The 57,671-nt window shown below is 45.9% G+C and carries 48 protein-coding genes (2 of these 48 only partly in view); 5 read left to right on the top strand and 43 right to left on the bottom strand.

Translation table 11 applies throughout. The features are described from left to right. The 6 genes in view from G636_RS0100920 to G636_RS0100945 are tightly spaced (at most 13 nt apart) and all read right to left on the bottom strand, a layout consistent with a single transcriptional unit that may run on beyond the window. Positions 1-39: the start of an O-methyltransferase gene (locus G636_RS0100920; RefSeq protein WP_051226366.1), read on the bottom strand. It extends 633 nt beyond the left edge of the window; 39 of the gene's 672 nt are visible here — the first part of the coding sequence; it begins with the start codon at positions 37-39; its stop codon lies beyond the left edge, outside the window. 10 nt (positions 40-49) lie between these two features. Beyond that, positions 50-433: an endolytic transglycosylase MltG gene (locus G636_RS19170; RefSeq protein ID WP_051226367.1), complete on the bottom strand. Its 384-nt coding sequence runs from the start codon at positions 431-433 to the stop codon at positions 50-52. Positions 434-446: 13 nt separating this feature from the next. Beyond that, positions 447-2,129, bottom strand: coding sequence for a ribonuclease J (locus G636_RS0100930; RefSeq protein ID WP_026506481.1), 1,683 nt, complete (start codon positions 2,127-2,129; stop codon positions 447-449). Then, positions 2,130-2,399, bottom strand: coding sequence for a DUF1292 domain-containing protein (locus G636_RS0100935; protein WP_026506482.1), 270 nt, complete (start codon positions 2,397-2,399; stop codon positions 2,130-2,132). A gap of 3 nt (positions 2,400-2,402) precedes the next feature. After that, a complete protein-coding gene (gene ruvX / locus G636_RS0100940; RefSeq protein WP_026506483.1) occupies positions 2,403-2,843 on the bottom strand; it encodes a Holliday junction resolvase RuvX in 441 nt (146 codons plus the stop codon). Between the two features lie 10 nt (positions 2,844-2,853). Continuing rightward, complete coding sequence (locus tag G636_RS0100945; protein ID WP_026506484.1) at positions 2,854-3,132, bottom strand: IreB family regulatory phosphoprotein; 279 nt, start codon at positions 3,130-3,132, stop codon at positions 2,854-2,856. Between the two features lie 351 nt (positions 3,133-3,483). Here G636_RS0100945 and G636_RS0100950 point away from each other — a divergent pair, with 351 nt between their 5' ends. Next, entirely contained in the window at positions 3,484-4,167 is a 684-nt protein-coding gene (locus G636_RS0100950) for a zinc ribbon domain-containing protein (RefSeq protein ID WP_026506485.1), read from the top strand. 163 nt (positions 4,168-4,330) lie between these two features. On the opposite strand, the gene mtaB is transcribed toward G636_RS0100950, so the two are convergent. Further along, positions 4,331-5,677: a tRNA (N(6)-L-threonylcarbamoyladenosine(37)-C(2))-methylthiotransferase MtaB gene (mtaB, locus tag G636_RS0100955; protein WP_026506486.1), complete on the bottom strand. Its 1,347-nt coding sequence runs from the start codon at positions 5,675-5,677 to the stop codon at positions 4,331-4,333. 112 nt (positions 5,678-5,789) lie between these two features. On the opposite strand from mtaB, the gene G636_RS0100960 reads away from it, so the two are divergent. Beyond that, positions 5,790-6,020: an HPr family phosphocarrier protein gene (locus tag G636_RS0100960; RefSeq protein ID WP_026506487.1), complete on the top strand. Its 231-nt coding sequence runs from the start codon at positions 5,790-5,792 to the stop codon at positions 6,018-6,020. Between the two features lie 42 nt (positions 6,021-6,062). Here G636_RS0100960 and thiI read toward each other — a convergent pair whose 3' ends face one another. From thiI to G636_RS0101050, 18 genes are all read right to left on the bottom strand, one after another. Beyond that, entirely contained in the window at positions 6,063-7,265 is a 1,203-nt protein-coding gene (gene thiI / locus G636_RS0100965; RefSeq protein ID WP_026506488.1) for a tRNA uracil 4-sulfurtransferase ThiI, read from the bottom strand. Positions 7,266-7,277: 12 nt separating this feature from the next. Further along, positions 7,278-8,438: a cysteine desulfurase family protein gene (locus tag G636_RS0100970; protein ID WP_026506489.1), complete on the bottom strand. Its 1,161-nt coding sequence runs from the start codon at positions 8,436-8,438 to the stop codon at positions 7,278-7,280. Between the two features lie 27 nt (positions 8,439-8,465). After that, entirely contained in the window at positions 8,466-9,281 is an 816-nt protein-coding gene (locus G636_RS0100975; RefSeq protein WP_330363871.1) for a 16S rRNA (uracil(1498)-N(3))-methyltransferase, read from the bottom strand. Between the two features lie 2 nt (positions 9,282-9,283). Further along, the gene (locus G636_RS0100980; protein WP_026506491.1) at positions 9,284-10,357 is read right to left on the bottom strand and encodes a 50S ribosomal protein L11 methyltransferase; all 1,074 of its coding nucleotides are present in this window, start codon (positions 10,355-10,357) and stop codon (positions 9,284-9,286) included. Between the two features lie 181 nt (positions 10,358-10,538). Next, positions 10,539-11,708, bottom strand: coding sequence for a molecular chaperone DnaJ (dnaJ, locus tag G636_RS0100985; protein WP_026506492.1), 1,170 nt, complete (start codon positions 11,706-11,708; stop codon positions 10,539-10,541). Between the two features lie 39 nt (positions 11,709-11,747). Then, entirely contained in the window at positions 11,748-13,622 is a 1,875-nt protein-coding gene (dnaK, locus tag G636_RS0100990; RefSeq protein ID WP_026506493.1) for a molecular chaperone DnaK, read from the bottom strand. 80 nt (positions 13,623-13,702) lie between these two features. After that, positions 13,703-14,353, bottom strand: a complete 651-nt coding sequence (gene grpE / locus G636_RS0100995) for a nucleotide exchange factor GrpE (RefSeq protein ID WP_026506494.1) — start codon at positions 14,351-14,353, stop codon at positions 13,703-13,705. A 62-nt stretch (positions 14,354-14,415) separates the two neighbouring features. Next, entirely contained in the window at positions 14,416-15,444 is a 1,029-nt protein-coding gene (gene hrcA, locus G636_RS0101000; protein WP_026506495.1) for a heat-inducible transcriptional repressor HrcA, read from the bottom strand. Between the two features lie 310 nt (positions 15,445-15,754). Then, on the bottom strand, positions 15,755-16,372 hold the full coding sequence (locus tag G636_RS16735; protein WP_051226368.1) for a hypothetical protein: 618 nt from the start codon (positions 16,370-16,372) through the stop codon (positions 15,755-15,757). A 175-nt stretch (positions 16,373-16,547) separates the two neighbouring features. Further along, a complete protein-coding gene (locus G636_RS19175) occupies positions 16,548-17,516 on the bottom strand; it encodes an N-acetylmuramoyl-L-alanine amidase family protein (RefSeq protein ID WP_081668216.1) in 969 nt (322 codons plus the stop codon). A gap of 69 nt (positions 17,517-17,585) precedes the next feature. Next, entirely contained in the window at positions 17,586-18,197 is a 612-nt protein-coding gene (locus G636_RS19180) for a DUF6465 family protein (RefSeq protein ID WP_051226370.1), read from the bottom strand. A gap of 208 nt (positions 18,198-18,405) precedes the next feature. Beyond that, positions 18,406-19,479, bottom strand: a complete 1,074-nt coding sequence (gene pdxR, locus G636_RS0101020) for a MocR-like pyridoxine biosynthesis transcription factor PdxR (protein WP_026506496.1) — start codon at positions 19,477-19,479, stop codon at positions 18,406-18,408. A 167-nt stretch (positions 19,480-19,646) separates the two neighbouring features. Continuing rightward, positions 19,647-20,492: an undecaprenyl-diphosphate phosphatase gene (locus G636_RS0101025; RefSeq protein ID WP_026506497.1), complete on the bottom strand. Its 846-nt coding sequence runs from the start codon at positions 20,490-20,492 to the stop codon at positions 19,647-19,649. 30 nt (positions 20,493-20,522) lie between these two features. Then, positions 20,523-21,716: a pyridoxal phosphate-dependent aminotransferase gene (locus tag G636_RS0101030; protein ID WP_026506498.1), complete on the bottom strand. Its 1,194-nt coding sequence runs from the start codon at positions 21,714-21,716 to the stop codon at positions 20,523-20,525. Between the two features lie 13 nt (positions 21,717-21,729). Then, a complete protein-coding gene (locus G636_RS16750) occupies positions 21,730-23,229 on the bottom strand; it encodes a UDP-N-acetylmuramoyl-tripeptide--D-alanyl-D-alanine ligase (protein ID WP_051226371.1) in 1,500 nt (499 codons plus the stop codon). 74 nt (positions 23,230-23,303) lie between these two features. Next, complete coding sequence (locus tag G636_RS0101040; RefSeq protein ID WP_026506499.1) at positions 23,304-24,377, bottom strand: D-alanine--D-alanine ligase family protein; 1,074 nt, start codon at positions 24,375-24,377, stop codon at positions 23,304-23,306. 53 nt (positions 24,378-24,430) lie between these two features. Next, complete coding sequence (locus G636_RS0101045) at positions 24,431-25,990, bottom strand: C69 family dipeptidase (protein ID WP_026506500.1); 1,560 nt, start codon at positions 25,988-25,990, stop codon at positions 24,431-24,433. A gap of 25 nt (positions 25,991-26,015) precedes the next feature. Beyond that, entirely contained in the window at positions 26,016-28,544 is a 2,529-nt protein-coding gene (locus G636_RS0101050) for a YfhO family protein (protein ID WP_026506501.1), read from the bottom strand. A 203-nt stretch (positions 28,545-28,747) separates the two neighbouring features. Between G636_RS0101050 and G636_RS0101055 the strand changes: the two genes are divergently transcribed. Then, positions 28,748-29,179: a helix-turn-helix domain-containing protein gene (locus G636_RS0101055; protein ID WP_081668203.1), complete on the top strand. Its 432-nt coding sequence runs from the start codon at positions 28,748-28,750 to the stop codon at positions 29,177-29,179. A 143-nt stretch (positions 29,180-29,322) separates the two neighbouring features. Next, a complete protein-coding gene (locus tag G636_RS0101060; RefSeq protein ID WP_026506503.1) occupies positions 29,323-30,783 on the top strand; it encodes a methyl-accepting chemotaxis protein in 1,461 nt (486 codons plus the stop codon). A gap of 133 nt (positions 30,784-30,916) precedes the next feature. Here the strand turns inward: G636_RS0101060 and G636_RS19835 are convergent, their stop codons facing one another. Further along, positions 30,917-35,449: a beta-1,3-glucanase family protein gene (locus tag G636_RS19835; RefSeq protein ID WP_081668204.1), complete on the bottom strand. Its 4,533-nt coding sequence runs from the start codon at positions 35,447-35,449 to the stop codon at positions 30,917-30,919. Positions 35,450-35,777: 328 nt separating this feature from the next. Between G636_RS19835 and G636_RS0101075 the strand changes: the two genes are divergently transcribed. Further along, a complete protein-coding gene (locus tag G636_RS0101075) occupies positions 35,778-38,729 on the top strand; it encodes a glycosyl hydrolase family 28-related protein (protein WP_026506504.1) in 2,952 nt (983 codons plus the stop codon). A 136-nt stretch (positions 38,730-38,865) separates the two neighbouring features. Here the strand turns inward: G636_RS0101075 and G636_RS0101080 are convergent, their stop codons facing one another. The 17 genes from G636_RS0101080 to G636_RS0101160 all read right to left on the bottom strand — a co-directional run. Further along, complete coding sequence (locus G636_RS0101080; protein ID WP_026506505.1) at positions 38,866-39,258, bottom strand: hypothetical protein; 393 nt, start codon at positions 39,256-39,258, stop codon at positions 38,866-38,868. After that, positions 39,236-39,709: a helix-turn-helix domain-containing protein gene (locus G636_RS19185; protein WP_051226372.1), complete on the bottom strand. Its 474-nt coding sequence runs from the start codon at positions 39,707-39,709 to the stop codon at positions 39,236-39,238. Before G636_RS19185 ends, G636_RS0101080 begins: the two co-directional genes overlap by 23 nt. Before the next feature lie 177 nt (positions 39,710-39,886). Further along, entirely contained in the window at positions 39,887-41,146 is a 1,260-nt protein-coding gene (locus G636_RS0101090; RefSeq protein WP_026506506.1) for a type II toxin-antitoxin system HipA family toxin, read from the bottom strand. Between the two features lie 7 nt (positions 41,147-41,153). Further along, positions 41,154-41,468 (bottom strand): helix-turn-helix domain-containing protein, encoded by a 315-nt coding sequence (locus G636_RS0101095; RefSeq protein ID WP_026506507.1) that lies wholly within the window; start codon positions 41,466-41,468, stop codon positions 41,154-41,156. Between the two features lie 140 nt (positions 41,469-41,608). Next, a complete protein-coding gene (locus tag G636_RS0101100; RefSeq protein ID WP_155832283.1) occupies positions 41,609-42,799 on the bottom strand; it encodes a hypothetical protein in 1,191 nt (396 codons plus the stop codon). A gap of 248 nt (positions 42,800-43,047) precedes the next feature. Further along, the gene (gene atpC / locus G636_RS0101105; RefSeq protein WP_026506509.1) at positions 43,048-43,458 is read right to left on the bottom strand and encodes an ATP synthase F1 subunit epsilon; all 411 of its coding nucleotides are present in this window, start codon (positions 43,456-43,458) and stop codon (positions 43,048-43,050) included. A 59-nt stretch (positions 43,459-43,517) separates the two neighbouring features. Then, entirely contained in the window at positions 43,518-44,909 is a 1,392-nt protein-coding gene (gene atpD / locus G636_RS0101110; protein ID WP_026506510.1) for a F0F1 ATP synthase subunit beta, read from the bottom strand. 1 nt (position 44,910) lies between these two features. Then, entirely contained in the window at positions 44,911-45,756 is an 846-nt protein-coding gene (atpG, locus tag G636_RS0101115) for an ATP synthase F1 subunit gamma (protein WP_026506511.1), read from the bottom strand. 21 nt (positions 45,757-45,777) lie between these two features. Then, a complete protein-coding gene (atpA, locus tag G636_RS0101120; RefSeq protein ID WP_026506512.1) occupies positions 45,778-47,295 on the bottom strand; it encodes a F0F1 ATP synthase subunit alpha in 1,518 nt (505 codons plus the stop codon). Between the two features lie 44 nt (positions 47,296-47,339). Next, on the bottom strand, positions 47,340-47,885 hold the full coding sequence (gene atpH, locus G636_RS0101125; protein WP_330363874.1) for an ATP synthase F1 subunit delta: 546 nt from the start codon (positions 47,883-47,885) through the stop codon (positions 47,340-47,342). Further along, on the bottom strand, positions 47,882-48,394 hold the full coding sequence (atpF, locus tag G636_RS0101130; RefSeq protein WP_026506514.1) for a F0F1 ATP synthase subunit B: 513 nt from the start codon (positions 48,392-48,394) through the stop codon (positions 47,882-47,884). The genes atpH and atpF overlap by 4 nt, the downstream gene beginning before the upstream one ends. A 25-nt stretch (positions 48,395-48,419) precedes the next feature. After that, the gene (gene atpE, locus G636_RS0101135) at positions 48,420-48,698 is read right to left on the bottom strand and encodes an ATP synthase F0 subunit C (protein WP_026506515.1); all 279 of its coding nucleotides are present in this window, start codon (positions 48,696-48,698) and stop codon (positions 48,420-48,422) included. A 65-nt stretch (positions 48,699-48,763) separates the two neighbouring features. Continuing rightward, positions 48,764-49,522, bottom strand: a complete 759-nt coding sequence (locus tag G636_RS0101140) for a F0F1 ATP synthase subunit A (RefSeq protein ID WP_026506516.1) — start codon at positions 49,520-49,522, stop codon at positions 48,764-48,766. A gap of 3 nt (positions 49,523-49,525) precedes the next feature. After that, a complete protein-coding gene (locus G636_RS16770; RefSeq protein WP_051226373.1) occupies positions 49,526-49,993 on the bottom strand; it encodes an ATP synthase subunit I in 468 nt (155 codons plus the stop codon). A gap of 160 nt (positions 49,994-50,153) precedes the next feature. Further along, entirely contained in the window at positions 50,154-50,426 is a 273-nt protein-coding gene (locus G636_RS0101150) for an AtpZ/AtpI family protein (RefSeq protein WP_026506517.1), read from the bottom strand. A 230-nt stretch (positions 50,427-50,656) separates the two neighbouring features. Next, the gene (gene aspS / locus G636_RS0101155; RefSeq protein WP_051226374.1) at positions 50,657-52,459 is read right to left on the bottom strand and encodes an aspartate--tRNA ligase; all 1,803 of its coding nucleotides are present in this window, start codon (positions 52,457-52,459) and stop codon (positions 50,657-50,659) included. Between the two features lie 215 nt (positions 52,460-52,674). Then, positions 52,675-57,671: the 3' portion of a leucine-rich repeat protein gene (locus G636_RS0101160; protein ID WP_026506519.1), read on the bottom strand. The gene runs 583 nt beyond the window's last position; 4,997 of the gene's 5,580 nt are visible here — the last part of the coding sequence; its start codon lies beyond the right edge, outside the window; its stop codon occupies positions 52,675-52,677.

A 57,671-nucleotide genomic window follows, 5' to 3' on the forward strand; every position in this document is an offset into this window, starting at 1 on the left:
GTCAAGACCTGTGAGGTTCTTCTCATCAAAATCAGTCATTTCAATTCCTTTACTGCTCTTTGGCGGCGGAGGTTGCTGCCATCGCAGCCAGTATCTCATCAGGAGTCATGGATGTATTGAGTACATACACACCCGCCTGCTCCTTGCCATGATACTCGCTGAGGAGCTCCTGAAGGCGAAACAGAGTCTTGTCGCCAATCAGACGCTTGGCATAGAGATCATCAGCGATCTGTGAAACAGACTCTCCCAGGCTGACAGTCACTGTTACATCAACCCCTGCTCCTTCCGGAGCCATAGCCGTCTGGTTAAAAATACCTCTTCCGTAGCTGTAAGCCATCCTGGCCCCCTGCAATATGAAGAGGGCAGCGATCACAAGGCATACCATCCTTACGATCGCTGAGATAGTAGATATCCCCACCTCTTTTACGTTCACTTAAGAAACCTCCCTAATTCTCGTCCATAATGATGGGCAGGATCATAGGCCTTCTCTTGGTCTTCTTCCAGATAAAATCTCCCAGTGTATCCTTGACCAGATTCTTGATACGAGGCCAGTCACATCTGCCGCCGGCAAGAGCTTTAGTCACTTCATCCAGGACCAGATCTGTGGCATCTTCTATAAGCTCATCAGATTCCTTGACATATACAAATCCTCTGGACACTATGGTAGGACCTGATACCAGCTCACCTGTGGCTCTGCTGATACCCATTACGCAGATCACTATACCGTCTGCAGCCAGGCGTTGCCTGTCCCTAAGGACTACATTGCCCACATCGCCGACTCCTATACCATCTACCAGAACAGCGCCAACAGGCACTCTTCCGGCCTTTCTGGCTCCGTTATCATTGAGCTCTAAGATCTCACCGCTCTTAAGTACAAAGATATTTTCCTTGGGAATACCAAGGCTCCTGGCGATATCCCTCTGAGCATAGAGATGACGGATCTCACCATGTACAGGTACTGAATATTTGGGCTTAACAAGGTTATAGATCAACTTGATATCTTCCTGGCAGGCATGGCCTGATACATGCACATCCTGGAATATAACCTCTGCTCCCTGCATCATCAGTTCATTGATGACATTGGTAACAGGCTTCTCATTGCCGGGGATAGGATTGGATGAGAATATAACAGTATCTCCGGGCTTAATAGATATCTTCTTGTGCTGACCGCTGGCCATACGTGACAGCGCTGCCATGGATTCACCCTGGGAGCCTGTTGTGATGATGACCTGCTTGTTATCGGGATAATTCTTTAATTCATCAATATCAATGAGAGTATTATCCGGAACCTGGATGCACTCCAGCTTCTGGGCTATCTCTATGACATTGACCATACTGCGGCCTTCTACTACCACTTTTCTGCCGTATTGATACGCAGCATTGATGATCTGCTGCACACGGTCTACATTGCTGGCAAAGGTGGCCACTATGATACGGGACTTCTTGTGCTCTCTGAAAATAGTATCAAGAGCTGCACCTACAGTCTTCTCGGATGCTGTAAATCCGGGACGTTCCGCATTGGTAGAGTCGCACAAAAGGGCCAGTACGCCCTTTTTGCCTATCTCGCCAAATCTCTGCAAATCGATGGGATCTCCATAGACAGGAGTGTAATCAACCTTAAAGTCTCCTGTATGCACCACGGTTCCCGCAGGTGAATAGATAGCCAGCGCAGCAGCATCCACTATGGAATGGTTGGTCTTGATAAATTCTACTCTGAAATCACCCAGATTGATGGACTGGCCAAACTTTACAACCTTGCGGCGGGTATGATTCATCAGACCGTGTTCTTCAAGCTTGTGCTCAATAAGGCCCATGGTCAGACGAGTGGCATAAACAGGCACATTAACTTCCTTTAGAACGTAAGGAAGTGATCCGATATGGTCCTCATGGCCGTGAGTGATCACGAAGCCCTTGACCTTATCAATATTGTCCTGCAGATATGTTACGTCAGGTATGACCAGGTCTATTCCCAGCATATCATCATCAGGGAATGACAGACCGCAGTCCACCACAATAATACTGTCTTCGTAACGGAAGGCAGTAATGTTCATTCCAATCTGCTCCAGACCGCCCAGGGGGATGATCTGCAGCTTACCGGTATTGTCTGTATTCTTTTGTTGTCTCTTCAATTATTCCTCCATCTCAATGTCGATGCCTTCTTCAGACAAAAGCTTGGCAAAAATCTGTCCAACAGCGCCCAGTTCCCTGTCATCATCGACTATAGTATATAGAGCATCCGTATCCTCGGCGGAAGAATCATCTCTAAGTATCAGTGCATCAGCGTCTCCGTCCATGCTCTCCGATACAAGCAGATAGGTCTTGCCTCCGATTACAGTCTGCTCAAGTGCATAAAAGTCCACGGCCTTACCGCCGTCGGGACTTAATGTGATCTTCTCCATTTATCAGTTACCTTTCGCGGATCCGCCGCGTACGTTATCCATCCAGTCCTGAAGTATAAGCTCAGCGGCGATCATATCAACATGTTCTTTTCTCTCCTTACCCCTGATGCCCATCTCATCCATTAACTCATCGGCTTCTACAGTGGTAAGTCTCTCATCCAGCATATGAACAGGAAGACCGGTACGTCTCTCCAGCTTGTCCTTAAAGTCCAGTGCGATCTCTGCCCTGACTCCTACACTGCTGTCCATATTGACGGGTAATCCCAGAACGATTTCCGTAATTTCATACTCTACTATAAGTTCCTCTATTCTGGCAAGTGTCCTTCTGAGTTTATTCTCGTCTTTTCTTCTGATTATCTCCTTGGGCTGCGCAGTCAGGTTGATAGGGTCGCTGATAGCAACCCCTACTGTGCGCGAACCATAGTCAAGGCCCATATATCTCATCTTTGCAGCCTCAGTTCTTCTTTTCGTTCCAATGCCTGCTGCGGATATACTCGGTGAGCATCTCCTCTACAAGCTCATCTCTCTCAACCTTCATGATCAGGCTTCTGGCACCGTTATGACTGGTGATATATGTAGGATCACCGGACATGATATATCCCACGATCTGATTAACGGGATTGTAGCCCTTCTCCACCATAGCCTCATATACAACCTCCAGAATTTTCCTGACAGCTGTATCCTGGGGAGCTTCAACTCTAAAGTATTGTGTATTTCCCAAATCCTGTGCCATAAATGTCCTTTCTGCAGGCTGATGCCGCCAAAAAATACCGATACCTCATTACATTGTACAATACTGCAGCTTCAATAGCAAATCCCTGCCAGTGTCAAATACATCAGTTTCTCACAAGAAGAAAAAATAATACAGCCCCAAAAGTTATTATTCAAACAAAAAGCCGCAGAAGCTCACCATGATAAAGAAGCCTCTGCAGCTGCAAAAGTCGCATATAGCAATCAGAATGCGCACGGGGCGCCGTTTATTCGCATACAACGCAAAAGAAACAATAGCAAGTATCATAGTGACAGATAGTTAAAAGTTTGTTAAAATATTCGTTAGCCAAATGGGCAAAAGGAGGATAAAAAAATGAATATAGGAACATCTATCGGAATCGGTGCAGTTCTTGCGCTGATTGCAGCAATCGTTGTCATGGTGCTGATAACACCCAATTCCAAGGAAGGACAGTTACACGGTTTTGCCAAGTTTTTAAGGGATTATTTCCTTATGAAATATCTTGTTATTGAATCCATCCTGAGATTCATCTTCATTTTATCAACTTGTGCATGCATCTTCTGTGGTTTCTTCCTCTTATTCGGTAAGACACCTTCATTCTACGGATACGGCGGATCATCAACAGCAGGTGCAGGTCTGCTCGTCATGGTATTGGGTCCCATCATCACAAGGATCAGCTATGAGTTTATGATGATCACCATCATGCTGCTGAAGAACACAATGGAGATCAATGCCAAGATGAAAGGCGAAGTAGACAGCAATACCTTCAATGCATTCAAGGCTCCTGATACCGGCAAGATCGTATCATCCATTGCAAATGCAGCACAGCAGGCTACTGCAAAGGCTGCTCAGGAAACTCCTGTTAACAACGCTGCAAACAGCGCACCTGTTGCTCCCGTTAACAACATGACAAGCCCTGCTCCCGCAGCTCCTGCCGGTAACGCAGCACAGGAAAATGTTAAGATCTGCCCCAAGTGCGGTGCAAATGTAGTTGAAGGCTCTCTCTTCTGCGTAAACTGCGGAACAAAGATCGACTGATATCAATCACATAATTAAGACGCTGATATGATGTACATATTAAAAGCGCCTAAAAGAAAAATCCCGAGTGAAGTCAGTTCACCCGGGATTTTTCCGTTCTATCATCATTATCACTTTCAAAATACGTCTAAATGATATTTCTTTTAACCATCACATCTTACTGTCATTTCACTGCTTCAACCATCATAAGTTCATCATTTAAGAAAGCACTGCCCTTGCATCTTAGGATCTCTCCTGACAGACTCTCTCCCTCAGCCTTACTATCTACCTTTAATGCACACTTCACATAGCGGTCAGTATAACCGCAGATATAGAGCTGACCGTCATACTCTTCACATTCCTCAAAGAGTACATCTATCTCCCTGCCTATAAAGTATTCCCTATAGGCCTTTGACTGCTTACAAGTCATATCTATGAGCAGGTCACTTCTTGCAGACTTTTTGGCATCTGTCAGCTTATCACCCAGCTTTTCCGCAGCAGTACCCTTTCTCACAGAATACTTAAAGACATGCATCTCGTAGAAGTCCACGTTCCTGCAAAAATCCATGCTCTCCTGAAATTCCTCTTCACTCTCTCCGGGAAAGCCCACGATCACATCAGTAGTGATAGCAGGAGCTTCATAAACCTCTCGCAGCGCATTTACTCCCTCCATGTATTCCTCAGGACTGTAATGCCGGTTCATCCTCTTTAAGGTCTCTGCACAGCCTGACTGCAGACTCAGATGAAAATGAGGGCAGAGCTTAGGCATGGATGCAAAAGCAGCTGCATTCTCCCTTGTCACTATCCTGGGCTCAAGGGATCCCAGTCTTATCCTCTCTATCCCCTTCACAGCATGGACCTTCTTTAAGAGGGATATCAGTTCGGATCCCCCTCTGTCCAGGCCATAGGAGGATATGTGGATACCTGTGAGCACTACTTCCTTTACTCCATTTGCAGCAAGCCCTATTATCTCTTCCATGATATCAGCCTGCTGCCTGGATCTGATCCTGCCCCTTGCATAGGGTATGAGGCAATAGGAGCAGAACTGATTGCAGCCATCCTGTATCTTGATAAAAGCCCTGGTATGCTCAGGTGCAGCCTTTAGCTTCATCTCTTCATAGCTTGTTTTTTCCCTGCTGTCCACCTTAATGCTGTCATCATAGAAAGTAAGGGGGTGGGATGAGTGGTCACGAAAATAGTTATCAAGAATAGCTACCAGTTCTTTTTTTCTATTATTGCCTATGGCAATATCTATAGACGCATCTGTGCTCACCTTATCCGCAGAGGTTTCCACATAGCAGCCAAGAGCCACAACAACTGCAGAAGGATTGAGCTTTCTGGCCCTGTGGATCATCTGACGACTCTTCCTGTCAGCTATATTAGTAACAGTACAAGTATTGATAACGTATACATCCGCCACGGTATCAAAAGGCACCAGAGTATACCCTGATGCTGTCAATTCCTGCTCTATTACATCCAGCTCATAGCTGTTGACCTTACATCCCAGATTGTGGACTGCCACTGTTTTCATCATATCTCTCCTGTTAAAAAGCCCTTAAAACAGGCATATTTTCGGCGTTTTGACGTTGACTTTAAAGATGCCGCCTATTATCATAAAGAAAAAAGAAGGAGGTAGTTGCGTTATGAAGACTGTAAAAATTTCTCTTAACTCTATCGATAAAGTAAAATCATTCGTAAATGAGATCACAAAGTTCGATTATGACTTTGATCTGGTTTCCGGAAGATACGTTATCGACGCTAAGTCTATCATGGGAATCTTCTCTCTCGACCTGAGCAAGCCCATCGACCTCAATATCCACGCTGAGGATGGAGTAGACGAAATCCTTAACATCTTAAAGCCTTATCTTGTTTAAGATTGTGATTAGCCGCCGCATTTGATATGCGGCGGCTATTTTTTATGCTTCAATTTCTAATATTTCATCAGTATCCAGCGCTGTCTGTACCAGCTCATCTATCTTCTCTGCCAGATATTTCTCATGATCTTCCATAATGTGTACCTTGGGTTTGGTAACCGGATGCTTTGCCACAAATATGGTACAGCAATCCTCATAAGGAAGGATAGAAGTCTCATAGGCATCGATCTTTATAGAGATATCCACTATATCCTGCTTATCAAAGGCGATAAGTGGTCTGTAGACAGGCATAGTCTTCACTGCTGCATCAGTGCAGGCAAGGCTCTGCATAGTCTGACTGGCAACCTGTCCTATGGACTCGCCTGTGACCAGGCCCATGCAATCAGCGCGTGTTGCCAGCTCTTCAGCAATACGCATCATATAACGTCTCATGATGATAGTCAGCTCATCGTGAGGGCATTTCTCATATATGTACATCTGAATATCGGTGAAGTTAATGATATGGAGCTTTATCTTACCGGCATATACAGACACAGTCTTTGCAAGGTCTATTACCTTCTGCTTTGCCCTCTCTGATGTATACGGAGGGGCATTAAAATATACTGCTTCCAGATTAACGCCTCTCTTGGCGATCATGTATCCGGCAACAGGACTGTCAATACCACCTGAGAGCAGGAGCATAGCCTTACCTGCAGTGCCAAGAGGCATTCCTCCGGGACCGGGGATCACTCTGGAATAAAGATTGATTTTCTCTCTAAGCTCTACATGCAAGAGAACATCCGGGTCATGTACGTCAACAGTCATATCAGGATGTGCCGCAAGTATATCTGCGCCAAGCATAGCTCCCAGCTCCATAGAATCCAGGGGATAGGACTTGTCCACTCGTCTGACCTGCACCTTGAAGGACTGCTTGCCATCCGGATATTCAGCGCCCATAAACTCGCATACCTTCTGAGAGAGCTTATCAAAATCAGGGAGCTTGCCATCTCCGTCTCTCTCTATGGAAACCGCAGGACAGATGCCTATTATGCCAAATACCTTCTGAAGAGCAGCGATAGTCTCGTCAAAGTCGTATTTACGCGCTTCAACATAGATACGTCCGGCTGTCCTTGTCACTTCAAATTCGCCCTCTATCCTAGCCAGAGCGAACTTTATTCTCTTCATAAGGGCATCTTCAAAAACATATCTGTTCTTGCCCTTTACGCCAATCTCTGCATATTTGATTATAAAAGCATGATACTGCATTTCTTTCCCCTTTTATCTTCTGGAATATTTTCTAAGCATCGGTACTATATCTGTAAGAGCTGCGACAGCTTCTCTGATCTCTTCCTCTGTAGTATAGACGGACAAGCTGATACGTATGGTAGAATCCAAAAGCTCTTTATCAAGTCCTATAGCCTCCAGAGTGTTGCTCACATGAGGCCTGTTGGAAGAGCAGGCAGAGCCTGCGGATACATACACATGTCTGTCCTCCAGCGCATGTAGGAGCACTTCAGCTCTTACTCCCCGCACCGAGAGAGATATGATATGTGGGGCAGATATAACATCTGTCCTTCCGTTTATATATACATCCTCAAGCGTATCCGTGATCTCATTTATAAAGAGAGCCTTAAGCTCACGAAGTCTCTCCACCTTTTCATCAAGTCCCTTGTATGCATTTTCTGCAGCAAGGCCCAGTGCTGCGATCCCGGGCACATTGAGAGTGCCGCTCCTCATGCCCTTTTGCTGGCCTCCGCCATAGCTTACAGGTACTATCCTGACTCCGTTTCTCACATAGAGAAAGCCTGTTCCCTTGGGTGCGTGGATCTTGTGACCACTGACTGACAATAGGTCTATGCCCAGAGCCTTTGGATTAATATCAAACTTGCCATAGGCCTGAATAGCATCTACATGGAAGTAGATCTTGCCCCCGGCCTGCCTTATAACGCGGCCGGCTTCTTCTATAGGCATCAGAGAACCGATCTCATTATTTACATACATGATGGACACCAGGCAGGTATCAGGTCTGATCATGCTCCTTAGCTCCTCGGGATCTATCCTTCCGTCCCTGTCCACAGACAGATAGCTGATCTCCCAGCCCTGCTTCTCCAGATATCTCATGGTCTCAGATACAGCAGGATGCTCCACCCTGCTGCAGATCATATGTCTGCCCACTTCTTTACCAAGAGCCGCTGCCGTGCCCAGGATAGCCATATTATCGGATTCTGTTCCACCTGATGTAAAGACGATCTCCTTATCGCTGCAGTGCAGGGTCTTTGCGATCTGCCCTGCCGCCTTCTTCACCAGGTCCTCCGACAGCTTGCCCATATGGTGCATGCTGGAGGGGTTGCCGTATTCCTCTGTCATTATCTTAAGCGCAAGCTCTGCCACATCCTCAGATACTCTGGTAGTTGCGCTGTTATCCAAATAGCATTCCACTACTGTATTCTCCTTTGTAAGCTCATGTCATTCGAGAGTATACCCCAGCCAGGCCAGCATTGTAAAGCCTGCCGTTTCTGTCCTGAGTATCCTCTTTCCCAGAGTAAGACACTTAAAGCCATCTTCCACAGCCATTTCCACTTCTTTGTCATCAAAGCCGCCCTCAGGACCTATCAGTATGGCTATGGACTGTCCGGGCTTTATGGCTGATACGATCTCTCTGCTGCCCTCCATGCCCTTTGCGTTCTCATAGGGAAGTAGTCTCACATCCAGATCTTTCGCCATCTGCAGCGCTTCTTTATAGCTTATGGGCTTATATACTTCAGGTATGATATTTCTCTTACTCTGCTTGGCAGCTGCCTCGGATATGGCCTGCCATCTGGCAGTCTTGGATGCGGCCTTCTTTTCATCCAGCTTGACAATGCTGCGCTTCATGGCTACAGGCACGATGGCAAATACCCCCAGCTCCACCGCCTTTTGTATGATCAGCTCCATCTTATCGGCCTTGGGAAGGCCCTGGAAGAGGTATATCTTGGAGGGAAGCTCTGTAGCCGTGCCCTGATCAGTGATCACATTGCAGCGGACTATATCCCTCTCTATGCTGTCTATAGAGCACAGGAAGGTCCTGCCATCATTTTCCTGTCCCCTGATGCTGACCAGGATCTCATCTCCTGCCTTTAATCTCAGGACATTGGCGATGTGATTGTGGTCTGCGCCTTCTATGTACAGCAAAGAGGGCATGCCGGGTGATGACAGATCACGGGAAGCTGGCGCTTTGCAGTTTTCCTGATCACTGTTATCGTCATACAAGAGCTGGTCTTCTTCTACAAAAAAATGATACATGATCAATCCTCAGGCTTTCTGGAAATGACACTCACCCAATCTCCCTGATGATCCATATGGATATCAGTAAATCCAGCTGCCCTATGAGCCGCAGCTACTTCTTCACCCTTTTCATTCATGATGCCTGATGTTACAAATACAGCTCCGGGCTTCATAAACTGTCCTATAACAGGAGCCAGGGGCACCAGTACTACAGGAAGGATATTAGCCAGTACCAGGTCATATTTCTCATAGCCCACTTCATCCTGAACTGCCTTGTCATCTATGATATTGCCGATGATTAGCTTCAGATCATCCTCGCTAAAGCCGTTATTCTTGAGATTCTCTGCTATAGCAGGGATAGCACCCTTATCAAGGTCTGTACCTACGCAGTGACCTGCTCCATACATCAGAGCCAGTATGGACAGCACTCCTGAGCCTGTACCTACATCCAGCACCTCGCATCCGGGTGTCACATATTTGGACAGCTGGTGGATGCAGAGCTGGGTGCTCTCATGAAGGCCTGTACCAAAGGCAGTACCCGGATCTATGTGGAATATCTTGTCTGCCTTCTCCAGATCTTCAGCAGAAGGCTCCTCCCATGAGGGTATGATCAGAACGTCATCTACGATGAACTTATGGAAATACTGCTTCCAATTGTTCATCCAGTCAATGTCCTCAGTTATATCTACAGAGAGAGTGCCATCTCCTATATCACAGTAATTCCTGATCTCAGACAGGACACGGAATATGTCTTCTTTAAGCTCTTCAGGAGTCTTGACCACTTCTCTTCCGCCCTCGTTTTCCAGCTGGTAGGACACATCTCCTCTGCCATCCGCGCTGTACTCTTCATCATCCAAAGGAAGGCTCACCTTAAGGGTACCGTCATCAGATAGCTGAGCAAAGAAGTTAAGATAAGCAATACCATCATCCTCTTCCTGAGGCACTACATCCACAAACATCTGCTCTTTCTCAGCTGCAGTAAGGGGCACCTTGTCTTCGATCTGTGCTCCTGCAAGTCCTATATCCATCATAGAGCTGATGATCACATCCTCAGCTTCTTCATTGGTCCTGATCCTGAATCTCATCCAGCGCATACGCCTGATTCTCCTTTCGATATAAGCTGTCATAAGCCTTCATAGGCAAAGCGGCCGCCTTATCCCGCAGCCATAGAAATAAAACCTTCTATCAAAAAAGCCTGAATACTAAGGACTTATACTCCCCATGTACCCAGGCCTTTCGGCTTATTATGATATCATGTATTTTCTAACAGGGCAATTATTTATTCCAAAAGCCCTTTTTCTTTTTCTTATCCTTGGAAGCATCATCATCGCCGCCGGCAATGCGCTCTGCTTCTCCAAGACTGTCTCCGGTCTCCAGGTCAAACTGTTTGATCAGCTCCTTGGCCTCCTTGGACAGATGCTCGGGAGTCTTGATCACCAGAGTCACATAATGATCGCCTCTGATACTCTTGTCTCTGAGTGAAGGCACGCCCTTGCCGCGGAGTCTGACTCTGCAGCCTGTCTGAGTGCCGGGCTTAACATCATATACAACCTTGCCGTCAACGGTATCTATGATCACGCTGCCGCCCAGTGCTGCCACTGCATAGGACATATTGACCACAGAGAAGATATCGTATTCTTCGCGCTCAAAGATAGGATGACTGGATACGATGACTTCCACCAGAAGATCTCCTCTGGGACCGCCATTGATACCGGGTTCGCCCTTTTCTCTGATACGAACGCTCTGTCCGTTATCAATGCCTGCAGGGATGGTCACCTTGATAGTCTTGCGGCTGGCGATATATCCGCTGCCTCCGCAATCACTACACTTATCCTTGATGATCTTGCCTGTGCCTGAACAATCGGGACAGGTCTGTACATTCCTGACTGTGCCAAAGAGGGACTGCTGGGTAAATACTACCTGACCCTTACCGCCGCACTTGGGGCACATCTGAGGATTGGTGCCGGGCTTGGCTCCTGTTCCCTTACATGTAGGGCAGGGATCCTTAAGAGTCAGTGTCAGCTCCTTCTCAGTACCTGTAATGGATTCCATAAATGTGATCCTGACACTGGCACGAACATTGGCGCCCTTGGCAGGTCCACTTCTGGCTCCGCTCCTTCTGCCTCCAAAGAAGTCTCCAAAGATATCTCCGAAGATATCGCTGAAATCAGCACCTGAGAAATCAAAACCGCCGTTAAATCCGCCGGCTCCGCCTTCAAAAGCCGCATGGCCAAACTGGTCATACTGTCTCCTCTTCTCGGGATCGCTCAGTACTGCATAGGCTTCAGATGCTTCCTTGAATTTCTCTGCAGCCGAAGCATCACCCGGATTCATATCCGGGTGATACTTCTTGGCAAGTACACGATATGCTTTTTTTATTTCTTCATCACTGGCACCCTTGGCAACGCCCAGTACCTCGTAATAATCTCGCTTTGATTCTGCCATAATCTCTTTGTTCCTTTAGATGCAAATATAATGCAGATTTTATACCTCGCGGTAATCTCCGTCAACTACATCATCATTTGCACCTGCATCAGATGAAGGACCTGCCTGGGAAGCGCCCATGTCAGGACCTGCCTGGCCTGCGCCTGCCTGCTGCATGCTCTCATACATCTTGGAGAAGAGAGCCTGTGCATCTGTCATAAGCTTCTCTTTCTGAGTCTTGATCTTGTCAATCTCTTCATCTGTAAGCTCCTTGTCCTTGGTAGCTTCCAGTGTAGCCTTCAGATCTGCAAGGTCAGCTTCAACAGCGCTCTTCTGGGACTCATCGATCTTGTCGCCTGCATCCTTGAGAGCCTGCTCTGTCTGGAATACAAAGGAATCAGCCTCGTTGCGGGCATCAATGCCTTCCTTACGCTTCTTATCCTGAGCCTCATACTCCTGAGCCTCTTTAACAGCCTTATCGATATCGTCGTCGGACATATGTGTGCCGGATGTGATAGTGATATGCTGCTCCTTGCCTGTGCCCAGATCCTTGGCGGATACGTTTACGATACCGTTGGCATCGATATCAAATGTAACTTCGATCTGAGGCATTCCTCTTCTTGCCGGAGGTATACCATCCAGACGGAACTGGCCAAGGGACTTGTTATCAGCTGCAAACTGTCTCTCACCCTGGAGTACGTTGATATCAACGGCTGTCTGATTATCAGCTGCAGTGGAGAAGATCTGGCTCTTCTTGGTAGGGATTGTAGTATTTCTCTCAATCAGTCTGGTAGCGATACCGCCCATTGTCTCGATAGAGAGTGAAAGAGGAGTTACATCTAGCAGAAGGATGTCGCCTGTTCCCTCTTCACCGGAAAGCTTACCACCCTGGATACCTGCACCTACAGCAACGCACTCATCAGGGTTAAGGTTCTTGGAAGGCTCCTGGCCTGTGAGCTGCTTAACCTTCTCTACTACGCAGGGAACTCGTGTAGAACCACCAACAAGAAGCACCTTGCCCAAATCTGCATTGGTAAGACCTGCATCCTTCATAGCGTTCTGTACAGGGATAGCTGTCTTTTCAACCAGGTCATGGATCAGCTCTTCAAACTTAGCTCTTGTGAGATCCATGTCAAAGTGCTTGGGACCTTCTGCAGTAGCTGTGATGAAAGGAAGATTGATATTGGTAGTTGTAGAGGAAGACAGTTCCTTCTTTGCCTTCTCTGCAGCTTCCTTCAGTCTCTGCATAGCCATCTTATCGCCGGAGAGGTCGATGCCCTCTTTCTTCTTGAACTCATCAACCATCCAGTCTATAACTCTGTTATCAAAATCGTCACCGCCCAGGTGTGTATCACCGTTTGTAGACAGAACCTCGATGACACCGTCACCGATCTCGATGATGGATACGTCGAAGGTACCACCGCCCAGGTCGTATACCATGATCTTCTGCTCTTTTTCATTATCAAGACCGTATGCAAGAGCTGCAGCTGTAGGCTCGTTGATGATACGCTCTACTTCAAGACCTGCGATCTTACCTGCATTCTTGGTAGCCTGACGCTGAGCATCATTGAAGTATGCAGGAACGGTGATAACTGCCTGAGATACTGTCTCGCCCAGATAGCTCTCAGCATCCTTCTTGAGCTTCTGAAGGATCATAGCAGAGATCTGCTCGGGAGAATACTTCTTGCCGTCGATAATACGACCATGGTCTGTACCCATATCTCTCTTGATGGAAGAGATTGTATTATCTGCATTGGTAACAGCCTGACGCTTAGCAGGCTCACCTACCAGTCTCTCACCATTCTTGGTAAAAGCTACAACTGAAGGAGTAGTCCTTGCGCCTTCAGCGTTTGCGATAACTGTAGGCTGTCCGCCTTCCATAACTGCTACGCAGCTGTTTGTAGTACCTAAGTCAATACCTATGATCTTGCCCATTATATTTACCTCCGTAAATCCTTTATATTCTTAAAATATTTATTGTACTGTAGTCATATGCCCCTATCCGGGGCTGTGCTCTATTTGGCAACCGCAACCATTGAATGGCGGATCACGCTGTCATGATAGGTGTAGCCCTTCTGCATCTCCTGAGCTACGATACCTTCTTCGTATTCCTCACTTTCCACCTGCATCACTGCGTTATGGAAATTAGGATCAAACTCCTTGCCCAGTGCTTCGATAGGCTTAACATCCATGTCTTCCAGGGTCTTCATGAGCTGCTTGTAGATCATGTCAAAGCCCTGTACCAGAGGAGTCTCCCTCTCTTCTTCGGGAACAGATGCCAGTCCCCTTTCAAAGTTATCAACCACAGGAAGGATCTTGGTGATCACATTGCCTGCTCCGGAATCAAACATCTGAGCTTTTTCTTTCTCTGTTCTCTTCCTGAAATTATCAAACTCAGCCAGCTGACGAACATACTTATCTGTCAGTTCATCAAGCTTATCCTGGAGAGGATTCTTCTTTTTGGAAAAAAGACCTTTCTTCTCCTTGGGCTTATCTGCATCTGTGCTATCAGCTCCATCAGCCTCTTCTGCAGTATCTGATGCAGCTTCTGTCTCAGCCTCTGCGGTATCAGTCTCTGCTGCTTCAACTTCAACTTCGCTTCCAGCGTTCTCTTCACCGGATGGATTCTTTAATTCTTCATCCTGAACATTTTCTTCCAAAATCAAATCTTCTCTCCTTTGTTTCTGATATCATTTGTGATCTATATAGCATCAGACAGTGCCAAAGGCTAGTCTGCATTTTTATAAAGGTCATCCAGCGCATGGCGCATCTGACTGAGGATGGATACGACCTTGTCATAATCCATTCGCTTGGGACCTATGATACCTACAGTCCCTCTCATGCCTTCTGCCAGCTCGTAAGTAGCAGTTACTACGCTGCAGTCCTTCATAGCCGGAAGTGACATCTCATTACCTATATAAACCTGTATGTCCCTGTCCTGACTGCTAAGCGCACTCTCTGCCAGAGATGTAAGTTCAGACTTTTCTTCAAAGGTATTGATCAGCTCACTGGCTCTTTGCTTGTCAGACAGCTCAGGATATTTGAGGATATTGTTGGCTCCGCTGGTATAGATCTCCAGGCTCTCATCAGCCATTATGGATTCTGCTGCGGCATCAATAACATGTCCCACAACTTCGGAATGTTCTCCCGCCTGTCCCTTGAGCGCTGCCACCATTCCCAGATTGATATTCTCAACCGCCACTCCGTTCAGATTGGTATTAAGAAGTATGTTGAGCTTGAGTATAGTAGCATCATCCATCTCTTCCTCAACGGGGATCATCTTGTTTTTGATCAGATTCCCTTCAAGTACTATGGTAGCCAAGAGGTGCAGTGAATCAACCCTGCTGATCTGGAGGAACTTGAGCCTGTTCTTGTTCATAGTGGGGGAAGATACCATAGTTGCATAATTGGTATTATCCGCCAGCTGCTTTGCCACCTGTTTCAGAAGGTTCTCCAGCTTCTGTTCCTTATCCAGGAGCATGGCCTTCATGGAGTCCACTTCCTTTTCCTTTTCAGACAGCATCGCATCCACATATATCCTGTATCCCTGATCGGAAGGGATCCTTCCTGCCGAAGTATGGGGCTGCACTATCAGGCCCATCTCTTCCAGATCTGACATCTCATTTCTGATAGTGGCCGATGACAGATTCAGATCGGTATACTTGGATATTGTACGGCTTCCAACCGGTTCCCCGGTCTCCAGATAGTTGCGGACAATCGCATTCAGAATGACTTTCTTACGCTCGGTAAGTTCCAAAAGCGATCACCTCCATCTGTATAAAAAGCTCTCCGTCCCAGTATTGGTCCGGTTTGTACTAGCTTTTCAAAAGGTGTTAGCACTCACCTTGGTCGAGTGCTAACTATCTTTCATAGGTTAAGTTATCACTTTGCCTATGGCATGTCAACATGAATGAAAATAAAAAAGTATTAAGAAATCATAAAGCACAAAAAAAGGATACCCTCCTAACATACAGAGGATATCCTAAGCAAAGAACATCTACACTTTGATATTGATTAAGGAATACGCCTTTTATGCGTATCTCTTGGAAATATCTTTCCTTGCGTAATTATTTCCTGGAAAAAGCCTTTTTGATAGTGGAGAAGGCGCCCAGTACTGAGAATCCGTATACCATAAGCAGATCTACCAGGAACTGGCTTCCAACTTCCAGCTCACCAAGAAGTCCGTGGAAGGAAGTAAAAACAGCCATAAAGCTCACATCTTCAAAGTATTCTGAAAGCTCGCGCACCAGAGAGATGGTCCATGAGATGCGCTCACCCAGGTAGATCATTGCTATCATTATAACAATGGAGATCACAACACCTTTAACAGATGTCTTCTTGCCCAGGAGCTTGTAGCCATAAAGCGCACCTGCTGCCATTACAAAGCCTGCTATTGATGCCACATATCCGATCTGGCCCAGGATGATCATGAGAGCGATGCCGGGGATAGTGCCCACTATAGCTCCGATGATGCCGCCAAAGACATTTTCAGGGATCTCATCTTCTGCAATAGCTTTCTGAGCCATAGATGAGTAGCCGTTCTGAGCCGCATAGGGATCAAATGCGCCATTGTCGGCTGCTGCAAATTCTCCCTCAGCACCTGCTGCCATATTCATGGATGCAGCATCTGCGCTTACCTGATCCATGTTAGTTACATCCATTTCATTCTGATTCATTTCGTCCATTTTCTTCCTCCATCATTTTTATGCCTACTGCATATTTCCGATCGAAATCTTATAAAACTTTCGATCTTCTTTTCCTGGCATATCACTTTAATCTACGCCAAGATAAATGCCCATGGCCATTTCAGCCATGGGCAACCCCACAATTATACATTTTATCGGCTCTGCGAGATGTTCGTCAAGCAATTTCCGCAAGAACATCCCGTTTCAGACGTATATTTGCTTTCTTTTTAAGAAATCCATCACCTGAAGCCCGGACAGGAACATTCTGCTCAGGCATGGGAGCAGGCACCGGCGAAGCAGATGATACCTCCGTACCAAAATATGCATCGATACCATTAGCTATACCCCAGGCCATCAGCTGCCTGTATGCAGGATCTGACATCCTGATATCCTCATCCTTATTAGACATATATCCCATTTCCACTATGGTCACAGGAACCTGCGCCCAGTTGATACCGCTCATAGTGTCTGTCTGCCATACACCTTGCTTTGCAGCGCCTGTTGCCGCTGCCGCATGTTCCAGGATCATTGATGACAGGCTGTAGCTCCTGTCAAAGAGTGCTCCGTTATAAGGATTGGAGGCTGTCTGACATATGGTCATGATACCGTTTACACCGGGGTCTTCAGAACCGTTTGCATGTATCCTGACAAATGCATCTGCAGCAGCATTGTTGGCTATCATGGCTCTCTCGCTGTTACTGATATTCACGTCATTACTGGTCCTGCACATGATCACATTATAGCCGCGGCTTTGAAGCTCCGCCTGGAGTAAAAGAGACACATCCAGATTAAGCTGATACTCCGGGACACCTGTATAGACTCCTGTGGTGCCGCCTGTGACCCTGGCCTTGGTCTCACTGCTGCCGGGAGCTACGCTTTCTTTGCTGCTGTCACCCCTTAGCTGGTGCCCCGGATCAATGACCACCGTCCTGGCCTCAGCCGCCAGAGCTTTTAAAATAAATCTGCCCGCCATCCCGGTCAACACATTATCACTATCACGGCAACCGGCGCTTATATTTCCTGATGATGATCCGGATGTTACTACAGCTATATTTCCTGATAAAAAAATAGCCGCGAGTATTATTGTAGCCGCCAGCACGCTCCAAGCGATAAATATTCTGCAGATCCTTAATCTTCTACGCATATAAATCACCCATTTATGAAATAATCCCGGCTCTGCCTGAGCCGGGATCATAATAAATCAGTTTGATTATCAGAATTCAAAGGAGCCTGTATCGCTGCCGTCTACATAATATACCCTGCCCTCTTCAGGCTTGATGTAGAGCTTGAGATCAGATGCAGCTCTGCCAAAATCATTCTTCACAGCATTTAATGCTGCCTCTGTAAGTGCCTTATCGTCTATTTCCTTGTCGCCATACTGAAGGACGATCCTGCTCTGGAGCGTAGCTTCCTTAGCTGCAGGAGCCTTCTTCGCTACTGTAGTTGTTTCTTTCTTGCTTTCAGTAGCCTTTACAGATGCTTGTTTCTTTGACTCGGTCTTCTTAGCTTCAGTCTTCTTTGCTGCTGCTTTCTTTGCAGGAGCTTTCTTCTCTGCTACCTTAGTAGTTTCTGTCTTTGTCTCTGTTTTCTTTTCAGCAGCCTTTGTCTCTTCCTTCTTTGCTGCGGCCTTCTTTGCTGCAGCCTTCTTCGCAGCCTTTGCTTCTACTGCCTTGGCAGCTTTCCTTACTGCCTCTGCCTTCTTTACTTCTTCAATAGCTTTGATTGCCTCTTTGGCCTTGGCGGCTTTCTCACTCTGTTCTATTACTGCTTGTCTTACGTTGGATTTTATTGTTGCGACCGGTTTTCCGCTTGTAACTTCTGACATGATGCATCCTCCCCTTAGGTATAGGTCATGAATCTAAAAGATATAAAACACGAAAACACTGCTAACACTGAACTTATGATCACTCAGACGAGCCAAAGTCAAAAAAGCTCAACATTTTGAGTGATTTATATTTATACAAATCCGATTCTACCGCAGGGATGGGGCATTGTCAATCTTTTGGCATATTTTATACGCCTTTTCGTATATATTATTTTTGCCGATTATGCCTGCGGACCCTGTTGATATGCCTCTCAAAATCACCGCTTTCAATAAGCTGAGCCAAAACAAGCTGGTCCGTTGTGGGGACAGGACATTCATGAAAGCCCGCCCTTTCTTCAAATAGCTCCACCAAGCTGTCAGGAAGGACCATATAGGCGCACCTGACAAAGCTCCCGATGGTCCTGGTGAAGGTATTGACATAGATTACCCGACCATCATTGTCTAATGAAAAGAGAGTCTCTTCTGCCTTTCTGCTGAGAGTAAACTCAGATTCAAAATCGTCCTCCACAATATAGGCGTCCCGCTCCCGACTCCACTTCAGATATTCTCTCTTTTTGGACGCTGAAGCCGAGACACCGCTTGGGAAGCTCCTGTAAGGCGTGATATGCAATATTTTCATAGTCCCAGCCCAAAGCTGTCTGCTGTCGATTCCATCCTGCATCAGATCAAGCATCTCAAGCCTGGCGCCTCCTGATTCATATACCTTGGCAATATTCTGGTAGGAAGGGCTCTCTATTCCGTAAGTCACCTCTCGGCCAAAGGTCTGAACGATGAGTCCGTAAAGATATTCCGCTCCGGCACCAATTATGATCTGATCCGGTGTTACCTGAATGTGGCGGCTCCTTCCAAGGTATTCACAGATTGCCACTCGAAGCTCCATAATCCCCTTAAAGGGTGATCGTTCCATCACGTAGGCTCCGTATTCCCCAAGGACCTTCCTGACAGTCCTGGCATAGATGGAAAAAGGAAAATCAAGCCTGTCTATACCGGCTCTTGTCGTGTATGAGGGGTCTTTGGGCAAAAGAGCCTCCCGGGAATCCAAAGCCGCCGCAAAGAACTCCCTGTCATCAAAGATCACAAAGTATCCACTCTTCTCCCTGGGCAGTATATAGCCTTCCTCCGACAACAGCTCATAAGCATGCTCTACGGTAATGACGCTGACACCGCACTGCTCTGCCATGTCCCGTTTAGAGGGAAGTTTACTTCCTCTTTTATATCTTCCATCTATAATGTCCTTCCGGACCTGCTCATACACTTCAAGGTATCTCTTGTTCTTTTTCATATCTGGTCATATAAAATAATTCAAAACCGACATTTTGGCACTACCAGTTTGATGATATAGTATTGTCAATTTATATGTCAAGATAAACCAAAGAAGAAAAATCTGCTTGTAACATAAAAAGCATGTTGATTGGGATAGAACAACCCAATAACATGCTTTTTGGAATACTATGAGGTAGGTGTCACAAACGCAAAATATGCAAGGACCAAAAGTCCCAGTACGATCCTGTACCAGCCAAAGGCCTTAAAGTCATGCTTTCTGATATAAGACATGAGGAAGCGGATGACTATGACAGATACTACAAATGCTACCAGCATACCGGTAAAGAGGATACCGGCTTCCATAGCTGTAAAGGAAAGGCCAAACTTCAATATCTTGAGAAGGCTGGCGCCAAACATTACAGGTATTGCCAGGAAGAATGTGAACTCTGCAGCAACAGTCCTGGATACACCGATGAGCAAGGCTCCCACTATAGTAGCGCCGCTTCTGGAAGTGCCGGGAAAAATAGCTGCGATGAGCTGGAACACACCGATCAAAAGGCAGGTCCTGATATCCAGCTCTTCCAGAGTGCTGATCACAGGCGTTTTGCCCTTGTTCCTGTTCTCTGCAATGATGAAGATGATACCAAAGAGGATCAGCATCACAGCAACTACAAAGCCGTTGTATAGATGCTCATCAAGCCAGTCGTCAAAAAGGACGCCAACAATGGCTGCAGGTATGCAGGCGATGAGTATCTTGCCCCACAAACGCCATACATCCGGCCTGTTGACCCTGTGCTCTGCCCTGGCTTCTTTGGACAGGTCCCAGGGGAATATCTTGTTAAAATACAAAAGAACAACTGCCAGAATAGCTCCCAGCTGGATCACAACCAGGAACATACTCCAAAATTCTTCGCTGACCTGCATCTTGACGAATTCGTCTAAGAGGATCATGTGTCCGGTGGAGCTGATAGGCAGCCACTCGGTAATACCCTCGACTATTCCATATAATATTGCTTTTAATATATTAAGCACAACGTTTCCTCCTTAAGCCAGTCCGTTTTTTCAGCCAAGTCCATATTCCTTCTTGGCAAACTCGCGAAGTCTGGGCATAGCTCTCTCAACCTTCTCAGTATCTATGCAATATGCCATACGGAAGAAACCGGGAGCTCCAAAGTTATCTGCAGGTACCAGGATCAGGTCATATTCCTTGGCCTTGTTACAGAAGGCAACAGAATCCTCTTCCAGTGCCTTGGGCAGGATGTAGAAGGTTCCGCCGGGTTTTACAACTGTAAATCCTATGTCCACAAGGGTGTCATAGATGATATTCATATTGGTCTCGTATACTGACAGATCGGAGGTCAGGTCGCATACCTTGCCCACAGCCTGCTGGATGATGGACGGAGGGCAGTTGTGACCGATGCCTCTGGATATCTGACCGCACATAGGCACTATGTATTCTGCTCCCTCAGCTGCAGGATTAACCGCCACGTAGCCTATCCTTTCACCGGGCAGTGACAGGGACTTGGAGAAAGAGTAACAGGACAGAGTATTGTCATAGAAGGTGGATACATAAGGCGCATCCGCTCCGGCAAATACTATCTCTCTGTAAGGCTCATCGGATATGAGATATATGCTGTGTCCATACTTCTCCTGTGCACTTCTCAAGGTATCAGCCAGATATGTGAGTGTATCTGTGGAATAAGCGATACCCGAAGGGTTGTTGGGCGTATTGACAAGGACAGCCATCACATCTTCAGAGAGCATCTCTTCAAAGGCCTCTTTATTGATCTGGAAGGTCTCTGTATTGGCCGGTACCACCTTAAGTACAGCACCGGAGCCCTCTACATAAGGAGTATACTCAGGGAAAAAGGGTGCAAAGGTAAGGACAGTATCTCCCGGTTTTGTCACCGCTCTGACAGCATGAGCCACCGCACCTGCAGCACCTGTAGTAGGGAAGATGTGCTCAGGACCATAAGCTATGCCAAAACGCTTGGTCAAAGATGCAGCTATATCAGCCTTAAAAGCGGGATCTCCCAGAGTAGGACTGTAGCCATGGAGCTTCATAGGGCTCTCATCCTGCAGCATGGAGATCATGGTATCTGTAAACTGTGAAGGAGCCGGAACAGAAGGGTTGCCAAGAGAAAAATCAAATACATTCTCATATCCGATCTCTTTTCCTCTGGCGCTGGCATATTCCGCCAAGTTACGTATTACGTTCTTTGCCCCCAGCATTGCTTTGTAGGTCTCGTTGATCATATCTTCCTCCCATTTACATATTATTATCAATATTTATAAGTAAGTCTTTAAAGGCTGCAGAGAGCTTGTCGAAAGCCATAGCATGAGAAGCCTTAAAATATACTGCAAGAGGGCAAACATCCCCTGACCCTGCAGCGCCTATGTATTCACGGGCAGCTTCTGATATAGCCTTAAGAGCGCTGTCATTGTCATCAAAATGAACCGCCTTAATAGGACCTCTTTTTAATGCTTCATCACAGATATATGTAGCCGCAGGACCAACCGTCACCAAAAGGTCAATTCCAGCCTCTGCCGCAGCTGCTCCAACCTCTCTGTGAAGCGCTTCCTCCATATCACCCAGTTCAAGCATATCTCCCAGGACTGCGATCCTGGCTGCTGCCTTGGTATTAGAGAGGGTCTTTAGTCCTGCCTTCATGGACTGGGGATTGGCATTGTAGGTATCATTATAGACTGTGATACCGCCATCTAATTGCCAGGTCTCCATCCTCTTGGCAGAGGGGGTAAAATGCTCGATCCCGCGGATTATCAGATCGAGGCTCATACCGCTCCTAAGACCTATGGCACAGGCTGCAAGAGCCGGATATATCATATGCCTTCCGGGAGCAGGTACTCTGACTCTCCTTATCACAAGATCATCCATTCCGGGAACAGTTCCCCTAAAATACTGTGACGGTATCAGCATATCAAAGGTTAGGCCTTCCGAAGAACTGTCATCTATATTAACGGCCCTGAGGTCCGCACTCTCATCTTCGCCTATCCAGACAAAATCATAGCGCCCCTGCTTGTCAGCATCCTCCTTGAGAAGAGGCAGATATTCATCATCTGCATTCATCACCGCAAAGCCCCCTTCTGCCAGACCATTGAAGATCTCGCACTTGGCCTTGAAGATATTTTCCCTGCTGCCCAGATTACCTATATGAGCATCTCCCACATTGGTGATGACAGCCATGGTAGGCGCAGCTATCCTTGTCAGGTAATCGATCTCGCCCATATGGTTCATGCCCATCTCCAGGACCGCCGCCTGACTGTCACTATCTATCCTCAGCACTGTCCTTGGAAGACCTATATTATTGTTAAAATTACCCTCTGTAGCAGTCACATTAAAAGCTTCTGACAATACGGAATATATCATATCCTTCATGGTCGTCTTGCCAACGCTGCCTGTCACGCCCACCACAGGTATATCAAAGCGCCTTCTGTACCAGGCAGCCAGATCACCCGCTGCCTTAAGAGTATCCTCTACCCTGATGATATAGCGGCCTGAATAGGAAGCCGGCAGATGGGGAATAGAGCTGTCAGAGATCACAGCCGCTGTAGCGCCGGCTTCCAGCGCAGCCTTTACGTATTTATGTCCATCTGTATTCTCACCTTTGAAGGCAAAAAAGACTGAGCCTTCGCGGGCTATCCTGTTGTCCGAACACGCCTCACTTATAACAGTATCCTTAGAGGCATCTCCCTGCAAAAGTTCTCCTTTAACTGCAGAGACAAGCTCAGAAATATGTATATTATCCATTTTATAACCACCTCTTCCTCATATCTCACAGACAGAATACAAATCTCACTCATACACCTCAGGGAACAGCATCATCAGCCCAGTACGCCTACAGGCCCCAAGCAGGCATCCTGCACAATGATATCACAGAGCTCTTCATAGGAGATACCTACCGCCTCTGCTTCCTGAGGCACCAGGCTGGTGGGTGTCATGCCGGGCAGAGTGTTGACTTCCAGGAAATAGATCAGTCCGTCATCGGAAAGGATAAAGTCTGATCTGGAATAGGTCTTAAGTCCCAGAGTGTTGTGGACAATCAGAGCCATCTTGCCCATTTCCAGTACCTGCTCTTCATTCAACCTGCCGGGACAGATCTCCTTTGCAGCGCCTGCGCTGTATTTGTTCTTGTAATCATATCCTCCTTCTACAGGAATGATCTCAACAGAAGGAAGGGCTCTGCCCATGAGGACAGCATTGGTAAATTCTCTGCCCCCTATGAACTGCTCCACCAGGATATCTGATGAATACTTAAGAGCACGCTTGATCGCAGGAGCAAAGTCCTTCTCGTCCCTGACAATATACACGCCCACAGAAGAGCCTCCTGTAGGAGTCTTGACTACGCAGGGGATCTTGTTCTCTTTTACTATGCCGGCTATATCTGTCTCTTTGACATTGTCATAGAAATTAAAATCCGGAGTCCTGACGCCCTTGTAGCGCACGATCTGCTTGGTGATGATCTTGTCCATACCCATGGCAGAGCCCAGGTGACCGGAGCCTGTGTAGCGGATGCCCATTAGATCAAAGGTAGCCTGGATACGGCCATCCTCGCCATTCATGCCGTGAAGAGCCATGAATACCACATCAGCCCTTCTGCAGAGCTTTAACACTCCTTTGCCAAAAACAGAGGGGCTCTTGTATTTCCTGGATGCGACTATGGCCCCAAGGTCAGGCTCCTCTCCGTCAAAGCTGACAGCCTTAAGCTCCGGAAGCTTGTCAAAGAGCTTCTCGGGAGACTCTATGATGTCCGAGGGGTAATCTTCAAGTCCCATAAAAAGGTCTACCAGCACGGCCTTGTGTCCCTTGGCTCTAAGAGCCTTGCAGACCTTTGTGCCGGATATTATTGATATATTTCTCTCAGTGGACAGACCACCACATAATACTACAATCTTCATTATATTCCTCCATCCTATAGGCGTCCGGCCTTAAATATGCATTCTCCATACTATCAGGCATCTGACCTGGCATATGCATTCTTCATGATATTGCTGGCTTCGTAGAGCACCTTATCCAGCACTGCTGCTGTCTCCCTGCGGGCCATGTCAGCAATCTCCTGATTAGCCTTTTCGCAAAGCTGCCTTACTACCTGCTCAGAGGGAGCCCCTGCTATCTTCTCATCATATATATTTATCAGGCGCCTGCCCTCTGACTGGACCTTCAGGCGATAGCGCTCAATGTGATTCAGGCTCTTGCCATAGGCAGCATTAGTCAGAGCTGCTATCAGGCGGTTATTCCAGTAGAGACTGTCTGTGGATACCTCAGCCGGAGTATCCTTCAGATATGAAGGAGTATCATCTATATCTGTGTACATAGGCACAAAGGCATTAAAGACGCCGGAGCCAAAAGCGATCCATTCAATACCGGGAGCCTTGTCCATATAAGGCCTGAGCTGCAGGCAGGCCATGAAATCCGTCCTGTTGACGCCTATGGATCTGTAGGCACCTCTCATTAAAGAGTCGCCATAGCTCCCATAGGGATCATAGGGAGTACCCTGGAAGTGGCTGCCCAGGAGATATTTGATATCCTCCACTGTGATCTTCTTTTCCGGTATCAGGCACCAGGGGATATCATCCGAATCCGGCCTGAAGTCTGCATCTTCTCCCTCCCAGACAAAGCTTCCGGGATTGAGATATCTCTCTATATACCAGGCTCTGGGGGTATTGTACACATGATCTGCGTCATCATGGGAGCCAAAGGCATCTCTGGGATTAAAGGCATCCTCCCCCATGGACAGATCCAGGTGTCCCCTGTCTATAAACTCCTTTAGATCCTTGGAGCAAAGATAGTCTGCACCTTCTCCAAGAGCATCCTCTATGTCAAAGTAGTCCATTCCAAACTGATTGGGCATAGCCACATAGGCATCGTCCGGTACGCGCCTTGCTATCCAGTGGTGCCCGCCTATGGTCTCCATCCACCAGATCTCGTCAGTATCTGAGAAAGCTATGCCGTTCATCTCGTAAGTACCGTACTTCTCAAGGAGAGCTCCCAGTCTCTCTACCCCTTCCCTGGCACTATGTATATAAGGAAGTGTCAGGATGACAAAGTCCTCTTCTCCCAGGCCGCCGGGGGCGGGCTTATCCTCTTTGGAGCAGTCCGAATCATCAGCTGCTCCACTCTCGTCTGTCAGATATTCTTCAGGAAAATGAAGGAGTCTGTCTTCTTCCGGATCCTGCCATCTTACCAGAGGGTCAAGTCCCAATACTCTCTCATTGGAAGTAATGGTCTCAGTAGCTGTCATGGCTACGTTAGCTTCATTGATGCCGCAGGCTCCCCAGATGCCTTCGCCCTTTATCACATTGGGCATGGCAGTATATCCCATGGGATCAGAGGGAAGCTCTATCCTTAGATGTGACAGAGCAGTCTTATATACTGCGGGCTGCTGATCGGCTCTTACTTTTACAAATCTCTTTGGTGTATATGAACCGGCTCCCGAATCGTCATTTCTGGCGATAAGGGTAGAACCGTCATAAGATGCTTTTTTACCTACCAGTATTGTTGTACAGGGCATATATGCCTCCTTTCCTCACGCAGGATCACTTACTGCGACCTGCTCTGCGCCTTAGCCAAAGTAGTATCTCCACTCCTATGGCCAGCATGATACAGCCTGCCTTAAAGCCCGGCACAAAATAGGCCAGGATCACGCTGCCTTCATAATCCTCCGGCAGCTCTATGACCGTGAGAGCCCCAAATGCCTGGGACACAGGAAACTGTCTTCCATCAGGGCTGCATGCTTTAAAACCGGCTTCGTATGGTATGGACAAGAGAAGTTTATCATATCCTTTTTGTATATTATCAAAGGTTAGCATCTTTGGTGAAGTCTCTTCCATGATAATGGCATTTTTTCCCGAATAAGAGGCATAGTCACTAAGAGCTTCAAGATCCTCGCTATAGACCAGGAGCCTGCCAAAGTCGGCAGTTTCGGGATAAGAATTCACCTTGAGCTCCAGATCAAATACTTCCCCCTGACTAAAATATCCCAGGTCCAGGACCTTGATGGCAGACATATTGGCATATCCTGATATCAGCTCGCCATTTACTATGACACTCATATCCTGGACAGTATTATCAAGATCTGCCAGATAGAAATAGATATGACCGTCTATAGCCGCAGAGAGGCTTGCCTTCAAGGATACTGAGTCCTGTTCATCGTCTGATATTATATCAGAAGATATGACCGTAGCCTCTCTGAAGATCTCAGGCAGAGTCTCATCCCCTGCAAATGCCCTTGCCATATCCGTCTGGAATATAAAGGGATCATCTTCTGTCAACTCCTCATATACAGGAACCGTGGTGTGAACAGCTGCGGGAAAGAGGATATCCTTTTCCCTGATACCCTCATTTTCTATGAGGTATCTGATACTAAGGATGGCATCTGCAGTATCGGTATTCTCATCCTTGTACTCATCATAGAGGCCGTTATAATTAAAGCCTATAGCCTTTAGAAAATATCTGACAGTCCTGTGATCTCCTGTGCTGTAATGTGAGACCCCGTTATAGCCATGGACCAGGGAATCATTGAGGCTGTCATAGGGATCGCTGACTGTATCCTCTGTCCTGTAATAAACGTCCTCTCCTCCCAGCTCCCGCACCCCGGCTATGGCATCTGACTTAAATGCTATCTTGGCCTGATAATCACTAAGAGTCAGACAGGGCACATAGGACGCCCTGACAATCTTGGCCTGATTGGCAATAAGTTCAAAAGCAGTCATCAGTATGATGATATATAGGGATAGCTGCGAAACAAAGCCTTTTTGACCATAGAGATATATACATGAGAGGCCAAACAAACCTGCGAGGATAAACAGCCCCAAAAGCCCCCATTTCACAGGGAGCCATGCTATGTTAAGTGGTCCTGAGAGCAGGATCAGCATAAGTTCCACGGCTGCAGGAATGAGAAATGCAGCAGCAAGCTGCCTAAAGGGCAGCGGATCCTTCCTGTCAAAGTAGAGGTCAAAAGACTCTGCAGCACAAACGATCATAAGAGCCACAAAGAGAAATGCATAGCGAAAGGGGTATCCGCTGGGCTTATTCATCCCCTGCCAGATCAGATCAAGGGGAGAAAAAGTAAAGCTAAGTATAAGTATGATAAATAGCGTGCCACGAGTGGTCTTATCCTTTATAGCTGTCCTGGAACCTGTAAAATAAATGAACAGAAGCGGTAAAAGCACAGCCCCCGCATAGAGATGAGGCATGCCAAACATCACCTGTCTGCCGTCTATGGCAAAGGGATATAGCTTGGAGAGTATAGCCAGGGGGTTATTAACAGTAAAGCCTGTCATAAGATTCTGCAATATGTTGCCGCTCATGGTCTTCTCACTGAGCCTGAGTTCCAGAAATACAGGGACCATCACAGGCGATATGAGCAGCCCTCCGGTGATCAGCGCTCCTGCAAGAGTGAGCCCGTCCCTAAAGCTGATATCCTTAAGGAGCCATCTGATGATCGCAAAAAGGGCAATGAATATCATCATCATGACAGCGGTATAGTAGTTGAGATAAAACTGAAATGCAGTCAGCAAAGAAGTATAGAGAAACAGCCTGTAATCTCCGGGTTCCCTAAGAAGCTTAAGGGCAAAGTGCAGGAGAATGGGAAACATGACTGCCGCGTCCAGCCAAAGTGGATTTAAAAGAGATACAAATACCCACATAGACATGGAATAGCATAGGGAAAATGCCTCGCCGTGCTTGATTCCCAAGCCGGAGAGAAGTACATTAAAATGAGCCGCGGCAAGACCCATCCTGATAATAAGAAGAATGGTCAGTACTGTGGGAAAAAGGCCCAAAGGAAATAAAGCATATACAAAATTAAGAGGAGATGACATGTAATTGATAAACAGGCCCAGCATGGAACCGCCTATGCCCTTGTGCCTGGAATATACAAGGCTCTCAGATCCCATAAGGACGCGTTTTAGATATGCATAATATTCAATGAATTCGCGCCTAAGATCGTCGTATAGAAAGGTTTCATCCCCAAAAGGAGTGATCCTGAGTAATATGCAGAGCAGAGTCATAAAGCCTGCCCCCAGTATAAATGTGATCAAATATCGTTTCAGATCCTTTTTCACTTAATCCTCCCTTGTGGCCCACAGGGCCCAAACCCATATGTTACATAGTTTACACCCCTGAAATAGGGCTATCAATAGATATATTTTTTGGAATATTTTTTTATGAAAAGGCTAAACTATTCCATATCTTTGTACGATAAAAGTAATATCACAGGTATAGTTTTGCCACAATTGCAAATCATATATAAAGAAGGAGATATACTATGGCCAAAGCAAAGACTGCCGGAAGGGTTAAAAGTGCAAATAAGCCCGAAAAGGCAAAATCCCCCGCAAAGAAAGCTTCCGGAGCAAAAGCCGCTCCCGCAAAGAAAGACAATTCTATTGCAAAGGAAAACTACGGCCCTCGTATTAAAGATCTGCGTATTGCATGCAAGCTCACCCAGGGAGAAGTTGCGCAAGCTCTTGGAGTTACTCCGGGTTATATCAGTAATGTTGAAAACAACCGTACTGCCATGTCCCTGAGGATCCTTATTTACTTTGCCAAACTGACAGGTCAGACTCTGGACTCCCTGGTAGGAGTTGTAGAACCTGACTATACTGAGTCTGCTTTGGATAACAAGCTTAAAGCTCAACTAGCTCAATTATCAGATGCCGATAAAGAGAAGATGTTCAAGACTCTCAAGATATGGTTCTGATAATAAGCTCATATTCCTCATAACACCTTTTCCTTTCAAACCACGAGAAGCGGAGCTTATTGCTCCGCTTTTCTACCTGCTGGCGTGTTTGTAACCAAGTACCCCGGGATAAGAACTATAGCCGGCCTGACTTGGAGGTAATCATGAAAAAAAGCGAAAGTGCTCTGATAAACAAAGCTGCTTTGATAGCCATAGTATTTCTAGGCATAGCCGTTGTAACCGGATTCATACCCGACGTGCTAAATGGCACCTATAGCATCCCAAAATTCCTTGGTGTTATTGCTTTTGCTGTAATCCCGGCAGCAATTGAATTTTATATGTACAGGAATAATCCTGAAGAGAAATATCTCAAAGACATTATCTGTATCTCCTACGGACTTTTCTTTGTATACGTACTGATCACATCCACCAACAGGATGCTCTTCACCTACGTATTCCCCATGTTCATCATAGCCACCCTTTATTCCAATGTTAAATTCTGTATCATCACGGCAGTATTTGCGGATGTATTCAGTATTGCTGCAGGTATTTGGCGACAGATGGATGGTACATTTAACGGTACCACAGCAGAGATGCATATCAGACAGACAGCACCTCTTCTTGTATCCGTATATATGGTCCTGGCGACATATATCAATAACAGGATCAAGCAGATGAGAGTTGAAGCGGTGGAAGAAGAAGCCGCCAAGAATACCCAGATGACAGAGAAGGTGCTCAGTACCACCAAGGCTATGGCAGGTGATATTGACAGTGCCAACAGACAGGCCGAAGAGCTGGCTGAGAAGATGCTGCAGATCAAGGATGCCATGAACCAGGTCACAGCAGGAAGCGATGAAACTGCCACCGCTGTCCAGGAACAGCTGGAGGAAACCGAGAAGATCCAGAGCCATATCACCACTGTCAAGGATGCAACAGGTGAGATCTCCTCCACTATGGATACAGCCATGAATAAGGTGGCAGACGGCAATAGACAGATCGAGCATTTCTCCGGTCTCATAGATGAGACCAGCCAGGCAAATGCTCGCGTTATAGAGCAGATGAGTACCCTTAGCGGATATACAGATCAGATGAATACCATTGTTGAGACCATTCTCAGCATTGCTTCCAATACCAACCTGCTGGCACTCAATGCTTCCATCGAAGCAGCCAGAGCAGGTGATGCCGGCAAGGGCTTTGCAGTAGTGGCAACAGAGATCACTTCACTGGCAGGACAGACACAGCAGGAAACAGAGACTATCACAAAGCTCATCGATAATATCCGCCAGAGCGTTTTGGAAGTAGAAAATGCAGTCAACATGGTGCAGAAGTCCAACGAAGAAAGCTTAAAGGGTGCCGAAGAAGTTAGAGAGAGCTTTGGCGAGATTGAAAAGGAATCCTCACTTGTAAGCTCCAAGTCAGCAGAGCTGGCTCTGGCTGTAACAGAGCTTGAAAAAGCCAATACAGAGATCGTAGAGAGGATCCAGACGGTATCTGCCATCTCAGAACAGGTTACCGCCAATGCCCACGAGACCTATACAGCCAGCGAGGAAAACTCAAGGCTGGTAGACAGCATCAGCGAAACAGTCAATAGCCTCAGTTCCAAGGCCGCGGATCTCACAAGCTAGAATACAATCATGTTCTCACGAAACACGCAGTAAATTTGGACAAAAAACAGCTCTTGCGACTAAAGCAAAAACCTTAGTCGCAAGAGCTTTTTAAAAACGCTATCTGAGCCTTGCAAGAATCAATTCTGAAATATTACCACTTCAGGTCAATGACCAGTGCAGTAGGCTTTGTATAATGCAGAAGTGTACTGTAATCAAATACATCATCATAGCAGAAGCCATATGCCAGATTATCTACTGAATGGTTATGGAAGAAGCCTGAGTAGAAATTGGCAGGTGTATTCTTATAAAAAGCGGATGAATCTGCCCATTTCTCAGGTGTCAGTGCCACACCTCTGTTGATAGCTGCACAAAGCTGAGCCTCTACCACCTTTTCAAGGGATGTACCCTGTGCCAGGGTGCCCTTGCCCTCAAGTGCATCCTGAGTAGTAGGCTTGTGGACTACGATGCCGCTTTCTCCGTTATCCTTGCTAAAGATCATCTGATCACCGTAGGTCCTGCCTCTGAAGGTACCTGCTTCACATGTAAATACCAGATCCTGATTTCTATATTTATCCCAGATCTGATCGATATATGCGTCAAAATAGTGAGCATAGGGCTGGCCTTCGTTAAAGGTCTTCTTGCAGGGAGCCATGATCCTCTTGTTGCCATCTACCAGAGTCTTAAACTCTGAAGGCACTTCTGCTGTAAATGCAGAGAAGATCTCAGACCTGCTGCCGATATCGCCTACAGTCTTGTCATATCTGTCAGCATCTCCGGGTGTGGATATATAGCCGCCCTCACCTACAAGCCTGGATACTACAGGGAAGGAATAGAAATCCACCCTGGTGGTATTGCCCCAGTACTCGCCGCCGGAAATAGTAAACTCTACAAACTCAAAGAGCACATCCTGGTTAGGGTCTGTGGGATTGTTAAGGTCAGGACCTGCAAAGCCCACATTGCCATTTGCATCTTCGTTGATAGTGATATATACGGGAGAGCCGTAGCTGATATACATCCTTCCGGAGGTAATATCAGGCATGTATACATAGTTCTTTTCAGCCAGAGTATAGAATACATCGGAGCACTTTCTGTCTCCTCTTGTGATAGTATTCATGGATGCTGATGCAGGAATGAGATTGCCATTCTTGTCCACATAAGAGAGCTTGCCGCTCTGAGGATCAAAGCCCAGAATGGTCCAGTAGATCTGATCATCCCTGTACTCTCCGCCGGTCTTATTGTTGAATTGGAAGAACATCTGACCGTCTCTCTTTGCGATATCAGTTCTAAGGACGGGCTTGTCGGCATAGTCATTGCCGCCTGATGAACCATTATTTCCGTTACCGGAGTTGTTATTACCTGATCCTGCAGTAGGGTCTGCAGGATCAGTATCTACGGGTACAAATTTCCACATCTGGTTGGCCTGTTTGTCTCCCAGAGCCCACTGGATGATATTGCTTCCGGGGCTCTGAGACCAGGCATCTGCATCCAGAGACTTGGATGAGAGTACGCTGGTGATATAGTAGTAGCCATCCTCTACGGGAGTCAGATTCCACTTCTGATTATCTCCGCCTACGTACTCCCAGAGATGTACATTGGCTCCATTATCAGAAGATACATTTTCAACATCTATTACCTTGCCGGACAGTACGCTGGTCAGCTTCACAGAGCCGTTGTCAGCTTTGGACACTGTCCACTTTTGGTTATCTGCACCTGTCAGTGAATACTGGCAAAGATTTGCTCCATTATCTGTGTTAAAGCCGCTTACATCCAGTACCAGATTACTGTGCTTGTTGTAGATATAATAGCTCTCTTCCTCAATGATAAAGGAAGTGATCTGATCATTCCAATGATTACCTACATAATTGCTGTCTGCGGTGAATACCTTGCTCTCTCCGCCATAGTTTATATCCCAGTATGCTGTCAGCTTATAGCCCAGGGGCACCTTGATAGAAGATACGCTGTCATTGGGGATACCTGCTGCGATCATATCGGACATATTGTATCTGCCCACATCAAAGGTCACAGCCTTGCCACGGTAATCACTGTCAAGGTAGAGGGTTACACCATCACCTGCAGTTATAGTGCCGTTATCTCCGGAACCATTGTCACCTGAGCCGTTATTGTTATCATTCTTATCTTCATCTTTAACAGGCTCAGTACCCTTATCATCACCGCTTCCGCCTGCAGCTGCAGCTGTTAATTCATAGCTTGCCCATGCTGTATCAAGAGCACCATTACCGGGATTATAGGTAAAGAAATAATCCAGTCTATCTCCATCCTTAAGGTCGGAAACTGTATATGTATAATTCCTGTTGCCGTCAGACTTCATACCCACATTCATCTGACCGCCGTTATTTACTTTAAAGTGAAGGTCTGCAAATTCAGCACCCTTTACATAGAAGGTTACGTCTGAGCCGTTCCTGTCAAGGCCGCATACAGCGTCGCCCACGTGATCCTGTACAGGGCCGGCGCCGGTCTCGCCATCGTGATTACCATTGTCACCTGAACCGCCATTGTCACCGCCGTCTCCGGGAGTGTTGCCTGTCTCATCGTGAGAGCCGCCTCCGGGCTGACTGCCTGTATCGCCACCTGCGCCGTGACTGCCTGTGGAGGTGTGCTTGTCATCGCCCTGTGCCTTGTATACACGGACATAATCTACCTGCATGGTAGCGGGTATATCCCCGGGGCCGGGAGCTATCTCATTATCAAACCATCCGCCCACAGCCAGGTTCATGATGATATAGAACTCCTTGTCAAAAGGAGCTGTCTTTGAAGATGAAGCTGTTGTGTACCACTGATCAGAGTTCAGGTAGAAGAAGAGATTGCCATCAACATACCACTTGATCATATTCTCTTCCCAAACAACGCTATAGGTGTGGAAAGCGCTGTCTATGCTCTCTCCGGCAGGGAAGGTATAGGGCTCACTAAGGTTCTTATTGGCAGGCCATGTACCACCAAAGTGTAGCGCACCGCTTGAAGCTTCAGGAATACGTCCTCTTGCTTCCATTACATCGATCTCGCCGGAAGCAGCCCAGGTGCCATATGTATCATCATCAGGCAGAAGCCAGAGTGCAGGCCAGAGTCCGTTACCTGTAGGAAGCTTTGCCCTGAAATCTATACGTCCGTATTTAAATGAGAACTTGTTCTCAGTAGTGATCTTACCTGAGGAATACTGAGCCACACGGCTGGGATCCTGAGGGAAAGACTTGGGTTCTTCATATGCTGTGATATTCAGAGCTCCGTCCTTCACATATACGTTCCTGTCGGAATCTGTATAGTGCTCCAGCTCCTTGTTGCCCCACCCCCATGTACCGGGATCATCATTAATATAATAGCCTGTTACATAGTTCCAGGTGCTGGTATCAAGACTGCTGCCTGAAAACTCATCATCAAATACCAGGTCCCATCCTGCAAGTGCTGTATTATCAGGATCTCCGGGGATGAAATCATCATCGGGAGGAGTGGGCCTTGGAGCATCAGGATTGCCTGTGAAATGGTAGTATACGTAGTTATTGTTTACTGCGCCGCCCTTTTCGCCATTTTCAGGGAAACCGATTCTGAGATCATAATCCTCTGTGAGAGGCTGGAACCAGAGACCATAGATGTAATCCACCCAATAGCCCCACTGGTTCTTTTCGGACATCTTGTTGTAGCCGTTGGCAGCGTATACAAATGTACTCTTGGAGTAATCTCCAAGCTCAACCCAATTGCCGCCTACCTTCAGTTCATATACAAACTTGTCCAGATCTGCCTGCTGAGCGGGTGTGCCGTCGATCTTGGGAAGAGCTATTCCCAGGGCTCCATCCTCGCCTGCTGCATAATCTGTAGTGCCATCATAAGCACTGAGAGTATAGGAATTTCTGTTTACTGTCTGATAATTCAGTGTGTAGACAATGCTGGCACCTGAAGAAACAGACTCCAGCTTAACATTGATGGACTCAGTGAGAGTAAACCAAAGCCCTCCGGGGCCGTCTGTAAAGTGTCCCCAGTTCTGATCATAGATCCAGCCGCTGGCTGCGTTGTTATCTATGCCTACCCAATCAGAGGAGGATACGCTCTTTACATAGACCTTAAGGTCATCGGCAACAGCGTCATAAGGAATAGCAGAGTCGCCGTTAAATACAGGCCATGTAAAGCCTACGCTGCCTGTAGGTCCTGCTGTCAGCTCAGGTCCCTGAGTGGCAGCCATAGAGCTGATAGTAGTGGTATTGATATTGGTAAATTCCAATGTGTAATCAAGATATACTCCTGAAGACTTGGAATAGAGACGCAGCTGTGTAGTCCTTGATACCTTAAACCAGTATCCTGTAAAGCCGCCGTCCTGCCAGTGACCCCAATTGGAGTTATAAGAAAAAGAACTGATATTATCTATGTCAACGTAACTGCCGCCAGTCAGTACGCTTACGGACAGATCGCTGGCTACATCTTCCCAGCTAGCGCTTCCGCCGTTGAATATAGGCATCACAAAACCATAACTTGCTTCTCCCACCCCTGAAGAAGAAAGAACAGGTCCGTCTGTAGGTGAATAATAATCCATTGAATAGATGGTAGCCTCTGCCGCATATGCAGTAGAAGCAGGTCCTCTCATTGCAGCCGGAGCAAATACGCTTCCGAACGCGAGAGCTGCAGCAAGGAGAAGCCCCACTCTTCTCCCGGCCACTTTACGCAGATAGTTACTTTTCATAGTAGCCCTCCTTAATGAATAATAAAAAGATCCTATGAACCCTTACTCTCATTCAGGTTCATAGGACTAATTCTAACGGTTATCGTTTTTTAAAAAGGTGAGCTTTTTTTAAAATAGGTGATATTATTTTATATCGGGAGTCGGCGGAAACTACGGAAAATCATGAGTTTCCGCGGCTTCTTATGGTTATGGCCAATACAATTCATTGACTTTAGCCTCTCATTTACTATCATTATTAATTATAGAGTATTGCTTGCGCAGCAGATGATACACGCAATACCAATAAACCAGTATCCCCACCGCTTACCATCCCAGGAGGAATATCTTTATGTGGTACGAACACGAATCAATATATAAAGAGAAATTTGAAGATCCCAATGCTATATATTTTACAAAAGAAGCTTTTCCGGAGCTTGCAGATGAGGAAAATGACGTCAGCGGGATCCTTCAAAGTGCCATAGACAAGCTGGTAGAGACCCAGGTCTTTGGCATCATCTATATCCCTGAGGGGCGCTATCCTATAAGGGATACTGTACTCATCCCGCCTGCTGTAAGGATCATAGGCTATGGAGGGACGCGCCCGCTATTCTACCTGCCCGGGGACGCAGAAGGCTTTGACGGTGATATAAATATCCCTTCCTATGAAAGCATGGATCCCACGCTGCTTTCAGCTGATGGTTCTCTCCCCGGGGCCAAATATATGTTTTGGTTTATAGGAGACAGAGATACCAAGGCCACCTCTCCACGTGATGCCAATGCTGCAACCTTCTACTCTGCAATATCCAATATAAATTTCAAGATAGAAGGACGCCATCCCGGCGCAGTGTGTATCAGAGCACGCTTTGCCCAGCACAGCTTTGTCAGCCATGCATTTTTTGACATAGGTGACGGCCTGGCCGCAATCTATGACGTAGGTAATGAAATGGACGATCTGACCTTTAAAGGCGGAGACTATGGCATCATCTGCAGGATGTGTTCACCGGGATGGCCCTTTGCCCTTACCGATTCCAGATTCATGGACCAAAAGAAAGCCGGGGTACTTAGCACTAATACCGGATTTACAGGACTGGGTCTGGAATTTAGAAATATGCCAAAGGCTTTTTCTATTTATTTAAAAGACGCCTGGGAAAAGCTCTACCTGGAGAATTGCCGCTTCGCCAATATAACAGATAGCATTATCTCCAGATATGATATCACCAGAAAAATACAGCATACATGCCTTATACACTGCGTAGCAGATGACTGCGCCTTTCTCGTCAAAGAGCTGGAAGATGACTATGCATCTTTTCCCATGGAAGGTATCCACTATATAGACAACTATACCTGCGGCTATATCATGGATGACAGCGGTATGAAGGGTGAGATATCTGAGACTCTCACTGAAACCGACTGCCTGGATATAGTAAGCTTTATTCCTTCTATCAGTCCCATGGACAAATGGGTCAATGTAAAAGAGCTTGGCGTAAAAGGCGACGGTGAAAGCGACGATACCGCTGCCCTGCAGAAGGCCATTGATGAACATGATATTCTCTATCTTCCTCAGGGACTATATAAGATCACAGACAGCCTTATCATCTCAAATGATACCCAGATATATGGCATGTCTCCCATCTCTACAGTTATATTTATCGAGGATCTCACAGAGGCTTTTGATGGTGTAGGCAGTATGAAGGGCCTGATAGAGAGCGCCGAAGGCACAAAGGTGATAATCAGTGGCATAGGCATAGACACCAGAGCCAAGAATCCACGCGCAGCCGGAATCATTTGGAGATCAGATAAAGACTCCTATATGAACGATGTCAAATTCCTGGGCGGTCATGGCAATATGCTCAGAAACGGAGACGATCCATACAGACTGCTCTACAACCCCTCCAGAACAGGAGACTATGATCCTACCAGGATATGGGACAGCCAGTTCCCATCTCTCTATATCACAAGAGGCGGCGGCACCTTTAAGGATATATGGAGTGCCAGTCCCTATGCATCCAGTGGTATCAGCATATCCCATACAGATCTGCCGGGCAAGATGATCCAGATCTCCCTGGAGCATCACGTTAGAAAAGAAATGGAACTCCAAAATGTATCAGGCTGGTCCTTCTATGCTCTTCAAACAGAAGAAGAAAAGGCAGAAGGGCTAAACTGCCAGCCAATGGAGATCACAGGCTGCAGTGATCTTACTTTTGCAGAGTATTTTCTCTTTAGAGTAGTATCTGTAGATGACAGCTATGATACGGGTATCAGGCTATGGAACTCACGTAACTGTTCCTTTTACTGCCTGCATAATAAGGCTCAGATGCAGTATACATTTACACTTACCGCCAGGGATATGGACAGGGATATCCCTGCCAAATCTCCTGACTATGCCCTCCTATATTTTGGAGGAGATGAAGAGGATCCTATTCAGGAGAAGGTGGAGACAGCTATTATAGCTGAGGGCTTTCACTTTGCCCAGGGCGCCTGCCTGGATCAAAAGGGCAATCTCTACTGGTGTGACAAATATACCAAGGAAATCTACAGATATGATAAAACACAGGGCCGTTATGCGCCTTTCATAAGGTGTCCGTTCACCCCTTCTGCTCTGTATATCACTAAGGGCAATAGGCTCATTGTCACAGTAGATTACACAAAAGCCTTTGCTGATATAGATGAGATGGCTAATATGCATCCCGACTTTAGTAATTACCATCCCTTCTATTCATGGTTTAGAAACAGAGGAAGTTATATCTACGAGATCAATATAGATGATCCCATTGGATCCATAACTGTGCCGGGCATAGTATCTGCAGGGGAAGCTGCAGCTGACCCTGATGCAGTACTGATCCGCCCTGCCCATGCCGACTATCCCGGATATTGCACAAAGGCTCTCACTGCTTCTGTGAAGGAATATTATAGATGCGCAGACGGCCACACCTATGTTGAAAAGACTATTGACCTGGGCAGAACTCTGCGCCTCATATCCTTTAGAGGAGGCGAAGATGTACTCATATCAGATGATGCAGACCGCCGCCTTGTAAAGTATACAAGCTCCCCAGACGGCAGCTATTTAGATCCTCAGATAACAGAACATAATGGACAATACGGTTATTATCAGGATACGGAAGGCAATATCTACACAGTAGATGACTACCTATTGTACTATCCTGTAAACGGATCCGAAGAGGAAGATGAAGATGCAGAATATCCGATCAGAATCCCTGTACCGGATGATGCCTACACCATTATCGGCAATGATGCTGCAAGCTACATCATTGGCAGGCATGCGATCTACAAGATAAAGTAATAACAAACTGCTGAAAAAATGTTGATATCCCCTCAAAAACCCTGCTTTTTGAGGGGATATCAACTGTCATCAATTAATTTTAATTAATACTTTGTGCCAAGCATTGATCAAATGAATATTACTATAAGAAATATAATTACAGATTTGCAAAAATATATCCTGAATAATAGGCTTCAACTTTACTTTCCCAAGGCTTATCAATAGAAAGCTGTAGCCTCAACGTTCCAGAATAAACGACCCCACTTACAGAAACAGTAATATTCCATGTCGAAGGAGGAATCGTCCCATAAGGAAAAGCAACCATCACCTCATAATACTTACTCGCAACTATGTTAGTACTATAATCCCCAGCTTCTCGCTCATACACCGTATATGGTATTTCCCCATAAAGGTATCCTTGATCCACGATTCTTTTATTATGGTCTATAGGTACCAATGTCTGTGCTTCTGCACTTAATGCATTGCCGTATATAACACTGGCTAAAATAGTTGCTGTCATCATAAGTTTAAGCAATATCCTCTTTGTCATCAATTCTCCTCCTTCTCAAATACAATATTATACATGAAATCAAGCTTGACACTCCCAAAACCAAAAAAGCCGCATAAATGATCTCATCAATAATGCTACTGATCATCCAATATGTGAAGAGATTGCCTCCTATCCTCGATAGAATTCTAATAAGTACAACCGCAAGTACTACAAAAGATATAATTAATCGAATTTTGATTTTTCTATCCAATTCCTCTTTCATTTTTATCTCCTCCTTGTGTGTATCCGCAATTCCCACTATCCTGTTTACACTTAAATCCAATTCTCGAGATAACGATTCCAACAACGTAATATCTGGTAATGATTTGCCCAATTCCCATTTTGACACAGCTTTATCTGTAACGCCTAATCTTCCCCCCAGCTCTTTTTGGGTATAACCTTTACTTGTTCTTGCTTCTTTGATTACTTTACCAATTTCATTGTTATCCATATCCACCTCCCTCTTGAATCTTACTAAAAAGCCGCTAATTTGTCACTCTACCTCTGGTAGAATCACGTAAAACCAAGGCATTGAGCACATAATTAGAGACTATTCAATCCGGGGCATATGTCAGATTGAATAGTCCCTAGTGATTTTCTAGCAGTTATTATTATCAACCAATGTCTATTACTTAAATCTCATGTCGAATGCAGGTGACATTTCTTCTATCTCACTTCGCTTTATTCCATAATGCTTAGCAAGTGTTTTCCAATTAGATTGCACAGCATCTTTTATTAAATTCAATTCTTCAGAAGCCCTTATTTCTGATATGCCATATAATTTCGCCGTAGAAAGTACTAATTCAAAATCAATCAGATTATTATCTTTATCAACATTCAGTGATAAGCTGTCTCCATATATATTGGGGTTCACATCGTATAGCGGAGATAATCTCCATCTGCCGTTTTCAAGAATAAAACCGTGATTCCGCAAATGATCATCCGTATTAGATACGGCCATATTGAATACTATCCTTTTCCACAGCTCAAGCAGATCCTCGTCCGGCTTGCCCCCATATGCCTTGATAATTGACGCCACATCTAGATAACCGTTCCCATCTGAAGCATTAGCACCATCGCTTTTGCCCAATAATGTCATCGCCGAAGCAAAATGGATCCTCTTAGCCCCACTTCTATCAAATCTTTTAATCAAAAATGTACTGCCTATTTTAGAGAAGTCTTCCACTTTTGCTTCCGGCACATTCAGTCCGCACAATGCAGCGAGATCATGTGTAACCATCTCCCACGCACCAACATTTATCTCATCATCTTTAGATGGAAACTTTGCTATCCACAGCGAACCATCCGGGGCTACAACAGATGCCTTTGGTCTTGCCCCACCCAATGACGAGCCAGGTGCAATAAGTTGCTTCAACCATTTTTCTTCCAAACCGTCTTCATTCTTTTCAAATGCAAGTGAAGCTGATTCCAATTTTCTAAGTGTTGTCCATGGAGGTGTTGCCAATTCTTTATCATTAGATAAAAAAGGCCCATCTTTTGAGACAGAAAAACGCAGCCCCCCCATCCTCGTCTCATCAAATACGCCAAGCAAATAATCTACTTCCGATAATGTTTTAGGTTTTCTTTCTTCTTTTTTGGCATTAATCGCCTCACGTCTTTTCATCAAAAGACGCCCCCATCTATCCGGACAAGAATCTTCGAAAACTCCAAAAAACAGCTTATTTATCGGTGGATATTGACGTCCACTAAACATCTTCAAATCAGGATCAAGAGAAACACTATTAGTTAAATCCGCAAGCCAGTTTATGTCATATTCAAAAGATACAATCTGTTTACCTTTGATGCCTTCCACATGCATAGTGCCAATAAAAGAAGGACTATCCGCTTTCCAATTTTCATATACGTATATCTCATTTATATTTACCATCTACGTTTTACCTCTTGCGTGCTCGCTTTGGGGCAACCAAGTTCAAATCCTGTAATCTTCTTCCATATTCATCATCTTTCGCGACCAATTCCAAGTCTTTATCCATACCACCTAAAGCATGTAAAACAGCTGCATAAGCTCCTATTGCGACCGTTGACGTTCCTTTTTCTACAGACCATAAAGTAGCCCTACTGATTCCTGCTCTTTCCGCAACCAGTTCTGCCGAAAGGTTACGTCGCAACCTGGCCAGCTTGATCTGTTCGCCCATGTTAGTTAGTATTTCTTGGGTGTCAGGTAATATAATCACAGCACTTTTACTCATAATCATCTCCTTATGTTTATTATACTAAACATATTATGCCTTTTTGTCAAACTTATACGACATAATCAAACAGGGACTATTCAATCCAAGTCTCATGTCAGATTGAATAGTCCCTAGTGCTTTTCTAGCAGTTATTATCATCAACTAATATCTTTTATGGCGATACTGTATATCTTGTTATCTTCTGAATAATAAATATATCCATCGGAATATGTAATGCAAAAAGATTCCTTAAACCAATATGTCTTATTCTCAGTATCTATGATCATAGCTCCGGTTTTTAATATTGCAAATATCAGATTATCATCAATAAGAGAAGCATATTTGATATTGGAAGAGGGGGAAATACCCGGTATAGTCCAACGTTCATATCTATCGCCGACTCTTTGATAATAATAGCCCGACTGATTCAGATCAAGACGTGCACCCTCTCTATCCACCAGATACCCTTCACCTGTATCCATAAGATAATCGCACAGAAAACCCGGCTGAAAATCCAATGCCGAAAATCCGCCTTTGCTAAGCGAATAGCCATATAATGCATGTTTTCCGATATATTTACCCTTATGTACTCCGAGGCGTTCTTCATTATCATACTTAGTGACATCAATAATTATATCTTTGTATGACGGAAAAATTGACAAAAAATCATACCCCGTTACCGATGAATCAGCATTAATGTGCAGAGGCTCGTCTATAATTTTCTTTTCTTTATGATTTTTAAAATCATAATAAGAAAGATGGTTAATCGTTGAAGAATCGTCTTTTTCAAATGTAAGAATAGACAATACATTTTCAGACGGTGCTATTACAGGATAATAATATGATGTTCCACTAGTTATTATCATCGATTCGTTGGTATCCAGATCTACCCCAATAATATCATATTGCAGATCATTAATTTCACTTGAATCTTCTATCATTACGAATGACATATAATTACCAACAACGACCGGATCAAAGAGAAAGCTCCAATTCTTAGGAGTATAAAGCGGCTCTATATCCCTGGTTTTTATATCCATTTTATAATATGAAGCGGATAATCCATCATCATTTTCAATATACTTAACTAATATGATATATTTATCAGTTGATGTAACTACTGAATATTCGCTGCTGTCTTCCGGCCCAAAATCCATAACAAGCTGTGGGTCTACAGACTTCTCATTTTCAGTCATAGTAAAGACGGCGCCATCAGCATCATGTGTGATCACATCAGTAGAAGTATCAAAATCAGAAGGCCTAAAACCACTATTCCTGTTATTATTATTAGAGCATCCAGCCCCAAGTAAAGTTAATGTTATTAGAAGTATTATTATTTGTTTTTTCATTTTATATACGCATGCCTGAAATGGTTACTATTCACCTTATAAACAATAGTTGCAGAATAATTGTTAGTGTCATTTAACAAAAAGAGAGCCAATGTTAATTATACGTATTGCATTACTTATTTTCAATGACTATATTTAGCATGTTGCAAAACCTAATAAAACTATATTTTTCACATCTCCTTGTACCACAAAAATACCCGAAAGCAATACTTCTGCTTTCGGGTATCGTCTTTGGTCATATTACAGGATCATCTACCTGCTACATCTGATCGGATCAGAGCTCGTTTGAGCTTGGCCTCTGCCAGCATGATCTCCTTATCGCTGAGGTGTTCCCTGTTCTTTAGTCGTTCCTCAGCTCTCTCCCTGGCAGAATGGGCACGGTCGGCATCGATGTCTTCCTTCCATTCCCAGGTAGTAGCTACCAGCCTGGTCTCACCTCCTATGACGGATATCATACCGCCCATGCAGGCCGCATAGCGGTCCTCACCCTCAGGTACTTCCAGCTTGGCTGTACCCATTCCCAGGGCTGAGCAGTAATTGGTGTGACCGGCCATGATGCAGACATCGCCGTCTATAGTCCTGACTATTATTCTTGTGGCCTGACCGTCAAATATACTGCCGTCAGGCGTTGCTATCTGTAAATGAAATGGTGTTGGCATATACATCCTTTCATGCAAAGAGCTTTTCTTTTAGCTGCGATAAAAGCGCGGTGCAGCTATCACTTCTTTGCCTTTTCGAATGCGTCATCAATAGTTCCGCAGAATAGGAATGCGGACTCAGGAAGCTCATCACATTCTCCGTCCAGTATCATCTTGAAGCCGCGGATGGTCTCCTTCAGCGGAACGTAGGTTCCGGCGATACCGGTAAACTGCTCAGCTACGTGGAATGACTGGGACAGGAATCTCTGCACCTTACGAGCTCTGCTAACTGTCAGCTTATCTTCATCACTGAGTTCGTCCATACCCATGATGGCGATGATATCCTGCAGCTCCTTGTATCTCTGGAGTACTTCCTGTACGCCACGGGCAGCCTCGTAATGATCCTTGCCCACAACCTCAGGACTGAGGATACGGCTGGTAGAATCCAGAGGATCCACTGCGGGATAAATACCTTGGGAAGCGATCTCACGGGAGAGAACCGTAGTAGCATCCAGGTGTGTAAATGTAGTGGCAGGAGCAGGGTCTGTCAGGTCATCCGCAGGCACATATACAGCCTGAACGGAAGTGATAGAGCCGTCCTTGGTAGAGGTGATCCTCTCCTGAAGTTCACCCATTTCAGTAGCCAGTGACGGCTGATAACCTACCGCAGAAGGCATACGGCCCAGAAGAGCCGAAACCTCAGAACCGGCCTGAGTGAAACGGAAGATATTATCAATGAAGAGGAGCACATCCTGCTTCTTTACATCACGGAAATACTCCGCAACTGTCAGTCCTGAGAGACCTACTCTCATACGAGCTCCCGGAGGCTGGTCCATCTGGCCGAATATCAATGCCGTCTTATTGATAACGCCGGACTCTGACATTTCACCATACAGGTCATTACCTTCACGGGTACGTTCACCAACGCCGGTGAATACTGAATATCCGCCATGCTCTGTTGCAATATTGTGGATCAGCTCCTGGATAAGTACCGTCTTGCCTACTCCGGCACCTCCAAAGAGACCTATCTTACCACCCTTGAGATAGGGGCAGATCAGATCTACTACCTTGATACCTGTCTCCAGGATCTCTTTGCCGGTCTGCTGCTCTTCATAGCTTGGTGCAGGTCTGTGGATCGGCCAGTAATCAGAAGCCGCTACAGGCTCCTTATTATCAACAGGTTCACCCAGCAGGTTGAGCACTCGTCCAAGGCACTCTTCACCTACAGGCATTTTAATAGATGTTCCGGTATCAACGGCAGGAGTTCCGCGCATCAGTCCGTCGGTAGAAGACATTGCAATGCAGCGAACCTTGTCGTCACCTATGTGCTGCGCCACTTCAACCACCAGACGTTTACCGTTCAGGTCGATCTCGATGGCGTTCATAAGATCCGGAAGCTGTCCGTCTTCAAATTTGATGTCCAGTACAGGACCCATTACCTGGATGACTGTACCTGTGTTTTTTGCTGCCATTTTACTCCTCTCCTCCTGCTGCGCCGCCTACGATTTCAGTGATCTCCTGAGTGATCGCAGCCTGACGAGCACGGTTGTAATACAGGCTAAGGGAATCGATCATATCCGAAGCGTTATTGGTTGCATTCTCCATGGCCATTCTGCGGGCGCCCTGCTCGGAAGCCGCACTCTCGCACATAGTTGAGAAAATGATACCGGCGATATACTCCGGTATGATCGCATTAAAGGTTTCTTCACTGCCGGGTTCGTAAGTGATGACCTCACGTCCGCCCTCTACCTCACCGGGTGTGAAGGGAAGGAGTCTGGTACACTGGGGAACCTGGGACAGGATTGATTTAAAATATGTACCGGCAACGCATATCTCGTCAAAGTCGCCATCAGCGAAGCCTTTGCAAACAATACGCGCCATTTCGAAGCAGTCGCTCACGGATATCTCACCCACGAGAGGAAAAGCATCGGATATTATCTCCCTGTTTCTTTTGCGGAAATATTCCATAGCCTTCTTGCCGACGGGAAGAAAGGCGCACTCCTTGCCTTTCGTCTCTGCTTCGATCATGCGGAACATGTTGCTGTTGTAGCCGCCTGCCAGTCCACGGTCACCTGCGAAAACGATATAGAGCGTCTTTTTGATATCTCTTTTTTTAAGATATACAGAGTCAAATTCCAAATTGGAATTTGCTATATCATTTAGGGTTGCGGCCAGGACCTCATGGTAGGGCCGGCTCTCTTCAACACGCTGCTGTGCCCTGCGCAGTCTCGAGGAGGCTACCAGTTTCATTGCTCTGGTTATCTGCATGGTGCTCTGCACTGATTTAATGCGGAGCTTGATGCTCTTCATCGATGCCATGACAGCAGATCCTCCTTTCGATCAGGCTTTAGTAAAGCGCCCTGTATATTCTTCAAGGGATGCCTTTAATGCAGTTTCAATCTCCTCGTTCCAGTCTCCTGTCTCAGAGATCTTCTTCATAACCAAAGCTCCTGCATCGTTGCTATCCAGGAATTCATAGAGGCCGTCTTCGTATTCTGCTACCTTATCCGTAGCAACATTCTTTAAGAAGTCGTTGTTAACGGCGTAGAGAATGGCCACCTGCTTCTCAACAGGAACAGGAGTACCCCTGTTCTGCTTGAGGACTTCCACAATCCTGGCACCCTTTTCCAGACGGGACCTGGTATCTTCATCCAGATCGGATCCAAACTGAGCAAAGGACTGCAGCTCACGGAACTGTGAATAGAGGAGCTTAAGGGTTCCTGCAACCTTCTTCATAGCCTTGATCTGAGCATTACCACCAACCCTGGATACAGAGATACCGGGGTTAACAGCAGGGCGGATACCCTCATGGAAAAGCTCTGTTTCCAGGAATATCTGTCCATCGGTAATGGAGATAACATTGGTAGGAATGTATGCAGAAACGTCACCTGCCTGAGTCTCGATAACGGGCAGAGCAGTCAGCGAACCGCCGCCGTTCTTGTCAGAGAGCTTAGCTGCTCTCTCCAGGAGTCTGGAGTGCAGGTAGAATACGTCACCGGGATATGCTTCACGTCCCGGGGGACGTCTGATCAGCAGTGACAACTGTCTGTAAGCAACTGCGTGCTTGGACAGGTCATCATAGATTATAAGGGCGTGCTTGCCCTGGTTCATATAATACTCACCAATGGTACAGCCCGCATAAGGAGCGATGTACTGCAGGGGAGCACTTTCAGATGCTGTAGCTGCTACTACTACGGTATACTCCATAGCACCGGCTGCTTCCAGCTCTGCCACCAGGCCTGCCACGGTGGAATTCTTCTGACCGATGGCTACATAGATGCAGATCACATCCTTGCCCTTCTGATTGATAATGGTATCGGTCGCTATAACGGTCTTACCGGTCTGACGGTCACCGATTATAAGCTCACGCTGTCCTCGTCCAATGGGGATCATGGAGTCGATAGCCTTGATACCGGTCTGCAGAGGCTCTTTAACAGGCTGACGATCAATGATACCGGGAGCAGTACGCTCGATGGGATCATATCTCTCAAACTGTATGTCGCCCTTGCCATCGATAGGCTGGCCCAGAGCATTGACTACTCTTCCCAGCATGCCATTACCTACGGGAACAGACACTACTCTGCCTGTTCTCTTTACTGTGTCACCTTCTTTGATTCCTACATCGGAACCCAGAAGTACGATAGATACGGAATTTTCCTCCAGATTCTGAGCCATGCCGTATGTGCCGTTGGAGAATTCCACCAGCTCACCGGCCATGCATTTTTCAAGACCACTGGCACGGGCGATACCGTCACCTACCAGAATAACGGTACCGGTCTCTGACTGCTCGATAGCAGCTGAATAATGCTTGATCTGGCTTTTGATTATCTGACTGATTTCTTCGGGTTTCAGTGCCATTATTTTTCACCTTTCGTGATTTCCGGATATTCCCGGAGGCTTATTCATTGGAGCGGTGCAGATTCTATGAGACTTCGGATAGCTTCCATTCTGGAAGCTGCTGTTCCGTCATATCTCTTGCCTTCCATATCCAGGCGGATACCGCCTATGAGGGCAGGATTGACGTAGCATATCATGTCGACCTTCTTGCCTGACATTTCTTCCAGTTTCTTTAAAAGTGCTGCCTTCTGACTGTCTGAGAGCTCTGCGGCGCTGGTCACTGTAGCTTCTGCTATACCGTGATCTTTGTTGTAGCGCCTTTTGTACTCTTTGACGCAGCCCCTAAATTCACCCAGGAGCCCTCTCTCACAGAGAAGCTTTAGAAAATTCAGAAGGTAAGGCCACAGCTGAGAAGCAAAAGCTTCATCCAAAAGTCCTATTCTCTCATCCTTATTGATGCTGGGCTCAGACAGGAGCCTTAGATAATCAGGATTGTCATTTAGTATCTTTTGCACATCTTCTAATTGAGAGAGGACCTCGTCCGCCTTATTTTCCTCAACGGCCAGGTCATAGAAACTGCCGCCATAATTTCTGGCTGTTTCAGTCATCATGTTGTAGTTTCTCCTACATCTCTGATAAATTCATCAACGAGATTATCATTGTCCTTACCGGTGATCTCTCGTCCAATAACCTTGGACGCGATCTCCATCGCCATGGATCCGATCTCATCTTTGGCATCTGAGACAGCCTTTCTCTTTTGCTGCTCGATGTCACGCTGTGCCTGCTCTTTGATGGCTGCTGCCTCCTGACGGGCATCGCTGACGATCTTCTCGGATTTCTTTGTGGCGCTTCCGGTTGCATCCTTTACAATTCGCTCAGCTTCCTCATTGGCCTTAGAAAGATTAGCCTCATATTCGGACTTCATGGACAGAGCTTCTTCTTTGGCCTTCTCAGCCTCTTTGATTGGCTCATCCACCATGTTCTGGCGCTTCTCCAGCACCTTCATGACCGGTTTATAGAGGAATTTCTTAAAAAGGATCACCTGTATACCCAGGTTGATAAGCTGTACGATAATAGTCTGCCAGTCCAATGAAACCAGTAATTGTGTACCTGTTTCCATGGTATTCTCCTTTAGTAATTAGCTATCATCCGATCCTGCCAAGGAAAAGACCGGGTGCCACGAAGATAAGAAGCAGACCGGTAACGAAACCGTAAATACCGGTTGTCTCTGAAAGGGCAACGCCAAGGATCAGTGTTGATCTGATATCACCCATAGCTTCAGGCTGACGTGCAACAGATGATACTGCTGCAGCTGCTGCGTTACCTTCACCAATACCAGGGCCGATACCTGCGATAAGTGCAAGTCCCGCTCCAATGCCGCATCCGGCCAGTGCAATACCCTGTGCTAATACTGTGAAATCCATAAAATGTTCCTCCTTAAAGGTGTGTTATTAAGTTCGCTTGCTGTAATCGTTTGTAGATGATCCCATCAATCTGTCTCAGAAGCCTGCTTGATAAAGATACAGGTCAGAGTACAGAAGATGAAGGGCTGTATCAGTCCGCTGAACCAGTCAAAGTAAAGCGAAGTGAAAGCGGGGATACCCAGCTGGAATATGGGCAGATGCTCTGCAAGAAAACTACCTGCTACAGGTATGAGTCCCAGCAGTGCCGCACTGGCCAGTCCCAGCGAGCCGTAGATCAGAGTTCCTATAACCATACCGGACAGGATATTGCCAAAATGTCGGCAGGCCATGGACACAGGAGTGGATATCTCACTGATGATATTCATAGGGAGCATTACTCCTATAGGCTCGAGATAGCCCTTGAGATAGCCTCCGAATCCGTTTGCCTTGATCTTGTGATAGGTTATGAGAATCAGGACCACTATGGCCCATCCCGCTTCGGTAGCCAGGTCCGCTGTGGGACTCCAGACTCCTCCGACGAGAGAGATCATGTTGCTGATGATAGCCGTTCCAAAGAGAGCTCCTATAAATGGGATATAGTGGTCAAAGGAATCGCCCATACTGCCCCGGACGAAATTATTGAGTGCTTCCACTATAGTCTCAGCTACTGCCTGTCTCTTGGATATTCCTGTGACCTGGAGATTACGGCCCAGAAAATAGCACAACAGCGACATTACGATCAGGACTACCCACCCCATGATCATGGTCATGGTAATGTGAATATCTCCGACCGGTGTGCCCTTCAGGATGGTGATATACCACGATCCGTGAAGATCAATATTCATTTATCAGGATTCACCTCCTTTTGCTCCGGCGCTCTGGCCCTGAGCTCCTGACTGCCGGGTCAGGCTAAGTTTGCCGGTTATTTGCAGTAGATAGATTGCTGCTTTGGGAAAAAGCAGCGGTATCAAGGCACTGATCGTATTGATAAAAGGTGCATATATAGCAAAGACAATCCAAACGCCCTGTGCCAACAGGCGCTTGCCATATCCAAGCTGCACCCCTTTACGAACCTGCGTCTCGCCGCTGGCAGCCATATCCAGCGACTTCTGAAGCGACATAGCCATCCATGCAAATACCAGCATGGCTACCAACGTGCCGCCTACAGCTCCTAACACAACCGTAAGGTCAAATTTAAATATCCGGGTCATGGATACTGCCGCCAGTGCTAATATCTCAACTACGCACAGTATCCCCGATCCTATATAGACCTCCTTGATAAAGGTCTTCAAATCATTGTCCAAATGTAATGACATATTCTGTCCCCCCTAATAGCTTATGTCGTAATAATGTAACCCCAGCCTTGTCACGTGATCATGGCTATGCCATGTTTTTTGTATTTACTTTTTGCAATAACTCTGATCATTTCATAGCGAAAACTCATCAACCCATTGCGGTTTCTGCGTTTTAAGCCATTCATTCATGCTTAGAGTAGGATACAGGCGCTCTTTTATCTTTATCGGTCTTTTCAAGCCCCTTCATTACTACACGTGTATAGAATTTCCAAAAAGTGATGAAACCAGCCCCAAGGCCAAAGAAAAAACCGGGTATATAGATCCAGCTGCCCACGCCATATCTGGTATTAAGAAAATAGCAGCCTGCAACGCAGAGTAGCACCGGCATCATCAGATCCAGCCCCAGCTGTCCCACATACATAATATAAGTCAAAGCTTTACCCCATTTATCCATTCCGGGTCCTCTTAAATCGTCGCATAAAAAAAGAAAAGAATCGCGCATTATCAGTAAATACTCTAAATATTCTATCATGTTTCATAATTATATTCAATAATCCGAAAACAATAGCAATTGCTTGCAAACAAGACCAGACACAAAAAAGAGCTGCTACACTGATCATCAAATCAGTGTAACAGCTCATAAAAAATGATTTTCTTAGGCCGTAGGGATGCACTTCTATGTGTTTATTCCTCAGTCTCTACAACCTTGATGTGAAGCTCTTCAAGCTGCTTGTCGGTTACGTAACCTGGAGCGCTCATCATTAGATCCTGAGCATTCTTGTTCATAGGGAAGGGAATGATCTCCCTGATGGAATCTTCGCCTGCCAGGAGCATGACCATTCTGTCAACACCGGGCGCGATGCCTGCGTGAGGCGGAGCACCGTAACAGAATGCATTGTACATAGCAGGGAACTTCTTCTTAACATCTTCTTCACCAAGGCGTACCATCTCAAATGCCTTGATCATGATCTCGGGATCATGATTTCTTACAGCACCGGATGAAAGCTCTACGCCGTTGCATACCAGGTCGTACTGGTCTGCCATGATAGAGAGTGGATTAACCTCGCCTCTCTCAGCTGCCAGCAGGATATCCAGGCCGCCGGATGGCATGGAGAAAGGATTATGGCAAAACTCAAGCTCGCCGGATTCTTCACCTATCTCGTACATAGGGAAATCTACGATCCAGCAGAATACATACTGCTCTTTGTCCATATGACCGGGCACTGCAGCGCCAAAGGTCTTGACGATCACACCGGAGGTCTTCTGAGCTGCGCCCTTCTCGCCTGCTGCGAGCACTACCAGAGTATCAGGCTTCAGACCCATCTTCTCTACTACCAGGTCCTTCTTGGGAGCTACAAACTTGGAGATGCCTCCAACGATCTCGCCCTTATCATCTACTCTGAACCAATATGCCTTGTTGCCGGACTGTACTTCTACATCAGCACAAGCCTTGTCTATGAACTTACGACTCTCATGGAAGTTATCAATGACAACTGCCTTTACCACGCCTTCAGCGAAAGGCGCGAAGAAGAGCGCATTATCATCGCCCTCAAGAGGAGCATCGTTGTGGAAGATATCTGTAACATCAGTGACTGTCAGATCGATACGAAGGTCAGGCTTATCTGTGCCGTACTTCTCCATAGCTTCCAGGTAAGGGATTCTCTTAAAAGGAGCACCTGATGCCCTGTCATATTTACCATATTTTGCAAAGATAGGAGGAAGTACATCTTCAAGTACTTCAAATACATCTTCCTGGCTGGCAAAAGCCATTTCCATATCCAGCTGATAGAACTCGCCCGGAGAGCGGTCTCCTCTTGCATCCTCATCTCTAAAGCAAGGTGCGATCTGGAAATAACGATCAATGCCGGATACCATCAGCAGCTGCTTGAACTGCTGGGGAGCCTGAGGCAGAGCATAGAACTTGCCGGGGTGCTTTCTTGCAGGTACCAGATAATCCCTTGCGCCTTCAGGAGATGATGCAGTCAGGATAGGAGTAGTGATCTCCATAAATCCGTGCTCAGTCATGGAGCTTCTCAGAGCTGATATTACCTGGCTTCTGAGAATGATATTATTCTTAACCTCAGGATTTCTCAGATCCAGGTATCTGTATTTGAGTCTGGCAGTCTCATCTGCTTCCCTGCTGTGATTGATCTCAAAGGGGAGCTCGTTGTAACGGCATCTGCCAAGGACGGTCACCTTCTCGGGAACCACTTCGATCTCACCTGTAGGGATCTTGGTATTCTTGGAGCTTCTCTCCCTGACTACGCCCTCAACAGAAATAGTAGATTCCTTGTTGATAGCCTTAAAGGTCTTCATCATATCGGCAGTCTCTACCACGATCTGGGTAGTGCCGTAGAAGTCACGAAGAACTATGAAGCCCAGCTCAGCACCTACTTCACGGAAGTTCTCCAACCAGCCTGATAATTTTACATTTTTGCCTGCGTCGCTGAGTCTGAGCTCACCGCAGGTATGTGTACGGGATTGCATATTGTACCTCCTGATCATCTATCAATTACTTACTATATAAAATTCAATAAAAGCGAGAAAAACGTCGCATAAGCACGCAATACCGATCATCTCGTTTTTTGCTAGTAAATAATAACAGAAACTAACCGGCTTTACAATATCATCCATAGCCATATACAGCAAATAAGGAATGGGATTCTCAAGTCCTGCCTATTTCATGCTTGGGAAGTGATTAACTATTTACCGGCAGCTTGAGAAGAGTTAGCTGATACCGTTCTGGGAACAATCTTGAACTTAAGTCTGTAACTGCCCATATATCTTTCCGAATAACCATCACTTGTCAGAATGATAGTGGCTGTTCCGATCTCGGTATTGTTCTCATATCCGACAACCTGATATTCGTTGGGATCCAGGATCGTTCCATTCTTATCTTTGACCACTATATTATCCTTCCTGGGATATATAGCGGAGCCTGTATATGTGTAATCCCTGATAGTAAAGCTACAGGATGAAAGCTGCTTGGGCGGGTTAAGTCCTCCTTTGTAAACAGTGTAAGCCAGGTCGGCATTAATAGTGGTAGAGCCATTAAAGTTACCTATTCCCTCTATACAGATCTTATATTTATCTGTTTGGGAAAGCTTATCCTTGGACGGATTTAATATCTTATCATCCTTCATATAGACGACTTTATAATCCTTACCGGAGCTAAGCTTAGTCCATTTGGAATCATATACTGTTACCTTGCTGACAAAGTTACCTGCCTTGTTCTTATATGCAGGAACTTCGTGAACAACATGGCCGGTTGAAATAGACTGGGTTTTAACAAGATATGTCGCCTTAAGCTTACCTTTATAATTGCCCTTTCCGCTTACCTGAACTGTTGCATATTGTCCTGCTTTATTATTGGCGCTGTATTTGACTGCAAAGTCACTTCCGCTCTTAAGTGTAACTGACTTACCGTTTATCGTGGCATCCACTGTCAGCTTAGAAGGCACAGCCCCTTTCTTGGCATAAAACACCTCGCTATCACAGCTGATACTGCCGTTTGCATTAAGATCACAGGCATCTATCTTAAACTTCTTACTGATGCTTCCCTGATATGCATTCACACCCTTAATGGTCACCCCGGCAGTTCCCTTATTGATGTTATTGCTGTAGCTGACCACATAGTCATAGTTTCTCCTGGCAGAGCTGCCAAGAGCGGCATAAGCATCCGCGTCTATTCCTCTGAGTATGCTTCCCGAGGATTTGTCTCTGACTGAAAGACCGCCGTCTCCAATGGCAAACCTTATCTCAGCCTTAATGTAACTTCTGTTTGTAATGCCTGATACAGCAGTCTTCTTGATGCTCTTACCCTTGATACTGTAGGTCCTGGTAACTGAGCCTGTGTATCCGCCCATTCCAGTGTAAGTTACGCTCACCTTACCAATGTCTGTGATATTATCACTGTATTTAACAGTATAATCTCTGCCTTCTATGAGCAGTCCTTCAGCGTCATGCCTCTTCTTATAGGCTGATGACTTATACAAAAGGACTCCATCCTGCCTGACGGGAGAACCTGTATAATCATAGCTCTTCTTAAAGCCGTCAATAGATGCCTTGGAAATAGGTGTTCCGCTTATCTTAAAGGTCAGTGTCTTAGTACCGGCATAACCGGAATTGTCCTTACCTGTAATAACGATAGTTGCAGTTCCCACTTCCTTATTGTGAGATATCTTAAAATACAGCTTGTCACTTACAAAGCTGCCGGAGCCTCCTGTAAGCAGGACAGTATAGCTGCCAATCACAGTGGAGCCGTCCTTAACAGTAAAGGCAGGATAAATATAAGCTCCGGTATATGAATAGGATTTCTTAAGACCTGACACAGAGAGCTTAGACACAAGCTTATCCGAGGTTATGATCTCATCCAGGCTGAATTCGCCTTTAAATCTGCCCATTCCCTGTACTTTGATCTTGTATTGACCTGCAGCCTTAAATGCAGAAGGATCATAGTCTAAAGCATTGACATTGCCAGCAGTATAAATGAGTTTATAATCCTTATTCACCTTAAGAGCCGTCTTCTTACCCTTGATCTTCATATAGATCTTAGGTGCTGCCTTCTGAACCTTGCCATTATAGGCAAGATACGTAGTCTCGAAGCTGGAACTGATGATGCCCGACGACTTAAGGGAAGCGATATCAGCCTGCAGGATATTAAAGTGCAGAACGGACTTGCCTCTGTAGATCCCCTTATAGCTTATGGTAATGGTAGCAGGTGTCCCGGCTGTGGATACATCAACATTATTAGTATACTTAACAGTATAGTCTCTTCCTTTAACCAGTTCGGTGCCATTATCCCTGATCGTCAGGCCCGGCATGGTGATAGCTGATCCTGTATATGGCGCATCAGTCACTCCGCTTATTACTATATTCTGAGTATAGCCTTCCTTTATCCTTCTATGGACCTTGCCGTAGATATTACAGCTCTCAAGGATACGATCCGTGCTCTTAATGGACTTTGTCAGTTTCTCATCATAATACCAGCCATCAAAATCATATTCGTCTCGCAGGGATTCCAAAGTCTTAAACTCGTTCTGAATAGGCTGATCGGCATTCTGAAAATATGTTTTATAATACGCCTTTGTAGCATCCGGATAAACCAGATAATATTTAATATCTATACGATTAACTTCCCACGAAGCATAGATGGTTTGATCCTGTGTTACCGACTCTATGAGGTCATTCCTTAGGAGACTTCCTCCGGGAGTCAGAGACCATCCCTTGAGGGTATATCCCTTTCTCACCTGAGCAGGTATAGTCAGATGCTGACCATGTGGAACATCTATAACTACCGGCGCAGAGCCGTCCCTCTTATCGAGGGTAACTTTATGACTTGTAAGCTGCCACTTACCATAGACGATTATGTCTTTGGTAACTGTATAAGCGGATGGAAGAGCTGACTTAAACTCTGCATCTTTATACCATCCCAGGAATTTGGCAAAGCCTTCTTTTTCATAAAAATCCACAATGGACCTGCCCATGCTCTGGACTGTATCTCCCTTGTTAGCACGAAAATGATAGTCCTGTATATAGTCGTATCTGGTATCCTTAAAGCTTACCTGGGGCACATATATCACCCAGCGGGCGTAGAGGGCCATATCCTGATAGACGGGATAATAGAAATCATAGTAGCCGCCGTTTTTATCCTTGTTCTTATACCATCCGTTAAACCTGTATCCATCATAATCCTCAGATACTTCATATTTAGGCGCTTTATCTTCTGTTAATACTTCTCCATCTTCGACAGATACGACAACCGGCTTGTCACCATTCTCAGGATAGAAGACCACTCTGTGTCCTGAATATGTCTTACCTGCATACAGAGTCATCCCATTCTTAACGGGATTATCAAAGTTCCACTTATTGCCTTCGTACTGAATAGTTTTGTCAAAATACCAGCCTCCGATAGAATCTCCATCGGAAAGAGATCTGGCAGGATCCATCAGCTTGCCACCCTGGGCTACCTTCTGACTGTCTACCACTGTCTTGCCGTCAAGGCCTATGAATCTGACTGTGGCGGATTCACCAACAGGTATAAATTCAACAATCTTACTGTCATATATCAGGCTGTCAATTCCCTTAAACCAGCTCTCTTTATCAAAAGGATAATATATCGTAAGCTTATTCTTAATCTCTGCAAAGGTGCGTGGGCTAAGACTCGGAAAATCGCCCTTAAAGGTTATCTTCTTAAGAGACGTAGCATTATCAAAGGCATGCTCATCTACCTTGGATATCTTATCACCCAGTACAAGGGAACTTATCCCTGTAGATGCAAGCAGACTTTTGCGTACCTGTGTCAGAGACGCAGGATAGACGAGTTCTCCTGTCAGAGCGCCCGCGTTGGTAAAAGGATTCTCTCCAATGTATTCCATACCGGCAGGCAGCTTAAGCGAAGAGCCGGTAGGCGTTATATCTTTGATAGCATAATCTCCCAGATACTTAAGGCTATCAGGGAATTCAAAGCTTGCCTTGCAATAATGAGAAGCTGTTCCTGATAATGCTAGTCCATAGCTGCCTATGTACTCTATTTTGCTCAGGTCAATCGTAACATCTCTGGGCGAAGCACCTCTGAATGCATAATCACCGATTTTCTTAAGTCCCTTAGGAAAGTTCATAACAGAACCTGTCATAAAATAAGAATACATAAATGCACCCTCATCTATGATCTCTACGCTATCCGGCATGGTGACATAATTAAAGGCCAGTCTGGAAAAAGCGTATTTACCTATCGCAGTCAGCTTAGCCGGTAAAGCAAGAGGCGAAGAACTGCTGCCAAGGGCCTCCGTGCTGATATTATAAAATGCATAGTCTCCGATTCTGGTGATCCTGTTATCAATAGTCAGACCGGAAACTCTGCCTGCATAGATGTACCAATCGGGCAGATTGCTTGAAGAATAATCATACATAGCACCCTGTCCGGTGAAGATCAGCCGCTTCCTGGCTGAATCATATGACCAGGTAATATTAGCTCCTGCCTTACTGCTTATCTTATATCCCTTAGGCCTCCAGGTAACTTCTCTGAAATACTCTGCAGCCCCATTTCTGGCAGACTGTGAGAAGCTGCTGTTATTGCTGTCATAGTAGGCAATGACCGTATTGTCACCAAAAGCATTCTCTTCCATCTGAGGCAAATTGCCTTCAAAGGTAAGTGTACTTATGTACTGAAGGTGATAGAAACCATTCCTGGCAATCTTCTTGACGCCCTTGGGAATAACAAAATCCTGATAAGTAGCCAGGAACTCAAAAGCACTCTCTCCAATGGTAGTAATGGTATCTGACCAGGTTATCTTGTGAACATTGGCTCTGTCAAAAGAATGATTGCCAATGGTAACTGTACCCTTATTAAAAACAACCTCGCTCAGGTTTCCTCTTGTATCAAAAAAAGCATAATCAGGTATGGAAACAAGACTTCCCGGGATCACCATTCTGCTTTCATTGGGGAATGTAAAATAATAAAAGGCGTGCGTGCCCATAGAAGACAGCTTTGAAGGAAGACTAAACTCCATTCGGTTGGTCTTAAGTCCTGCAAAAGCAGCCTTGCCTATATATGTGATGTCATCGGAAATCTTAACGTCGGTAATGTCCTTTTGGTATTTAAACCAGGGAGCATCGGTAGAAACAGTTCCCCCGCCAACTGTTATATTATAATCATCCATGGCTCCGCTACCGGAGATGGTCAGAACGTGGCTGCTCT

The organism is Butyrivibrio sp. MC2013, assembly GCF_000424585.1.
In the GTDB taxonomy this organism is placed as follows: Bacteria; Bacillota; Clostridia; order Lachnospirales; family Lachnospiraceae; genus Butyrivibrio.

Coding starts and splice junctions, on each gene's coding strand:
- G636_RS0100935 (WP_026506482.1), bottom strand. CDS start 2,399: ATGGAGAAGATCACATTAAGTCCCGACGGCGGTAAGGCCGTGGACTTT.
- ruvX (WP_026506483.1), bottom strand. CDS start 2,843: ATGAGATATATGGGCCTTGACTATGGTTCGCGCACAGTAGGGGTTGCT.
- G636_RS0100945 (WP_026506484.1), bottom strand. CDS start 3,132: ATGGCACAGGATTTGGGAAATACACAATACTTTAGAGTTGAAGCTCCC.
- G636_RS0100950 (WP_026506485.1), top strand. CDS start 3,484: ATGAATATAGGAACATCTATCGGAATCGGTGCAGTTCTTGCGCTGATT.
- mtaB (WP_026506486.1), bottom strand. CDS start 5,677: ATGAAAACAGTGGCAGTCCACAATCTGGGATGTAAGGTCAACAGCTAT.
- G636_RS0100960 (WP_026506487.1), top strand. CDS start 5,790: ATGAAGACTGTAAAAATTTCTCTTAACTCTATCGATAAAGTAAAATCA.
- thiI (WP_026506488.1), bottom strand. CDS start 7,265: ATGCAGTATCATGCTTTTATAATCAAATATGCAGAGATTGGCGTAAAG.
- G636_RS0100975 (WP_330363871.1), bottom strand. CDS start 9,281: ATGTATCATTTTTTTGTAGAAGAAGACCAGCTCTTGTATGACGATAAC.
- G636_RS0100980 (WP_026506491.1), bottom strand. CDS start 10,357: ATGCGCTGGATGAGATTCAGGATCAGGACCAATGAAGAAGCTGAGGAT.
- dnaJ (WP_026506492.1), bottom strand. CDS start 11,708: ATGGCAGAATCAAAGCGAGATTATTACGAGGTACTGGGCGTTGCCAAG.
- dnaK (WP_026506493.1), bottom strand. CDS start 13,622: ATGGGCAAGATCATAGGTATTGACTTAGGTACTACAAACAGCTGCGTA.
- G636_RS16735 (WP_051226368.1), bottom strand. CDS start 16,372: ATGGACGAAATGAATCAGAATGAAATGGATGTAACTAACATGGATCAG.
- G636_RS19175 (WP_081668216.1), bottom strand. CDS start 17,516: ATGCGTAGAAGATTAAGGATCTGCAGAATATTTATCGCTTGGAGCGTG.
- G636_RS19180 (WP_051226370.1), bottom strand. CDS start 18,197: ATGTCAGAAGTTACAAGCGGAAAACCGGTCGCAACAATAAAATCCAAC.
- pdxR (WP_026506496.1), bottom strand. CDS start 19,479: ATGAAAAAGAACAAGAGATACCTTGAAGTGTATGAGCAGGTCCGGAAG.
- G636_RS0101030 (WP_026506498.1), bottom strand. CDS start 21,716: ATGATCAACGAGACCTACAAAGCAATGCTGGGGGCAAAGAACGTAATA.
- G636_RS16750 (WP_051226371.1), bottom strand. CDS start 23,229: ATGGATAATATACATATTTCTGAGCTTGTCTCTGCAGTTAAAGGAGAA.
- G636_RS0101040 (WP_026506499.1), bottom strand. CDS start 24,377: ATGAAGATTGTAGTATTATGTGGTGGTCTGTCCACTGAGAGAAATATA.
- G636_RS0101045 (WP_026506500.1), bottom strand. CDS start 25,990: ATGCCCTGTACAACAATACTGGTAGGTAAAAAAGCATCTTATGACGGT.
- G636_RS0101055 (WP_081668203.1), top strand. CDS start 28,748: ATGGCCAAAGCAAAGACTGCCGGAAGGGTTAAAAGTGCAAATAAGCCC.
- G636_RS0101060 (WP_026506503.1), top strand. CDS start 29,323: ATGAAAAAAAGCGAAAGTGCTCTGATAAACAAAGCTGCTTTGATAGCC.
- G636_RS19835 (WP_081668204.1), bottom strand. CDS start 35,449: ATGAAAAGTAACTATCTGCGTAAAGTGGCCGGGAGAAGAGTGGGGCTT.
- G636_RS0101075 (WP_026506504.1), top strand. CDS start 35,778: ATGTGGTACGAACACGAATCAATATATAAAGAGAAATTTGAAGATCCC.
- G636_RS0101080 (WP_026506505.1), bottom strand. CDS start 39,258: ATGACAAAGAGGATATTGCTTAAACTTATGATGACAGCAACTATTTTA.
- G636_RS19185 (WP_051226372.1), bottom strand. CDS start 39,709: ATGGATAACAATGAAATTGGTAAAGTAATCAAAGAAGCAAGAACAAGT.
- G636_RS0101090 (WP_026506506.1), bottom strand. CDS start 41,146: ATGGTAAATATAAATGAGATATACGTATATGAAAATTGGAAAGCGGAT.
- G636_RS0101095 (WP_026506507.1), bottom strand. CDS start 41,468: ATGAGTAAAAGTGCTGTGATTATATTACCTGACACCCAAGAAATACTA.
- G636_RS0101100 (WP_155832283.1), bottom strand. CDS start 42,799: ATGAAAAAACAAATAATAATACTTCTAATAACATTAACTTTACTTGGG.
- atpC (WP_026506509.1), bottom strand. CDS start 43,458: ATGCCAACACCATTTCATTTACAGATAGCAACGCCTGACGGCAGTATA.
- atpD (WP_026506510.1), bottom strand. CDS start 44,909: ATGGCAGCAAAAAACACAGGTACAGTCATCCAGGTAATGGGTCCTGTA.
- atpG (WP_026506511.1), bottom strand. CDS start 45,756: ATGGCATCGATGAAGAGCATCAAGCTCCGCATTAAATCAGTGCAGAGC.
- atpA (WP_026506512.1), bottom strand. CDS start 47,295: ATGGCACTGAAACCCGAAGAAATCAGTCAGATAATCAAAAGCCAGATC.
- atpH (WP_330363874.1), bottom strand. CDS start 47,885: ATGATGACTGAAACAGCCAGAAATTATGGCGGCAGTTTCTATGACCTG.
- atpF (WP_026506514.1), bottom strand. CDS start 48,394: ATGGAAACAGGTACACAATTACTGGTTTCATTGGACTGGCAGACTATT.
- atpE (WP_026506515.1), bottom strand. CDS start 48,698: ATGGATTTCACAGTATTAGCACAGGGTATTGCACTGGCCGGATGCGGC.
- G636_RS0101140 (WP_026506516.1), bottom strand. CDS start 49,522: ATGAATATTGATCTTCACGGATCGTGGTATATCACCATCCTGAAGGGC.
- G636_RS16770 (WP_051226373.1), bottom strand. CDS start 49,993: ATGTCATTACATTTGGACAATGATTTGAAGACCTTTATCAAGGAGGTC.
- G636_RS0101150 (WP_026506517.1), bottom strand. CDS start 50,426: ATGGATAAATGGGGTAAAGCTTTGACTTATATTATGTATGTGGGACAG.
- aspS (WP_051226374.1), bottom strand. CDS start 52,459: ATGCAATCCCGTACACATACCTGCGGTGAGCTCAGACTCAGCGACGCA.